We start from the raw sequence: 57,012 nt of genomic DNA on the forward strand, positions 1-57,012 counted from the left end.
GCGCGCCGAGATCAGTTCCTCCACCGGCAGTTTCCCCTCCCGCCAGAGCTGGGCGTACTTGGGAATGTCCCGGGACGGCACCGCGGAGCCAAGGTAGCTGCCGACGATGGTCCGGGCCTCGGCCGTGATGGTCAGCGGCGAGATCTGCGCGCGGGCTTCCGGGTGCGGCAGGCCCGCGGTGATCGTGGTTCCGCCCACCGCCGTGGCGGCGAAGGCGGTTTCGAAGGCGCGCGGGTTCCCGGCACATTCGATCACGTACCTGGCCTTGACGCCCTCCTCCAGGACTTGCTGCGGGGTGTACGTTTCGTGGGCACCCAGGCGGCGGGCGTGCTCCAGTTTTTCCTCCAGCGTGTCCACGGCCACGATCCGCGAGACACCCTGGGAAACCGCCGTGATCAGCGCGGCCATGCCGACGCCGCCGAGCCCCACAACCATAACGCTGTCCTGCGGCCGGGGCCGGGCCGCGTTGAGGACGGCACCGCCTCCGGTCAGGACGGCGCAGCCCAGGACGGCGGCGACGTCCGCCGGGATGTCATCGCCGACCGGCACGGCCGAGGCGCGGTCCACCACGGCGTGGGTGGCGAAGCCGGAAACGCCCAGGTGGTGGTAGATCTTTTCGCCGCCGCGGTCCAGCCGCATCGATCCGTGCAGGAGCGTCCCGTCGCCGTTGCTCTTCGACCCCGCGGTGCAGGGGAGCCGGCCGTCTTCGGCACAGTTAGCGCACTGTTCGCAGCGGGGTAGAAAGGACATCACCACGCGCTGGCCCTGCACGAGGTCCGTGACCTCCGAGCCGACCTCGACGACGCGTCCGGCAGCCTCGTGCCCCAGCAGCATCGGCACCGGGCGGACCCGGTTGCCGTCCACAACACTCAGGTCCGAGTGGCAGATGCCGGCGGCCTCGATCCGCACCAGGATCTCGGTGGGGCCGGGGCCCTCCAGCTCCAGCTCGGAGATGGTGATGGGCCGGGAGTCCGCGAACGGGCGGGGGCGGCCGATTTCCTCAAGTACTGCACCGGTGATCTTCATCGATCCCTCTCGTGTGGGTTCCAGCTCGGGTGGTTTCGGGCCGGCGGCGTTTCAACGGTGGACATGTCCACCGTACAACTGCACCCCATGCTAGAACCCCAGCTGCGCTGCCAGCTGCAGCAGCAGCGCCTCGGAGCCCATCGGCCCGATCAGCTGGATGCCCATCGGCAGTCCGGCACCCTTTCCCCCGCCGGTCCAGTGCACCGGAATGCTGATCGCGGGCAGCCCGCATACGTTCACCATGGACGACCAGGGCGCGTATTCGCACTGCTTGCGGTAGTCGCCGTCGGCATCCCCGGTCCAGTCGGCCGCCGGCCAGTAGCCGTCGCCGTGGGCCGCCCCGGTGAACCAGCCCACCGGGCGGGGCGTCTGGGCCAGCGCCGGCATGAGCATCAGGTCCCAGGCGGCGTACTGGGTGATGGTGTCGCGCTGGAACTGTCGCAGGAGCCCGAGGGATTCGGCGAGTTTCGCGGGCCCGCGCTGCTGCGCGCGGCGCCGGAACGTGCGTGTCAGCGGGGTCAGGAGGGCCTCGCGCTGCGGAACGATCCGGGCATCTCCGACGGCGGCGGTCCAGGCCGTGGTGAAGGCGGCCGGGTAGCGGTTGTCGTAGCGGATGGAGGCGTCCGAGGTTTCGTGGCCGGCCGCCTCCAGCAGCCGGATGCCTTCGGCGAGGGCGTCGAGCGCCTCGGGGTCCGGAGTGAAGGGGAAGATCGTCTGCCATGGACTCGCCAGGCTCACGCCGATCCGCAACCTGGGCGGGTCCTGGGCGGCGAGTTCCAAATAGCGGGGAGCAGGCTTGGCGGACGGAGCTGCGGGGCCCGGCACCATCGCATCGAGCAGCAGGGCTGCGTCCGCCGCGGAGCGGGCCAGCGGCCCGGACACGACCAGGCCGGCGGGGTCGCCGGTACTTTCGCCCGTGGGAACCAGCCCGCGGCCGGGCTTCAGGCCCACGAGCCCGCACGCGGCGGCCGGAATGCGGACCGAACCGCCGCCGTCGGACCCCGGCGCAAAGGGAATCAGCCCGGCGGCCACCGCCGCGGCGCTGCCGCCGGTGGATCCTCCCGAGCTGCGGCTGAGTGCGTGCGGGTTTCTCGAGGGCGGCGCGATCCGGTTCTCGCTGTAGGCCGTCAGCCCGAACTCCGGGACCTGCGTCTTGCCCAGCGAGACCACACCCGCGCTTTTGAGCGTGGCGACCAGGGCGCCGTCGGTCAGCGCCGGCTTGTGGTCCAGGGCGGCGCTGCCGTGGGTGGTGACAACTCCGGCGACGTCCGTGAGGTCTTTGAAGGCCACCGGCATGCCGTGCAGCAGCGCCAGTTCGGTCCCGTCCCGGATGGCCCGTGCGTGCGACCCGTCCGCTGCGGTGGCGTCCAGCAGGGCATGTTCCGCGGTGACAGTGATAAATGCGCCGAGATGCCGGTTTTCGGCGGCGATGCGGTCCAGGAAGTGCCCGGTGGCCTGCCGCGAGGACAGCTCGCCGGAGTGGAGGGCGTCGCGGAGGTCCACGGCAGAGAGTTCGTGGATCTCAGCCACGGTGACTCGGCTCCCCGGGGTTCCCGGACTGCCGCTCCGGGGGACATGTCCAGTGGTGGCGCGGGCGGGTGGACATGGTGGCACTGTGCCCAGTCCTCGTGGCCGGGGGAGGGCATGTCCCCGAAGGCCGGGAGCGGGCAGCGGGAATTGCGTGACGGCGAGCCGCCGTGGATCTCCTGTGCGCCATGCCAGAAGCGTAACCTGCAGCCGGGTAGGGGTGCGGCAATGGCGGCTGGCGATACGCTGGGAGCAGACCATGCATTCTGCGGAAGGACGACCATGAGCGACTTTGACACCGTGACCGTGTCCGACATCCCTGAAGGGGCCAGGATCCTCGATGTCCGCGAAGACTACGAGTGGGGCGCCGGCCACGCCGCCGGGGCGCTGCACATCCCCCTCGACCAGCTCCCGGCCCGCCTCGAGGAGCTCGATCCCGACGAGGACCTTTACGTAATCTGCCGCACCGGGGGACGCTCCTTCCGCGCGGCCCAGTGGCTCTCCGGTCAGGGGTATTCCGCCCTGAACGTGGCCGGCGGCATGGACCAGTGGCTGGAAACCGGAATGCCGCTGGTGTCCGACAACGGACTCAAGCCCGTCATCCTGTAGTTGAAGAAAGAAGCGCCGATGCCCGCATCACCCGTCACGTACACCTTCCTCGGACCCGCGGGCACCTTCACCGAGGCCGCCCTGATGCAGGTTCCCGGTGCCGCGGACGCCATCCGCGTTCCGTCGACCAATGTCAACACGGCGCTGGACAAGGTCCGCGGCGGCTCGGCGGACGCGGCCATGGTGCCGATCGAGAACTCCGTGGAGGGCGGCGTCACTGCCACCCTGGACGCAATCGCCACCGGCCAGGAACTGCGGATCCTGCGCGAGGCCCTCGTGCCGATCAGCTTCGTGCTGGTGGCCCGGCCCGGAACCCGGATCGAAGACATCCGCCGGATCTCCACCCACAGCCACGCCTGGGCGCAATGCCGGCTGTGGGCAGAGAAAAATATTCCGAGTGCAGAATATATCCCGGGATCCTCCACGGCCGCGGCGGCCATTGGACTCCTGGAGGGCGACACGCACTACGACGCGGCAATCTGCGCCCCGATCGTGGCCACCGAACAGCCCGGGCTCGCCGTGCTGGCGGAGAACATCGGGGACAACCCCGGTGCCGTCACGCGATTCGTGCTTGTGGGCCGGCCCGGAGCGCTGCCGGAACCCACCGGTGCGGACAAGACCACCGTCGTCGTGCCGCTGCCGGAAGACCGCCCCGGCGCCCTGATGGAGATCCTTGACCAGTTCGCCACCCGCGGCGTGAACCTGAGCCGGATCGAGTCACGGCCCACCGGCCAGTACCTGGGCCATTACTTCTTCAGCATCGACGCCGACGGCCATGTGGCCGACGCGCGTGTGGCGGATGCCCTGGCGGGACTGCACCGGATCAGCCCGGCCACCCGCTTCCTGGGTTCCTACGGCCGCGCCGACGGACACCGGACCATCGTGGAGCCGCATACCTCCGACCAGGCCTTCCGCGCGGCGCATTCCTGGGTCAAAGACATACTGTCCGGGGCATCTGTGGTGCCGGAATATATGTCCAAGGCTTCGCCCACAGCGTAGACAATTGCCACATCAGGCACTTCCGCCCCTATGAAACTGTGCGTATGCTTGCCTGATCCATATTGGGGAAGTCCTCTATCGAGGGAGCAGGACATGGCAGACACCAGCCTTGAAAATGACGGCCAGGGAATGATTGTGAATCCCAAGCCGACCGCTGACAACCAGGACTGGGACGGCGACGACGCCGACCGTGCAGACCGGCTGCGCTTCGAAGAGGAGCAGGCCATGATCCGCGAGCAGTCCGAAGCCCGCGCCGCCAAGGCCGCCGCGGAAGCGAAGAAGGTCGCAGACGCGCACAAGGAAGCCGGCGCTTAATCTCCCTCGGTGCCGTCCTTGACCCGGACGAGCAACGAGCCGGGGGCAACCTGCACGGTGACCTTCGTGGCCTCACCGGACGGATCGCCGTCGACCTGCGTGGCCATCGGCTCCGCGCAGCTGATGATGATCTTCCCGGAGCGGTAATACGTCATCACCGGCAGGTTTCTTTTGTGCTTCAGCACGATCTTCCAGTACATGGCCAGCCAGCCGATTGCGCTGCGCGGACTCATCACCACGACGTCCAGCATGCCGTCGTCGATCATCGCCTGGGGGATGAAGTCGATCCCGCCGGGAACCAGGCCGCAGTTCGCGAACAGGACGCTGCGGATCTTCCGGCTCTGTTCCGGCTGGTCGTCCAGCGAGATGGACACCTTCTTGCGGCGGCCGGGGAGGTGCCGCACTCCCGCTTCGGTGTAGGCCAGCCAGCCGACAGCCTTCTTCAGCCCGTCGCTGGTGTCGCCCACCACCTCTGCGTCCATGCCAATTCCGGCAATGACAAGGAAGGTGTGCTCCGCCGTCTCCTTGGTGCGGGAGTTCTCCACCCTCATCCGCGCCGTATCGATAAACCGCTGGTGTCCGAACAGGGCGGTCTGGACGCTGCCGTGCAGGTCGCCCACATCCAGGTGGATATTGCGGGCCAGCAGGTTGCCGGTCCCGAGCGGGATCAGGCCCATGGCAGTATCCGTGCCCGCCAGAATGTCCGCCACCACCCGCACCGTGCCGTCACCGCCGCCCACGAGGACGACGTCGGCGCCGTACTCGACGGCGGCGCGCGCCTGCGAGAATCCGGGGTCCTCGGCGGTGGTGTCGAAAAACCGCGGCGGTACCCAGCCGGCCGCGGCGCACGCACTTTCAATTAGGGTGCGGGCCTCGTCCGACCTGGCCTTGATCGGGTTCATCACCACGGCGACTTTCTGCTGGCCCAGGCCCGGACTGTGGGTTTCCTCCCACACGGCGCTGCGCGTGTGCCGGGCCCGGAGCTTGCGCACGCCCCACCAGCTGGAGACGGCAAAGGCCAGGACTCCAGCGATGATGAGGTAGAGCAGCCAGTCGCGCATTGTGCTCCAACACTATCCCGCCGGTGGCCGGCGGCCTGATTGCCCGGTAATGGTGGCCGGATTGGATAGTCTTGTCAGGTGATCGACGTAAAAGACCTCAGCGAAAATCCGGACAAGTTCCGGGCCAGCCAGCGCGCCCGCGGCGCCGACGAATCCGTGGTGGACGCGATCATCGCCGCGGACTCGGCCCGGCGTGCCGCCCTGATCCGCTTCGAAAACCTCAGGGCCGAGCAGAATGCCTTCGGCAAGAAGGTGGCGCAGGCCAAGGGCGAGGAAAAGCAGGCCCTGCTGGCAGAGGTCAAGGTCCTCGCGGGACAGGTCAAGGCCGCTTCCGCCGAGGCCGACGTCGCGCAGGCAGCGCACGAGGAACTGCTGCGCACCATCCCCAACCTCATAGAGGACGGCGTTCCCGAGGGCGGCGAAGACGACTACATCGTGGTCAAGACGGTCGGAGCCCCGCGCGAATTCACCGATTTCGAGCCCAAAGACCACCTGGAAATCGGTGAGCTGATCGGTGCCATCGACATGGAGCGCGGCGCCAAGGTCTCCGGGTCGCGGTTCTACTTCCTGCGCGGCGTCGGAGCCCGGCTGGAGATGGCGCTGCTGCAGATGGCCATGGAACAGGCGATCGACGCCGGGTTCGTGCCGATGATCACCCCGACCCTGGTGCGCCCGGAGACCATGCAGGGCACCGGTTTCGACGTCAAGCACGACGCCGAGATCTACCGGCTCGCCGAGGACGACCTCTACCTCGTGGGCACCTCGGAGGTGGCCCTGGCCGGCTACCACGCGGACGAGATCCTGGACCTCTCCGCCGGCCCGGTCCGCTACGCCGGGCAGAGCTCCTGCTACCGCCGCGAGGCCGGCTCGCACGGCAAGGACACCCGCGGCATCATCCGGGTCCACCAGTTCAACAAGGTGGAGATGTTCATCTACACCACGGTTGAGGAGGCCGCCGCCGAGCACGCCCGGCTGCTGGCCTGGGAAGAGGAGATGCTGGCCAAGTGCGAGCTGCCCTACCGGGTCATTGACACCGCCGCCGGGGACCTCGGCAACTCCGCCGCCCGCAAGTTCGACTGTGAAGCCTGGGTTCCGACGCAGGGCGCCTACCGCGAGCTGACCTCCACCTCGAACTGCACCACCTTCCAGGCGCGCCGGCTGAACATCCGCGAACGCGTGCTGAACGAGGACGGGGCCCCCAAGGGCACCCGCGCCGTCGCCACGCTCAACGGCACCCTGGCCACCACCCGCTGGATCGTCGCCATCCTGGAGCACCACCAGAACCCGGACGGCTCCGTGAACGTCCCGCAGGCCCTGCAGAAGTACCTTGGCGGCATGACGGTCTTTCCCGTCATCTGAGCCCCGGGTTCCCGGCCCGTGACCCCGCAAAGCGCGGCGGGGCAGTGGGCGTCAACAGCTGTTCACTCCGGGTTCACCGCACGCTGTGGCCTGCGTCCTAGCGGCTGTCGGGGGTGTCTGCTCTACTAGTTAGATGACAACATTGACTGAATCCTCAGTCGCCGGCAACGATGACCGGCGAGACAACACCCGGAACAACCGGAACAACGAAAACACAGCCGCCCACAAGCTGATGGTGGCGCTCGACGTCGACGGCACCCTCGTGGACCACGACGGCCACATGTCCGTTCCCGTCCGCGAGGCCGCCCAAGCCGTTGTGGCAGCAGGCCACCACGTCACCATTGCGACCGGCCGCTCACTGAACGCGACCCTGCCGATCATTGAGCACATCGGCATCGACAACGGCTATGCCGTGTGCTCCAACGGCGGTGTCACCCTGCGGCTGGATTCCAGCCTGCCGGACGGCTACGAGATCGTGCACAAGGCCACCTTCGACCCGGGCCCCGCGCTCCGGGCGCTGCGCAAGCGGCTGCCCTCGGCCAAGTACGCGCTCGAGGATGAGGACGGCAACTTCCTCTCCACCGAGCGCTTCCAGGACATGAGCTTCGGGGTGGAGGCAATCGGCGTCGACTTCCAGACCATGCTGGAAGCCACGGCGGTCCGCGTGGTGGTCTTCAGCGCCGAGAACACACCCGAGGAGTTCAACACCGCGATCCGGCATATCGGCCTGGCCGGCGTGACCTACTCGGTGGGGTGGACGGCATGGCTGGACATCGCCGCCGCCGGCGTGACCAAGGCCAGCGCCCTGGAGCACCTCCGCGGCAGGCTGGAGATCGAGGCGCACCGCACCGTCGCCGTCGGCGACGGCCGCAATGACATCGAGATGCTCACCTGGGCCGCCCGCGGTGTGGCCATGGGCCAGGCGCCCGAGGAAGTCATCGCCGCAGCGAACGAGGTCACCCACTCCGTGTTCGACGACGGCGCCGCCCACGTGCTGCGCAGCCTGCTGCTCTAGGCTCCGAGGACGCCGAGGGGCTGGCCTGCGGCAGGTGTGCTGTCAGCGCGCCTCGAGGATGAGGCCCAGGAGCCTGGCCGCGGCGGGCCGCGCCGCGTGTTCCTCATTCCATTGCGCCCGCGCCACGGCCTTGCTGACCGCCTGGGTGGTGATCCCGAGTTCCACGGCCACCGCCTTCTGCTGTCCGCGCACCCCGGGGGTCAGCAGGTCCAGGACCCGCCACTCCGCGGGGCTGCGGTCGTGCACGATGTGACCCAGCAGCCGAAGCACGGACTCGGACTCCGCGGCGAGGTCGGCCAGCGGGCCCTCTACTGCCACCGGAATCCGGTCCTTGCCGTTGCGCAGCCGGTCGACGGCCCGGCGGGCGTAAATCAGCCCGTGGCCGGAGGCGTCCTTGATCTGGTTCGGCAGGGGCTCATTGACGGGTCCGACGCCGATGCCCACGTACCAGCTGCCGGTCCGCAGGGCGATCATCGCCGCTTCGACGGCCTGCTGCGGAGAGTCCACGATGCCCTGGACCTCGTCCTCAACCGAGCGGTCGAAATCAAGGCGCGCCGGAATGTGCCGCAGGTCCTTGAGGAGCTGCGGCACGCAGTCGCCGTCGCGCCGGCTGTCTGTTTGGTTGATGGTCAGCGTGAACATTCTGGATCCACACTACCCGGTGGTAGGGGGCTGGCAAGAGCCGCCCCGGGCCACGCTCCCGCAGGCTTGTGTCCGGTCCGGGGACGTGTTGCGATGGAGGTTGCGCACCGCCCAGGCCCCCCGTGAAGCGAGGAATCCATTGACCAGCGACTTGACCAGCGACCCGACGTCCGACGCGGATCCGGCCGCCGGCAGCACCCCGGGCAAGGCGTCCGAAGCGCACCCGGACAGCGTCCCGCAGGAGGCCGGCGGCGGCGCAGAACTGGAGCTCGTGGACCGCTGGTGGCGGGCCGCCAACTACCTGTCCGTGGGGCAGATCTATCTGCGTTCCAACCCGCTGCTGCGGGAACCCCTGAGCGCCGGCGACACCAAGTCCAGGCTGCTGGGCCATTGGGGCACCACCCCGGGTCTGAACTTCGTCTATGCCCACCTGAACCGGGTCATCCGCCGGGACAGCCAGAGCATGCTGTTTATTGCCGGACCCGGCCATGGCGGGCCGGCCGTGGTGGCGAACGCCTGGCTGGAGGGCACCTACTCCGAAATTTACAGCAATGTCGGCGACGACGTACAGGGCATGGCTGAGCTCTTCCGGCAGTTCTCCTACCCGGGCGGAATCCCGAGCCACGCCGCCCCGGAGACCCCTGGCTCCATCAGCGAGGGCGGGGAGCTCGGCTATTCCCTGGCGCACGCCTACGGCTCCGTTTTCGACAATCCGGACCTGATCACCGCCGTCGTGATCGGCGACGGCGAGGCCGAAACCGGGCCGCTGGCGGCGAGCTGGCATTCCCACAACTTCCTGGACCCGGTCCATGACGGTGCTGTGCTGCCCATCCTGCACCTGAACGGCTACAAGATCGCCAATCCCACCATCCTGGCCCGCATGCCCGAAGCCCAGCTGGAACAGCTGCTCCGCGGCTACGGGCACGAACCGCACTTTGTGACCGTGGGCCATCCGGACGACACGGCGGCCGCGCACCGGGACTTCGCCGCCGTCCTGGACGACTGCCTCACCGAGATCCGGGCGATCCAGTCCACCCGCAGGAGCGGAACTGCAGGCGGCGGTCCGGCCCGCCCCGCCGAAGGCGACGCAACAGCCGACGACGCCCCGGCCGCCCGCTGGCCCATGATCGTGCTGCGGTCGCCGAAGGGCTGGACCGGGCCCCGGATCGTCGACGGACTGCAGGTGGAAGGAACGTGGCGGAGCCATCAGGTGCCGCTGTCCGAAGTCCGCACCAACCCGGAGCATCTGGCGCAGCTGGGGGAGTGGCTCGAATCGTATCGTCCCGCCGAGCTCTTCGACGACGCCGGGCGCCTGCGGCCGGACGTCGCGGCCAATGCCCCCGGGGGCGCGCTCCGGATGAGCGCCACGCCGTACGCAAACGGCGGCGTGCTGCTGCGGGACCTCAAGCTGCCCAAGTATGAGGACCATGCCGTCCCGGTGGCGCAACCGGGGGTCGAGCGGGTCAGCGCGATGATCACGCTGGGGTCCTGGCTTCGCGACGTGATCAGCCAGAACCCCGAGACGTTCCGGCTGTTCGGCCCGGACGAGACGGCATCGAACCGCCTGCAGGACGTCTATGAGGTCACGGACAAGGTGTGGCAGTACCGGATCGAGGAACTCGATGAACATCTTGCCCGCGCCGGACGTGTCATGGAGGTCCTCAGCGAACACCTCTGCCAGGGCTGGCTGGAGGGCTACCTGCTGACCGGCCGGCACGGTGTGTTCAGCTGCTATGAGGCGTTCATCCACATCGTCGATTCCATGTTCAACCAGCACGCCAAGTGGCTCAAGGTGCACCGTGAACTGGCCTGGCGCCGGCCCGTCGCCTCGCTCAACTACCTGCTGTCCTCGCATGTCTGGCAGCAGGACCACAACGGCTTTTCGCACCAGGATCCCGGCTTCATCGACCATGCCGTGAACAAAAAAGCCGAGGTCATCCGCGTCTACCTGCCCCCGGACGCGAACACGCTGCTCTCCGTGATGGAGCACTGCCTCGATTCGCGGGACTACGTCAACATCGTGGTCAGCGGCAAACAGCCCTCGCCGACCTGGCTGGGTCCCGCCGAGGCCGCGCACCACTGCCAGCGCGGTCTGGGAATCTGGGAGTTCGCGGGGTCCGAAGTCCCCGGCGAGGAACCCGACGTCGTGCTGGCCTGTGCCGGGGACGTGCCCACGGTCGAGACGGTCGCCGCAGCGGAACTGCTGAAGGCCGGTGCCCCCGGGCTGAAGATTCGGGTGGTCAACGTGGTGGACCTGATGCGGCTCCAGGACGCCAGCGAACACCCGCACGGCCTGACGTCCCGGGACTTCGACGGGATCTTCACGGCGGACAAGCCCATCATCTTCGCCTACCACGGCTATCCGTCGCTGATCCACCGGCTGGCGTACCGGCGGACCAACCAGGAGGGCCTGCACGTGCGCGGCTATAAAGAGGAGGGCACCACCACGACCGCCTTCGACATGGCCATGCTCAACGGGATTGACCGCTTCCAGCTCGCCATCGACGCGATTGACCGGGTGCCGGGGCTGGCGGAGAAGCACTCGCTGCTGCGGCAGGCGCTGCAGGACAGCCGGATCCGGGCGCACAACCACACCCGGGACCACGGGGAGGACTCGAAGGAAATCAGCGGCTGGACCCTCGGCCCGGAGTAGCCCCGCTGGAAGCGGCCGCCCCGCTACGGCCGGTCGCCGCCGAGCCCGTCCAGCCCGCCGCCGAGCCCGTCCAGCCCGCCGGTGGGCAGGTGGATCCAGCCCTCGGTCCGGGCGGCCTTGGCGTGGGCGGCATCCGGCCGGAGCGTCACGCCGAGGGCCACGGCCCGCGCGGTGAGGGCGGCGATGAGCGCGTCGAACATGTCATCGGAGCCCGCCAGCCGGTCCTCGTGTCCGGCCAGGTCCAGCCAGGGTGCTGCCTGCTTCAGCCCGTCAAGGAGCTCGGCCAGCCGTTCGGTTTCCGCGCCGCCGCGCCCCTTGTAACCCCGGGCCAGCAGGCCCCAGGATTTCAGCGACGCAGCCGGGTAGACCTCGGCGAGCCGGCCGCTGCCGTCCCGGGCCTGCGGGCCGTGGCCCCGTGAGATTTTGGCCTGGATGACGGCGCAGCGCATCGCCGGGTGGGCCAGCCGGTCGGCGGAGACGCTGAGCGGGATCAGCCCGGTGCGGGCGGTGACGAAACGGTCGGTGTCCCGGTAGGCCAGCAACCGGCGTCCTTCGATTCCGTCAAAGTCCAGCACGGGGTGCGGTTCGAAGGCCAGATGCCCGGCCAGGAAGGGCAGGAAGGCGTCCGGCCAGCCCACGGGGCAGTCGATACCGGTCATGTCGGTGGCGCCGAAGAGCCGCACAATCTCCTCGTCGCCGATGTCGAGGGCCAGGTGCGCCAGGCGGGCTGAACCGTTGTCCCATTCGATGACGGCGGCTGCGGTCTTCCGGGTGGCTGCGGCGAGGTCGACGCCGAGGGTCCTCACCGCGGCCCGCCCGGAACGGCAACCAGAGGCCGGCGGGTCATCCGGCTCGGACCGAGCGGTACTGCAGTGCACCGGGCAGCCCGCCCCGGCTGTCCAGGCCCTCCCCGGCGGCGAAGCGTGCCCACACGGCGCGGAGGGCCCGGCCCTGGGCGTTGATTTCCTCCCAGCTGGCTCCCGCGAGCAGCCCGGCACCTTCCCAGGTCTGTTGGTCGCCGAACAGCAGCGGCAGGTCAACGGTGTGCGCGGCCCCGTAGAAGTTGCCCGGCGCCGCCCAGGAGAGCACGTAGCTGTAGGCCGTGCCGCCGGCCTCGGCGTGCCGCCGGGCGAACCTCCTGGCCGCCCGGCCGTACACGGCCTCGGTGACGGCCCAGTTGATGGCTTTGACGACGGCGGTCCCGAGCACCGGGACCTTGGCCACGCGGCCGACAACGGGGTTGCGCGGCAGGAACAGCCGGGCTTCCTCGGAGGTGTGTCCGATCAGGACCTCGATCCCGGGGGCGGTGGAGTTCCACGCCTCCTCAATGCCGGACTCCGGCGGCAACGGGGAGTGCCCGTACTGGGTGCCGAACGGCATCGCCGCGATCAGCCCGAACTTCCGGGCCACCTGCGACACCCGCTCCTCGATCTCCACAACGTCCATCGCCGGGGTGTCTTCGGTGACGTGCTCCGCCGCGATGCCCATCGCGGCGCTCATTTTTTCGCGGCCCCGGGTGATGCCCAGCGGCGCGCTCTGAATGATGGCGCGCTGGAACAGGGTGGGGGCCTCCGGCGTCGCCATAAGGTGGGCGACGGCGTCGCCTCCGGCGGACTGCCCGAACGCCGTGACCCGTCCCGGGTCGCCGCCGAAGGCGCTGATGTTGCGCTGCACCCAGCGGAACGCCTCGAGCTGGTCCAGCAGGCCGAGGTTCGCGGGCCGGCCCGTGCCCGTCGCGAGGTAGCCGAACAGGCCCAGGCGGTACGTCACGGACACAACGATGACCCGGTTCTCGGCGACGAGGGCCTTGGGGTCGAAGATGGCCAGGTCGCCGGAACCGGAGGTGTAGGAGCCGCCGTGGAGCCACACCATGACCGGGACCCGGTCGTTCGCGGTGAGGCCGGCCGGCATGGTGATGGAGAGCCGCTGGCAGTCCTCGCTGCCGGGGAGCTCCCCGTAGCGGGTGCCAAGGATGTCGTCCAGGAACGGCACCGGGGCCTGCGGGCAGGCCGGGGACAGGGAAGTGGCCGCGAGGACCCTGGTCCAGTCGGGGGCACTCACCGGGGGCTGGAAACGTCCCGCGGCGGCATAAGGGATCCCGGTGGCCCGCACGACGTCACCGTCCCGCCAACCCGTGACCGGACCGCAGGGAGGACTAAAGGCAGGCTCGGCGTTCATAAGCCCACGATTTCACATTTTCCTGACCCGTCACTGACAACGGCCGGTAAGCCTGGACGGCGCCTTAAACAGCAACGCGGGGTCACCTACGGCCCATATCCGTTGGCCGGATGGGCGGTAGGTGACCCCGCGTTGGAGTGGGGAACGTTAGTGCGTGTGGGGAACGTAACGCTTGATGGACGCCTCCAGCTCGGCCTCCGCGGCGGCGCGGTCGCCCCAGCCCTCGGCCTTGACCCACTTGCCCGGCTCCAGGTCCTTGTACCGGGTGAAGAAGTGCTCGATTTCCTTGATCAGGAATTCGCTGACGTCGCTGATCTCGTTGATGTGATCGAAGCGCGCGTCGACCGGCACGCAGAGCACCTTGGCGTCTCCGCCGCCGTCGTCGGTCATGTTGAACACGCCGATGGGGCGGGACTCAACAATGACGCCGGGGTGCAAGTCAAAGTCCTGCAACAGCACCAGCGCGTCCAGCGGATCGCCGTCTTCGCCCAGCGTGTTCTCGAAGAACCCGTAGTGCGTGGGGTACTGCATCGAGGTGAACAGGACGCGGTCCAGGCGGACGCGGCCCGTTTCGTGGTCGACTTCGTACTTGACGCGTGATCCCTTGGGGATCTCGATGGTCACGTCATGCTTCATGGAATACTCCTCGACGAATTCAGGGGGTTCGCGGCACTCACAAAAGGCTGCCGGCGCCGCCGACTACTATTGAGGATATAGCGAGAGGCCCTGGTTTCAGGAACTAGTGGGGACATTTCAGGACTAAAGGACCAGCAGCCGGATGAAACGCAGAACGAGCCGGCCGGGCGTTGACCCGGTGACCGGGCCGCTGCGGCGGAGCCTCCCACTGCTGCTCCAGAGCCTGCTCGTCGCGGCGCTCGCCCTCCCCGCCGGCGTCGCCGTCGCCCCCGCCTTCCTCGGACCCAGCCCATCCGAAACCGCTCCGCAGTCCACTCCGCCGTGGCACCAGGTCCCCGGCGCACTGGCCGGCCGCGGCGGCGCCGCGGCCGGCACCACCCCGGACGGAATCGAACCGCTCACAGCCACCGCTCCCGTTCCGCAACCCGGTCCGCTCGCGGCCCGGCTGAACGAAACCCTCAGGACCGACGGATCCGGGAACTTCACCGGCGTGGTGCAGGACGCCCTCACCGGCGAGGTGCTCTTCGACCGTGCCGGCGACGAGGTCCGGGTTCCCGCCTCCAACATGAAGATCCTCACTGCCGCCGCGGCCCTGCGCACCCTCGGCCCGGAACGCCGCTTCAGTACCAGGGCGGTGGCCGGGGCTACCCCCGGGACTGTCGTGCTGACCGGCGGCGGCGACGTGCTCCTCGGCTCCGGCGAATCGGTGCCCGGCGCCGTGCTGGGCCATGCCGGCCTCGCCAGTCTGGCGCAGTCGACTATCCGGGCCCTGCAGGCCGACGGCGTCTCCGGCCCCCTGACGGTCCAGCTGGACGACTCCCTCTTTACCGGCCCCGCCCTGAACCCCGCCTGGAACCTGGAGGATGTGGCCGCCGGCGAGGTGGCCCCGCTGTTCCCGCTGGCACTGAACTCGGCCCGCTTCGACCCGGCCACGACCACCGGCCCCCGCCCCCAGGACGCCGCGATGAGCGCCGCCGAGGCCTTTTCCGCCCAGCTCGCGGCAGCAGCAGGCGGCGCCGGGCTGACGGTGGCGCCCGGTGTCTTGCGGGTCCCCGCCGGAACGGACGACGGCGGCACCAGGGTCCTGGCCGAAATCCAGTCCGCCACGGTGGGCCAGCAGGTCGATCTGCTGCTGCGCACCTCGGACAACTACCTGACCGAGGCGATCGGCCGCATGGCGGCGCTCGCGGCCGGACAGCCCGGCAGCAACGACGGGGCCGTCGCAGCCGTGCTGCAACAGTTGGAAGAGCTGAAAATCCCCGCCGCCACACTGCGCGCCGCGGACGTCTCGGGGCTGGCGCTGGCAAACCAGGTCTCCACCCGGCAGCTCTCCGAAGTAGTCCGGACCATGACCTCCGGCGCGGACCCACGGCTGCGTGCCGGCCTCGCCGGGTTCCCGGTCGCCGGACTCACCGGGACCCTGGGGGACCGGTACGTGGACGACGCGGCGACGGCGGCCGGTGCCGGTCTGGTCCGGGCCAAGACCGGCACACTGAACACGGTCATCGCCCTGAGCGGCTACGTCGTGGACGCGGACGGCCGGCTCCTGGTGTTTTCCTTCATTGGCAACGGACTGACCCCCGGAACGGGGAACAAGGCCGCGCTGGACCGCACCGCCTCCGTCCTTGCCGGCTGCGGCTGCCGCTGACTGCTGCGCGAGCCGGGTGCGGCTGCCGCTGCGGGTGGCCGTTCGCCGCCCGGCGAATTTAAGGCACAAAGTCAGTCCCCTGTGATCTGATGGAGCCTATGGAGTCCTCTGCCCGCGAGACATCAGCCCAAGCCCAAGCTCTGATCAACTGGGAGCTTGCCGCCTCCACCGCCGCCCGCCTGACGCCGGCAGGCCCCACCCTGGGATCGGCCGAGATCGGCGCCGCCGTCGACAACCTGCGGCTGATGGCGGACCTGTCCGTGCCCCACGTCCATGACATCACCGGCCTGGAGGCCGCCCGCGACCTGCGCGATTCCTCGGTCCTCGTGGTGGACCGCGCCTCCTGGTCCAGGGCCAACACGCAGAGCTTCGCCGTTATGCTGCAACCCGCGATGGAAAAGATGCTCGAGGGCCGCCGCGGCACCCTGAACCCCGGCGCGGCCAGCGTCAGCGGCGCCATCACAGGCAGCCAGCTCGGCGCCATCCTCGCCTTCCTCTCCAGCAAGGTCCTGGGCCAGTACGACCCCTTCTCCGCCCTCGCCGAGAACTCCACCGCCCCCGCCGGCGGCCGGCTGCTCCTGGTGGCGCCGAACATCATCTCCGTCGAGCGCGAAATCAACGTCGAACCCGAGGATTTCCGGCTCTGGGTCTGTCTCCACGAACAGACCCACCGTGTGCAGTTCGCCGCGGCACCCTGGCTGCGGCACCACATGCTGGAGGAGATCGACAGCCTCAGCGGACAACTGCTCGGCAACGTCGATTCCCTGATGGAACGGGCCTCGGCTGCAGCGAAATCGCTCAAGGACCGCAGCGCGTCCGGCTCCGCCCCCAGCCGGGGCGCCATCCTGGACCTGCTGCAAAACCCCGAGGAAAAGGCTGCGATCTCGCGCCTGACTGCCCTGATGAGCCTGCTCGAAGGGCACGCCAACGTGGTGATGGACGCGGTCGACTCCAGCATTGTGCCCTCCGTGAAGACCATCCGGCAGCGCTTCAACTCCCGTGCCAAGGACCGCGGCGTGATCGAAAAGTTCATCCGCAACCTGCTCGGACTCGACGCCAAGATGCGCCAGTACAGCGACGGCTCAAAGTTTGTCCGCGAAGTCGTGGACGTGGCCGGTATGGAAGGCTTTAACAAGGTCTGGGAGTCCGCGGACAACCTGCCGACCGAGCCGGAAATCCACAATTCCAGGCTCTGGCTTGAGCGGATGGGGCACTAGGCCCCGTGACGTCCAGTCCCGTTTCGAGCGGACAACTTCCCAGCGGACGACGCCGGCCCGGCCGGCTGGCGCCCGTCGTCGGCACGGCGCGGAAGATGCTGCAGGACGCCCTGGCCGGAGCGGGTTACCCGGAGCGGATCCTGGTCGCCTGCAGCGGCGGACCCGACTCCCTGGCCCTCGCCGCCGTCGCTGCCTACTTCGCCCGCCGCGGGCACGTGGACGGCCACCCCATCTCCGTGGGCGCCGTCGTCGTGGACCACCAGCTGCAGCCCGGTTCCGCCGACGTCGCCGCCGCCACCGCGGTGACCCTGCGGGAACTGGGGCTCTCGCCCGTGCAGGTCAGGGCGGTCGAGGTGGCCTCCACCGGGATGGGGCCGGAGGCGGCCGCCCGGGATGCCCGGCACGCCGCGCTGGAAGCCGCCGCCGACGACACCGGCGCCCAGGCCATCCTGCTCGGCCACACCCTTGATGACCAGGCCGAACAGGTCCTGCTGGGGCTGGCCCGCGGGTCCGGAACCCGTTCCCTGGCCGGCATGCGCCCCGCCCGCGACCGCCTGCTGCGGCCCTTCCTGGGCCTGCGCCGCGCGGAAACCCTCGAAATCTGCGGGGTCGAGGGCCTTGACCCCTGGCACGATCCCAGCAACGCGGATCCGGCGTTTGCGCGGTCCCGGACCCGCGTCGAGGTGCTGCCGCTGCTCGAGGAGAAGCTGGGCCCGGGGGTGGCCGAATCGCTCGCGCGGACTGCCGCGATCCTGCAGCTGGACGCCGACTACCTCGAGGACGTGGCCAATGACACCTTTGTCCGGCTGCGGGAACAGTCCGGCGCGACCATCAGCCTCCCGGAGGAAGCCCTGCGCGAGCTGGCACCGGCCGTAAGGTTCCGGGTCATCGCGAAGGCCGCGTCCGCCGTCGGAGGCCAGCAGCCCAGTTACCAGCGTCTGCTCGCCGCGGAAGCACTGCTCCGCCGGCAGGGATCGGCCGGTCCGGTGGAGCTCCCCGGCGGGGTCAGCGTCTACCGGCTCTCGCTCGCCCAGCTCCTCGCCGAAGAGCAGTCCGGCCCCGGCGGTGTTCCCCGCGAAGCGGCCCGCTGTGGGAAGCTTGTATTCCGGCCTCAAAAACCGCCCAAAATATAGTTGCCCCCGCATCTACACAGGAGTTATTGGTGGATTCAAACGACGTCCAGTCAGATCTCAAGCACGTTCTGTACTCCAAGGAGCAGATCCAGTCACGGATCACCGAACTCGCGGCGGAGATCGACAAGGACTACGAAGGCCGCGATCTGCTGATCGTCGGCGTGCTCAAGGGCGCCGTGATGGTCATGGCCGACCTCGCCCGTGCCCTTCACAGCCACGTTTCAATGGACTGGATGGCCGTCTCGTCCTACGGATCCGGGACGCAGTCCTCCGGTGTGGTCCGCATCCTCAAAGACCTGGACACGGACCTCATGGGCAAGGATGTCCTGATCGTTGAGGACATCATTGACTCCGGTCTGACCCTGTCCTGGCTTAAGACCAACCTGGAATCCCGCGGCACCGCCTCGGTGGAAATCTGCACCGCGTTCCGCAAGCCCACCGCGGCGAAGGTCCAGATCGACGTCAAGTACGTCGGCTACGACATCCCCAACGAGTTCGTCGTGGGGTACGGCCTGGACTACGCCGAGAAGTACCGCAACCTGGACTTCGTCGGCACTCTGGCGCCGCACGTCTACGAATAGCACCCTGCCGCCGCGTCCGGCAGGACAGGCCCGGGGCGGGACCGGCAGGGGGCCGGTCCCGCCCGGCCCCGCTACGCCCTCAGGGAACTTTTGGACTTCACCGTGCGTGAGCTACTCCGACGGTGTATAGCTAGACACTGACGCAGCACCACACGCGCGCAGAACGGTCGCCGTGCAGCACTACCAGGAGGGACGGGGCCTGCCCCGAACAGATGAAAGCTAAGAGTTTCTTCAAGGGCCCGGGCATCTGGATTGTCGTTGTTGTTGGCATGCTCCTGCTCGCCTTTGCCACCCTGTCCCCGGGAGGCTCAACCCGGATCGATACGGACAAGGGCCTCGCGCTGCTGACCGACGCCGGCGGCAAGGTTGAACAGGCAAAGATCTTCGACGCGGAAAACCGCGTGGATTTGGTCCTGAAGGAAGACCTGCAGATTGACGGCCAGGACAAGGGCAAGAACATCCAGTTCTACTACGTCAACGCCCGCGCGGAGGACGTCGTCAAAGCCGTCACGGACTCCCGCCCGCCGAGCGGTTACACCGACCAGCCGGTCGAGAACAACTGGTTCGCCGGACTGTTCTCCCTTCTGATCCCGGTCCTCCTCCTCGGTGTCCTTTTCTGGTTCCTGCTCTCCCGCATGCAGGGCGGCGGCTCCAAGGTCATGCAGTTCGGCAAGTCCAAGGCCAAGCTGGTTAATAAGGACATGCCCCAGGTCACCTTCAGCGACGTCGCCGGCGCCGACGAGGCCGTCGAGGAACTCGAAGAAATCAAGGAATTCCTGCAGGAACCGGCGAAGTTCCAGGCCGTTGGGGCCAAGATCCCCAAGGGCGTGCTGCTCTACGGCCCTCCCGGCACCGGCAAGACCCTGCTGGCCCGTGCCGTCGCCGGCGAGGCCGGCGTCCCCTTCTTCTCCATCTCCGGTTCCGACTTCGTTGAAATGTTCGTCGGCGTCGGTGCGTCCCGCGTCCGCGACCTGTTCGAGCAGGCCAAGGCCAATGCGCCGGCCATCATCTTCGTGGACGAGATCGACGCCGTCGGCCGCCACCGCGGCGCCGGCATCGGCGGCGGCAACGACGAACGCGAGCAGACCCTCAACCAGCTGCTGGTCGAAATGGACGGCTTCGACGTCAAAACCAACGTCATCCTGATCGCCGCCACCAACCGACCCGACGTCCTGGACCCGGCCCTGCTGCGGCCCGGCCGCTTCGACCGCCAGATCTCCGTCGAGGCCCCCGACCTGATCGGCCGCGACCAGATCCTGAAGGTCCACGCCAAGGGCAAGCCGATGGCGCCCGGCGTCGACCTGAAGGCCGTGGCCAAGAAGACCCCCGGCTACACCGGCGCGGACCTGGCCAACGTCCTCAACGAGGCCGCGCTGCTGACCGCCCGCTCCAACGCCAACCTGATCGACGACCGCGCCCTCGACGAGGCCATTGACCGCGTCATGGCCGGCCCGCAGAAGCGCAGCCGCGTCATGAAGGAACACGAACGCAAAGTCACCGCCTACCACGAAGGCGGGCACGCCCTCGTGGCGGCGGCGCTGCGGAACTCGGCTCCGGTCACCAAGATCACCATCCTGCCCCGCGGCCGTGCCCTGGGCTACACCATGGTGGTCCCGGAGAACGACAAGTACTCCGTGACCCGCAACGAACTGCTTGACCAGATGGCCTACGCCATGGGCGGCCGCGTCGCGGAGGAGCTCGTCTTCCACGACCCGTCCACGGGTGCGTCCAACGACATCGAAAAGGCCACCGGAATCGCCCGCAAGATGGTCACCGAGTTCGGCATGAGCGAACGCGTCGGTGCCGTGCGCCTCGGCCAGGGCGGCGGCGAACCCTTCCTGGGCCGCGACGCCGGCCACGAGCGCAACTACTCCGACCAGATCGCCTACATCGTCGACGAGGAAGTGCGCCGCCTCATCGAGGGCGCCCACGACGAGGCCTACGCCATCCTGATTGAAAACCGCGACGTCCTGGATGAGCTGGCCCTCGAACTGCTGGAACGCGAGACGCTGAACCAGGCCGAAATCGCGCAGGTCTTCACCAACATCCGGAAGCGCGATTTCCGTGAGATCTGGCTCTCCAAGGAGACCCGCCCGATCCAGGACGTTGGCCCGGTGGAGTCCCGCCGGGAGAAGGCCGAACGCGAAGCGCAGGAAGAAGCCAAGGAAGCCCGCCTCGAGGAACCGCTGGACACCTTCCCGCCGCACGCCCAGGGAGTTTCCGGACAGGAGCCGTTCAAAGGCGGTGTCACGGATCTCGGGCCTGATGGCCATCCCGGCTAGGCTTCTTCCGTGACTTCTTTCTTCAACGACGACGACGACGCTCCCGCCACCGGCCCTCTGGCGGCGGGAGGGCCCGTCCCCGGCATCCCCGCTGTGGACCAGCCCCGGATCGAGGCGGCTGTCCGTGAGATCCTGCTGGCCATCGGCGAGGACCCGGACCGCAGCGGCCTCCTGGACACCCCCAAGCGGGTCGCGAAGGCGTACACCGAGATGTTCGCCGGCCTCCACCACGACCCGGCGGAGATCCTGGCCACCACCTTCGACCTGGACCATGAGGAACTCGTGCTGGTCAAGGACATCCCGTTCTACTCCACCTGCGAGCACCACCTTGTGCCGTTCCACGGGGTCGCCCATGTGGGCTACATTCCCTCACACGACGGGAAAGTCACCGGGCTGAGCAAACTGGCGCGGCTGGTGGACATGTTCGCCCGCCGCCCCCAGGTCCAGGAACGCCTGACCACCCAGATCGTCGAAGCCCTCGTCACCCATCTCAAGCCGCGCGGCGCAATCGTCGTCGTCGAATGCGAACACCTCTGCATGTCCATGCGCGGCATCCGCAAGCCCGGCGCCAGAACCGTCACCAGCGCGGTGCGCGGGCAACTCCATGACCCGGCCACTCGCGCCGAAGCCATGAGCCTCATCATCGGAAGGTAAGAACACAGACTATGGATTCCCTAGCCGCAGCCCCCGGAACCGGACCCGCGACTTCGCCCCTGCCCGTCCTGCGCAAGCCCCGCCCGGCCGCTAAATTCGGGGATCTTCCCACGGACCGGACGCTCGTGATGGGGATCCTGAACGTCACCCCGGACTCCTTCAGCGACGGCGGCAAGCACGCCGCCGCGGACACCGCCATCGCCGCAGGCCTGCGGATGTTCTACGGCGGAGCCGACATCATCGACGTCGGCGGTGAATCCACCCGCCCGGGAGCGGTCGAGGTCGGCGTCGAAGAGGAGCAGCGGCGGGTGCTGCCCGTGATCCAGGCGCTGGTCAAGGCCGGGGCGCTGGTCAGCATCGACACCACGCACGCCGCCACCGCCGCAGCGGCGCTGGACGCCGGCGCTGCCATCATCAACGACGTCTCCGGGCTGACCATGGAGCCCGAGATGGCCGAACTGGTCGCCCGCAGCAAAGCCCCGTACGTCCTCACGCACCGCCGCGGCAACGCCAGCACGATGGACTCCCTGACCGAGTACGGAAACGTCGCTGAAGACGTGGCCGCGGAACTCGCCGGCGTCCGCGACAAGCTGTACGCGGCCGGGGTTTCCGCGGAACAGATCATCCTGGATCCGGGCCTGGGCTTCTCCAAGAACGAGGAGCAGAACTGGGAACTGCTCCGCCGGCTGGACATCCTGCAGGCCATGGGCCACAAGGTGCTGGTGGCAGCTTCCCGCAAGCGCTTCCTCGGCAGCCTCCTGACCGTGGCCGGCAAGGCCGCCCCGCCGGCCGAACGCGACGACGCCACCGCAGCGGTCACAGCCATCAGCGCCCACCGGGGCGCCTGGGCGGTCCGTGTGCACGACGTCGGCCCCAGCCTCGACGCCGTCAAGGTCGCCGCCCGCATGACCCCGGCGCAGGCACCCGCCGCGCCGGCCGCCGGCAACAACTGAACCGGCAGGCCACCATGGACCAGATCACGCTCAGCGGCGTCACCGCCGTCGGCCATCACGGAGTGTTCGATTTCGAGCGGCGCAACGGCCAGCCGTTCGTGGTCGATGCCGTACTGCACCTGGACTTCGGCCGCGCCGCCGCCTCCGACGACGTGCGCGACACCGCGCATTACGGTGAAGTGGCCGAATGCATCCGGGCCTGGATCACGGGGGAGCCGCTGAACCTGATCGAGGCCCTGGCCGTGCGGATCGCCGAGGACGTGCTTGCGAAGTTCCCCGTCGCCGCCGTGGACATCACCGTGCACAAACCCAAAGCCCCGATCGAGGTCGAATTCGGCGACGTCTCCGTCAGCGTCCGGCGGACCCGGCAGGAACAGCCATGATCTACACCCGCGCCGTGCTTGCGCTCGGCAGCAACCTGGGGGCGCGCAGCGACACCCTCTCGGCGGCCGTCGCGGACCTCGTTGACCCGCCCGAGGTCCGGCTCATGGCCATTTCGCCGATCGTGCAGACCAAAGCCGTCGGCGGGCCGGCCGGCCAGCCGGACTTCCTCAACATGGTGATCGCCGTGGAGACCACGCTGGCGCCCCTCGAGCTGCTGCGGCACTGCCACGCGGTGGAGCAGAAACACCTCCGGGTCCGTGACGTGCACTGGGGTCCGCGCACCCTCGACGTCGACATCATTACGTATGGGGAGCTGGCCAGTGCCGACCCGGAGCTGACCCTGCCCCACCCGCGCGCGGCCCAGCGGGCGTTTGTGCTGTACCCGTGGTCGCTCATCGACCCCGCGGCCGAGCTCAACGGTGAACGCGTCGGAGAGCTCGCCGCCAAGGCCGCGGACTTCGCCGACCTCATGCCCTTCGACGGCTTCGAAAACCTCCACGGCGTGGCCGGAGCGGTGGAGTGATGAAGCTGACCAGCCCCGTGGTGCTGCTGGTGATCAGTGCGGCCATCGGGATCCTGGGCTGGCTGGCCGCCCTGTTGACCACCCGCTACGGACTGAACACCCCCGTGCTGCCGCTCAACGGACTCATCACGATGGGCGTGATCGTGGTGCTCACCCTCGTGCTCGGCATCCGGGTGCTCCGCTGGCGGAACGGCAAAAAGAAGAAAATGCTGAACCCGATGCTGGCCGCCTTGACCCTGGTCCTCGCCCAGGCTTGTGCCTACACCGGCAGTGTGCTGCTGGGCTGGCATGCCGGGATCTTCGTAGACCAGTTGCGCCTCTGGAACCTGCGCAGTGACCAGACACTCGCCTGGCAGGCCCTGGCCATGGCGGGCGGCGGCCTGGCGATGATCGGGGTCGGCCTGATGGTGGAACGGTTCTGCCGGATACCGCCCGAGGAGGGCGACGGCGAAACAGCCCTGGGCCGGCAGGAAAAGCGCAAACCCAAATCGGAAGGCGAATATGCGTACCGAGGCGATTGACCCCCCGGGCATCACGTGGCTGCGCGTCTCGCCCAAGTACGTCACGGTTCGGCTCGCCGGCTGGGCGCTGGCCAACCTCGTTGTCGTGGCGCTGCTCTGCGTACCCCTGGTTCTTGTCGTCAACGGCTGGTGGGAGACCTTCCCGCTTTGGCTGGCCGTCGCCCTCCCGGCCGTGATGCTGGTCCTGGCGCTGTGGCGGCTCCTGCTCATACCCCGCCAGGTGCGCGCCATCGGCTATGCCGAGCGTGAAGATGACCTGCTCATCCGCCGCGGCATCTTCTTCCAGCGCACCCTCGTGGTCCCCTACGGCCGCATGCAGTACGTGGACATCGGCGTCGGCCCGGTGGAACGCGGCCTGGGCCTGTGCACCCTGAAACTGCACACCGCCTCCGCCGGCACCAACGCGGAAATCCCGGGCCTGCCCGCCGCGGAAGGTGCGCGGCTCCGCGAACAGCTCTCAGCCCGTGGTGAAGCACGGCTGGCCGGACTGTGACGGGTCCGCTGTGAGGGCCTCCGTCAGGGGAACACAGTGAAGCCGGGCGCTGCCCCGGAGGCGTCCGCCGGCGCCGACGCGGGAACCCCCGACGGCGCGTGGCTGCGCGTGCACCCGGCCTCACCCTTCGTGCGCGGCTGGGTCGCGCTGGCCGCCATTTCATTCTTCTTCTTCCGGGATACCTTCGAGCGGATGCTCCAGGGCGGCCCCCTCGTCGATGCGCAGCTCGCAGGCCGGGCGCCGTGGCTGCTGCTCGGCGGCGGCGTGCTACTGCTGCTCACCGGGCTCGGCTACGTCCTGAGCTGGTACTTCACCCGCTACCAGGTAGCGGAAGGCTATGTCCGGATCAACACCGGATTCCTCTTCAAACAGCAGCGGCAGGCCCGGCTGGACAGGGTCCAGGCAATCGACATCGTGCAGCCGCTGCTGGCGCGGATCTTCGGCCTGGCAGAGCTCAAGTTCGAGGTCGCCGACGCGGGTGAGTCCGCGGTGCGCCTCGCCTACCTCCGCATGGACGAGGCGAGGCAGCTCCGGGCCACGATCCTCGCCCGCGCCGCCGGCGTGGTCCCGGACCCCGCCCAGCCGGGGGCCGTCGCCGCGGAGGCACCCGAACACGCCGTGCTCACCGTCCCGCCCGGCCGCCTGATCGGTTCCCTGCTCCTGAGCGAGCAGAGCGTGGTGGTCGTCGTCGGCGGGATGGCCTCCGTGGTGCTCTCCGCCGCCACCGAGAACCGCAGCTTCTATTTGTTCCTGATCCCGGCCGTGCTGGGCATGGTGGCCGCCTACTGGAACTCCATCAACAGGGGCTACAACTTCACCGCGGCCATTTCCCCGGACGGCATCCGGTTGCGCTACGGGCTGCTGGACACCCAGGCGCAGACCCTGCCGCCGGGGCGGATCCAGGCCCTGCGGGTCAGCCAGCCGCCGCTGTGGCGGATCTTCGGCTGGTACCGGATCCAGGTCAACGTGGCCGGCTACGGCGCCGCGGGAAGCAACGGCGAGGCCTCATCCCGGACGACGCTCCTGCCGGTGGGGACCTTCCCCGACGTGCTCACCATGCTCTCCCTGGTCCTGCCCGATCCGGGTAGCCAGGAGCCGGTGCGGATCTTCACCGCCGGCATCAACGGCCTCGCGCCTGCCGTGCCCGTGGAGGGACAGGCGGTTTCCGGGCCGGACGACGGCGGCTTCGTCACCACCCCGCGGCGGGCCCGGCTGCTGGCCCCCCTGGGCTGGCGGCGCAACGGCTTCACCGCCACCGGCACCGCCCTGCTGATCCGCTCGGGACGCTGGTGGCGGCACCTCGTGGTGATCCCGCACCAGCGCACCCAGTCCATGGCTCTGGAGCAGGGCCCGCTGGCCCGGCGCTTCCGGGTAGCGGACCTGGTTCTGCATACCACCGCCGGTCCGGTGTCCCCGCGGCTTGTCCAGGCCGGGCTCGACGAGGGCCGGGCGCTGCTGGATGCCCAGGCGGCCCGGGCCCGGGCTGCGCGCAGACGCCAGACCAGCGAGCACTGGCTGGACCAGGTCCGGCCGCTCGTGGCTGTACCCTCCCCTAGCGAAGAACCCAACAGTCAGGAAGACCCGCAGCATGGCTAAACCAGGACGACTCGGCATCGGAATCATCGGCGCCGGCAAGGTCGGCTCCGTCCTGGGGGCGGCGCTGCGCGGCGCGGAGCACGCCATCATCGGTGTCTCCGCGGTCTCGGACGCCAGCCGCGAACGCGCTGATGCCCTGCTCCCGGGGGTCCCGGTGCTGGACGTGCAGGACATCGTCGAGCGCGCCGAACTGGTTCTCCTGGCCGTCCCCGACGACGCGCTCGGCCCGCTCGTCGAGGGCCTGGCGAAGCTCGGCGCCTGGCAGCCCGGCCAGCTCGTCGCACACACCTCCGGCCGCTTCGGCGTCGGGATCCTGCATCCTGTCCGCGCCGCCGGCGCCGTCCCGCTGGCCCTGCACCCCGCGATGACCTTCACGGGGATGAGCCTGGACCTGACCCGGCTGCTGGACTGCACCTTTGGCGTCACGGCGGACGCCGCCATGCTGCCCATCGCCCAGGCCCTCGTGGTGGAGATGGGCGCGGAGCCCGTCGCGATCGCCGAAGCCGACCGCACGCTCTACCACGCCGCCCTCGCGCACGGCTCAAACCACCTCGTCACCCTGGTGGCGCAGGCCTCGCAGCTGCTCCGGGAAGTCGGCGTCGAGGCCCCCGAACGCATGCTGGGGCCGCTGCTGCGCGCGACCCTGGAGAACGCGCTCGCCTCCGGCGAATCGGCGCTGACCGGGCCGGTGGCCCGCGGCGATGTGGGCACCGTTGCCGCCCACGCCGAGTCCCTGCGGGAACACGACGGCGGCTCGGGCGGAGATATTCTGGAGGCGTACCTGGCCATGGCCCGGGCGACGGCCCGCCGGGCAGGACGCCGGGGACTGCTGAAGCCGGAGCAACTCGGCGACATCACGCAGGCGCTCGAGGGCCCGGACCACAACGGCCCGCAACCCTAAGGAAGGTCCCCAACTTGGCGATCCAACTCGTGACCACGGCTGCCCGGCTCCGGGCCGAAAGCGCCCGTCTGCTTAAGGAGAAGGGCGGCACCTCGCAGGGCCTGGTGCCCACCATGGGCGCGTTGCACGAGGGTCACGCCGAGCTGGCGCGCACCGCCGTCGAGCAGAACGACGTGGTGGTGGTGAGTATCTTCGTGAACCCGCTGCAGTTTGGCGAGGCCGTGGACCTGGACCGGTACCCCCGGACCCTGGACGCGGACCTGGCGCTGCTGGACGCTGTGGGGGTGGACCTGGTATTCGCTCCCGAGGTGGACGAGGTCTACCCCGGCGGGGCACCCCTCGTCCGCATCAGCGCGGGCCCGGTGGCCGAGAAGTGGGAGGGCGCGTCCCGGCCCGGGCACTTCGACGGGGCCCTGACCGTGGTGGCCAAGCTGCTGCACTACGGGACGCCCGGCGCGGCCGCGGGCCCGGAGCTGCCGGCCTACCGGGCGTACTTCGGCCAAAAGGATGCCCAGCAGCTGGCCCTGGTCCAGGGCATGGTGGCGGACCTGAACTTCCCGGTGGAGATCGTCCCCGTGCCGATAGTGCGCTCCGCTGACGGCCTGGCGCTGTCCAGCCGCAACCGCTTCCTCTCCGCCGAGGAGCGCGAGGCGGCGCTGGTGCTCTCGCGGGCGCTGGGGCTGGTCGAGGAACGGGCCAACGCCCACGAGCCGCTGGACCTTGAGTCCGCGCGGGCGCTCGTGGAGTCCCAGCCGCTCGTGGACCTGGACTACTTCGAGGTGGTGGATCCCCGCAGCCTGGAACCGCTGGCCGAGAACTGCAGGGACACCCCGTTCCGTGGCGAAGGCCTGGCGATCATCGCGGCCACGGTCGGCCCGGTCCGGCTGATCGACAACATTCCGCTGGATTCCTGACTGACCAAAACCCGCCACCACCAAGCAACGCGGGGTCAGATACGGCCCATGTTGAGGCCGTCCATGGACCGTATCCGACCCCGCGTTGCAGTTCCGGCCGCTGGACTTTTTCTCCACCGTCGGGAGTTATCCTGGACCGCCGGGAATTAGCGCGGCGCACCGCGGGTTGGCACCTGATGTAGCGACGACGCTCGCCGACCCCCACTACAAAACTCCCTGAGGGAACCCCTATGTCTACTGACGTCTCTTCCAAGCCCCCCGGCGATCCCGCGCAGGCCCAGGCCGCCGCGGAGGCCGCCGCACCGCCGGCAAAGATGTCCCGGGAATCGGTCACCGTCATCGCCACCCTGCTGGTCGCCACTTTCGTGGTGATCCTGAACGAAACCATCATGAACGTCGCACTGCAGCGCCTGATGGTGGATCTCGGCGTCACCGCCCCCACCGTGCAGTGGCTGTCAACCGGTTTTATGCTCACGATGGCCATCGTGATCCCCACGACGGGCTTCATCCTGCAGCGGCTGTCCACCCGCGCTGTTTTTATGCTGGCCATGGGCCTGTTCTCCGGCGGCACGCTGCTCGCGGCGCTGGCTCCCGGATTCGAAATCCTCCTGCTCGCCCGGATCGTCCAGGCCGGGGGCACGGCCATCATGCTGCCCCTGCTGATGACCACCATCCTCACCCTGGTCCCCGTCGCACGCCGCGGCTTCGTGATGGGCAACGTAAGCATCGCCATCTCGGTGGCGCCGGCCATGGGACCCACGGTGTCCGGGCTGATCCTTGAGCACTTCACCTGGCGCTTTATGTTCGTCTTTGTCCTGCCGATCGCCCTGGCCGCTTTCGCCATCGGCGCCCGGTTCCTGACCAACATCGGCGAAAAGGAAAAGACCCGGCTGGACATCCCGTCCGTGCTGCTGACCGTCCCCGCATTCGGCGGCCTGGTTTACGGACTGAGCCAGATCGGCGGCGGCCAGGGCGGCCCCGGCTCGCCCGCCATCATTGCCCTGGCCGTGGGCGTCATCGCCATGGTGGCGTTTGTCCTCCGCCAGCTGCGGCTGCAGAAGTCCGAGGCGCCCCTGCTGGACCTGCGGGCCTTCACCTTCCGGATGTTCACGGTGTCCGTGCTGCTGCTTGTCGTGGCCATGATCGCCCTGTTCGGGGCCGTGATCCTCCTGCCCTTGTACCTGCAGGAGATCCGCGGTCTGTCCTCACTGGAGACCGGGCTGACCCTGCTGCCCGGAGGCCTCGCGATGGGCCTGCTGGGCCCGTTCATCGGGCGGATCTTCGACAAGGTCGGGCCGCTGCCGCTGGCTGTCACCGGCTCCGCCCTGCTGGTGGTGGCAATGTTCCAGTTCTCCCTGCTTGACGCGGGCACACCGGTCGGGTGGATCGTTGCGCTGCACGTGGGCCTCAGCGTGGGGCTGGCCCTGATCTTCACGCCGGCGTTCACCACCGGACTGAACCCGCTGCCGCCGCACCTGTATTCCCACGGCTCCGCCATCATGAGCACCTTGCAGCAGGTGGCCGGCGCCGCCGGAACGGCGCTGCTCGTCTCGATCTACGCGGTGGTGTCCGCCAGCGCGGGAATCGTCGCAGGAATGCACGTGGCATTCCTCACAGCATCGGTCATCGCCGTCGCCGCCGTTGTGCTGGCCGCAATGATGCGCAAGACCGCCGCAGCGGAACACCCCGCCCCCGCCGCGCACTAGCCCGTTTAACCCAACGCGGGGTCACTCAGCGCCCATCCGGCCGTCCGGAATGGGCGCTAGGTGACCCCGCGTTGGGTTGGTGCGGCGGCGTGTTCGCTAGCTGGCGAAGAACGCGCTGAGTTCGGAGATGAGCTTGTCCGGTGCCTTGTTGACGCCGTCGTGGCCCATGCCCGGCAGGATCGTGTAGCTGGAGCCGGAGAGCACCTCGTGGATCTGGGCGCAGGCCACACCGAAGTACGCCGGGCTCTTCTCGCCGACAATAATCAGGGTTTCCAGCGGCAGTTCCAGGAACGGCTCGGCTGGCATGTCGGCGGCGATGATGGCCTTGATCTCCCGGACGCCGGTCTTCATCAGCTCGCGCATCTGCTTGCCGAGCGGGGTGCCGGCGGAGAGTTTGTTCGCCAGGGTCAGCATGGACAACGGCATCCGGGACAGGGCGCTGCCGGTCTCGAGGCCGCGGAGCAGCACGGCGAGGGCGCGGTCGTCGTCGCCGGCCGCCGTCGCCTTCTCATATTCGGTGGTCCAGTCCGCGGTGACGCTGTGGTTCACGGAGACCGCCGGGTCGTACACGGCGAGGCGCTCCACCGGCAGGGTGCGGGCGGCGTGCAGTGCCACCGCGCCGCCGAAGCTGTGTCCAAAAACGTCCGTGCTGGAGGTGTGCTTCATCACCGCGTTGAGGTCTTTGATGTCCACGTCGAGGGTGTAGTCCTCCGGCTGCGGGGACGAGGAACCGCGGCCGCGCCGGTTGAAGGTATGCACCGGGCGCCCCAGGGAGGCGCTGAGTTTCTGGGCGAAGCGGGTGTAGTCGGCGGCGGTCACCATGGAGGCCGCAACGACGACGACGCCGGAGCCCGCCGAGGCCAGCTCGGCACCCGTGCTGAAAAGCTCGATCGTTCCGCCGTCGGGGGTTCTGATGTTCTCGCGGGTCATGCTCCGAGCCTAGCCGAGGCTGCAGCTACGGCGTAGTAGGGTTCCGGGTGCCGTGGGGGCTAGTCGCCCAGCCGCCCGCCGGAGACCTCGAGGTAGCAGGAACCGCACAGCGACTCGTACCAGACGTCCTGGCCGTCGATTGCGACCTGGTCGCCGTCGAAGACCACCTGGTCTCCGGCCCGGCGGGTGTTGAAGATGGCTTTGCGGCCGCAGCGGCAGATGGTCTTCAGCTCTTCGAGGGTGTGCGCGATTTCCAGGAGCCGCAGCGATCCCGGGAACGCCCGGGTGCGGAAGTCCGTGCGGATGCCGTAGGCCAGCACGGGAACGTTGTCCAGGACGGCGATCCGGAAGAGGTCGTCCACCTGGGCCGGTTCCAGGAACTGCGCCTCGTCCACCAGCAGGCAGGCCACCGGCTGCGTGTCCACGTGCTCCAGCAGGGCGTCAGGGTCGTCGCCGTGGGCGTGGGCGGTGTATAGCTCCCGGGCGGACGCCCCGGCCGGGATCAGAAAGTCCACCGATCGGGTCATGCCCAGGCGCGACACGACGTCGGCGTCGCCCTTGGTGTCCACGTCCGGCTTGGCCAGCAGGACCCGCTGGCCGCGCTCCTCATAGTTGAAGGCGGCCTGCAGCAGCCCCGTTGACTTGCCGGAGTTCATCGCGCCGTAGCGGAAGTAAAGCTTGGCCAAGGGGGTCCTTTCGAAAGGGTCGCCCACCGATTGTAAAGGCGCACCGCTCAGCGGCCCAGCTTGAGCCGCCGCCTGCGCGCCGGGAGGGGACCCAGGCTTCCTTCGCCCGCCAGCAGGAACCGGGCAGCGGCCCGGGGGAGCCGGATCCCTGGCCGGAGCGGGCTTTCGTGGAGCTGCCCCGGCAGCACGGCGGACTCGATCGAAGGGATGGCGGCGGCGAGCTGCCGGCCGGTCTCGGCGAAGTACTCCGGGCTCTAGCCGCCACTCAGCATCAGCGTGGGGGTGGTCACGGCCGCGAAGTCGGCCAGCTCGGCGTCGGCGTCGAGCACCGCCCGCATTTCCACGACGGCCGTGGGCAGCAGTTCGCGCATCTCCGCGCCCATGCTGGTCCGGGCGGAGAGGATGCTGAGCATCCGCAGCGCTCCCAGCGGCAGCTTGGAGACCGGCCCGGCCGTCTCCAGGCCCTGGACCAGGTGCGCCCAGGCGTCGTCGAGTTCCCCGGCAGCCACGGACCGCTCCAGTTCGGGCCGCCAGCGCCGGGTGAGGTTGCCGGACAGGGACACCGCCGCGTCGTAGGTCACCATCCGGCGGATCGGTACCGTCCGCGCTGCCTGCAGGGCCACGAAACCGCCGTAGCTGTGCGCCACGACGTCGCTCGAGCCGGTTGCCCGCAGCACCGCAGCCAGGTCGCTGACCTCCGTGGCCGCGGAGTACCCGGGCGGCTGCGGGGACGACCCGGCCCGCCCGCGCCGGTTGTAGCAATGCACCGGGCGCCCCAGCAGGCGGCTGATCTGCCGCGCGAACGGACGGTACAGGGCATCGGTCACCAGGGTGCCGTGCACGACGACGATCCCTGGCCCCTGCGCTGCCCCGCGCTGCGATCCGGGCAGGGCGGCGGCCGTTGCCACGGTTGTCGCCGGGGCCGGGCCGGCGGCCGGCCGGAAGGAATGCAGCTCGAGGTGCCCCTCGCCGTCGTCGGTGCTGATGGTCCGCGTCTCCACAGCCCTGAGTCTATTCCGCAACCGCCCGGGGCCGTGCGGGACCGCCCCGGGCAGAATCCCCGGTAAACTTGGGGATTGTGACTTCCCAAAACACCTCCGCCCCGAATACCGCCGCCGACTCCCACGACGCCAGCGAGCAGACGCGCATCCGCATGGAGAAGCGCGCCAAGCTGATCGAGCGCGGCGTCGAGGCGTATCCGGTCGGTGTTGAGCGCACCCATTCGCTGGGTGAAATCCGGGAGAAGTACGCGCACCTCCAGGCCGACGAAACCACCGGCGACAGCGTCGGGGTGACCGGCCGCATCGTCTTTATCCGCAACACCGGCAAGCTCTGCTTCGCCACGCTCCAGGAGGGCGGCCTGGACGGCAAAGCCGTCCGGCTGCAGGTGATGCTGAGCCTGGCCAACATCGGCGAGGACGCGCTCGCCGACTGGAAGGCCCTCGTGGACCTGGGCGACCACGTGTTCATCAAGGGCGAGGTCATCTCCTCGCGGCGCGGTGAGCTCTCCGTCATGGCCGAGTCCTGGTCGATGGCGTCCAAGGCGCTGCGCCCGCTGCCCGTGCTGCACGCCGAGCTCAACGAGGAGACCCGGGTCCGCCAGCGCTACGTGGACCTCATTGTCCGCGACGAGGCCCGCGAAATGGTCTACACCCGGGCCGCGATCACCCGTTCCATCCGCGAGACCCTGCACCGCCAGGGTTACGTCGAGGTGGAAACCCCGATGCTGCAGCTGGTCCACGGCGGCGCCACGGCCCGTCCGTTCGAGACCCACATGAACGCGTTCGACCAGAAGATGACGCTGCGGATCGCCACCGAGCTCTACCTCAAGCGCACGGTTGTTGGCGGAATCGACCGGGTCTACGACATGGGCCGCGTTTTCCGCAACGAGGGCGTGGACTCCACCCACAGCCCGGAATTCACCACCCTGGAAAGCTACGAGGCCTGGGCCGACCAGTTCGTCATGGCGGATCGGATCAAGGAACTCATCCTCGACGCCGCCGACGCCGCGGGCGTGGGCCGGGTCCTGCAGACCGAGGCCGGGGAGATCAACCTCGACGGCGACTGGGCCTGGATGGCGGTCTACCCGGGGCTCTCCGAAACCGTGGGCCAGGAAATCACCCCGGAGACCCCGGAGTCGGACCTGCTGGCGCTCGCCGCCAAGCACGAGGTCAAGGTCGACGCCAATTGGGATGCCGAAAAGCTCGTGGTGGAACTCTTCGGTGAACTCGTCGAGCCGACGCTGCTGAACCCGACCTTCGTCTACGACTACCCGCCCTCCGCCCAGCCGCTGGCCCGCCAGCACCGCGAGGACGACCGGCTGATCGAAGCGTGGGACCTCATCATCGGCGGCATGGAGCGCGGCACGGCCTTCTCCGAGCTCATTGACCCGGTCATCCAGCGCGAACGGCTCACCGAGCAGTCCCGCCGCTCCGCCGCCGGCGACGTCGAGGCCATGCAGCTGGACGAGGACTTCCTGCGGGCCCTGGAGTACGGCGCCCCGCCGATGGGTGGCATCGGGCTCGGCATCGACCGGCTCGTTATGCTCTTCACCGGTGCCGGAATCCGCGAGACAATATTGTTCCCGCTGCTGAAGCCCGAAGGACACTGACCATGGAGTACATTGCCGTATTGCTTCCCTCCGTGGTCGTCGGCCTGATTTTCTGGTTCGCCATGAAATCGATTTTCAATGCCGACAAATCCGAGCGGCAGGCCGAAGCGCGCGCCCAGGCGGAAGCCGACGCTAACGCCCAGGGGGCGGAAACCCTTCGCAGCCATGGCGATTCCAACGGCCCGAAAAAATAGCGGTCTTTTAGTCCTTGGGTTTTCCTTTGGAAACTCTTTTTCGCTTTGACTCGTTGCCATAAAGCAGAGGATACTTTTAAACAGAATCATCCGGCTTTTCGGAAATACTCATCCTTTTGGAAAGAGAGTCTTTTATGGCACAGAAAGTTAAAATCATCCTTGTTGATGATCTGGATGGGGGATCCGCGGACGAGACCGTCCGGTTTGGCCTTGACGGGGTCAGCTACGAAATCGACCTGTCAGCGGAGAATGCTTCCGAGCTTCGCTCCGCAGTCGAGCGTTTTGTAACCCACGCGCGCAAGACTTCGAGCGGCCGCGCAACGCGCACCAAAATTTCTTCCGGCCGGAATCAGGATTCTGCCCAGATCCGGCAGTGGGCACGCGATAACGGCTATGCGGTAAACAGCCGCGGCCGTATCCAGGCTGAAATTCAGGAAGCCTACCAAAAGGCGAATTCCTAGCCACAAAGTCCAGCAGCCTGCGTCCGGACGCGGTGCCACGGCGCGAAACCGAGGACCGCGATACCGGTGACTTTGCCCCCGCTTTGGTCGGGGGCTTTGTCGTCGGTGGGCCCGGACGCCGTCGCCGTCGCCGTCGCCGTCGCCGTCGCCGACGCCGGGATCGGGACTGGTGCGACGGCCGCCGCCGGGCTGTTCGGCGCTGCTGAAGGACAAGGCCCGCTGCCCGCTCGGAGGGGCCGGCGGGCCCGTGTTTGACCCAGGATGTGACGCGGCTGCGGCTTCCCGGTTTCCCCTGTGGCGAACAAGCCCCAAATCTTGAACCGGGCCACGTAGCATCAAAGTACGTCGTAGCTAGGAGTGTGGCGAAATGTTTGAGCGATTTACGGACCGTGCCCGTCGCGTAGTTGTGCTTGCCCAAGAAGAGGCACGCATGCTGAACCACAATTACATTGGTACCGAACACATCCTCTTGGGTCTGATCCATGAAGGTGAAGGTGTTGCTGCCAAAGCCCTTGAGTCCTTGAGCATTTCGCTCGACGGCGTCCGCGAGCAGGTGCAGGAGATCATCGGCCAGGGCCAGCAGGCCCCGTCCGGACACATCCCCTTCACCCCCCGCGCCAAGAAGGTCTTGGAACTCTCGCTCCGCGAGGCCCTGCAGCTGGGACACAACTACATCGGCACGGAGCACATCCTGCTCGGCCTCATCCGCGAGGGTGAAGGTGTTGCCGCCCAGGTGCTGGTCAAGCTCGGTGCGGACCTCAACCGCGTCCGCCAGCAGGTCATCCAGCTGCTCTCGGGCTACCAGGGCAAGGAAACCAGCGGTGCCGGTGTTGGCCCAGGCCAGGCCGAAGGCACTCCTGCTGGTTCCGTCGTCCTGGACCAGTTCGGCCGCAACCTGACCCAGGCTGCGCGCGAGAACAAGCTGGACCCCGTCATCGGGCGCGAATCCGAAATGGAACGCGTGATGCAGGTGCTCTCACGCCGCACCAAGAACAACCCCGTGCTGATCGGTGAGCCCGGCGTCGGCAAGACCGCCGTTGTCGAAGGCCTTGCCCAGGCGATTGTTCGCGGCGACGTCCCGGAGACCATCAAGGACAAGCAGCTGTACACGCTGGACCTCGGGTCCCTCGTGGCCGGCTCCCGCTACCGCGGTGACTTCGAAGAGCGCCTGAAGAAGGTCCTCAAGGAAATCCGCACCCGCGGCGACATCATCCTCTTCATCGACGAGATCCACACCCTGGTGGGTGCCGGTGCCGCCGAGGGAGCCATCGATGCGGCCTCGATCCTGAAGCCCATGCTGGCCCGCGGCGAGCTCCAGACCATCGGTGCCACCACGCTGGACGAATACCGCAAGCACATCGAGAAGGACGCCGCGCTGGAACGCCGTTTCCAGCCGATCCAGGTCAAGGAGCCCTCCGTCGCTCACGCGATCGAGATCCTCAAGGGCCTTCGCGACCGGTACGAGGCGCACCACCGTGTCACCATCACCGACGGCGCCCTCGCCTCGGCGGCGAGCCTTTCCGAGCGCTACATCTCGGACCGCTTCCTGCCGGACAAGGCGATCGACCTGATCGATGAGGCCGGTGCACGGCTGCGCATCCGCAGGATGACGGCCCCGCCGGAGCTCAAGATCATGGACGAGAAGATCGCCGCCATGAAGCTGGAGAAGGAATCCGCGATCGACGCGCAGGACTTCGAAGGTGCCGCCTCGCTGCGCGACAAGGAGCAGAAGCTCATTGCCGAGCGTGCCGAGAAGGAACGCCAGTGGAAGACCGGCGGCATGGACGACATCTCCGAAGTTGATGAGGACCTGATCGCGGAAGTGCTGGCGAACTCCACCGGCATCCCGGTCTTCAAGCTGACCGAGGAAGAGTCCTCGCGACTGCTGAAGATGGAAGACGAGCTGCACAAGCGCGTCGTCGGCCAGGACGAGGCCATCAGGTCCCTGTCCCAGGCGATCCGCCGCACCCGTGCAGGCCTGAAGGACCCGAAGCGTCCGGGTGGTTCGTTCATCTTCGCCGGCCCCACCGGCGTCGGCAAGACCGAACTCGCCAAGGCCCTGGCCGAATTCCTCTTCGGCGAGGAAGACGCCCTGATCACCCTCGACATGTCCGAGTACTCGGAGAAACACACTGTGTCGCGTCTCTTCGGTGCCCCTCCGGGCTACGTGGGCTACGAGGAGGGCGGACAGCTGACCGAGAAGGTCCGCCGTCGTCCGTTCTCCGTGGTCCTGTTCGACGAAGTGGAGAAGGCGCACGCCGACCTCTTCAACTCACTGCTGCAGATCCTGGAAGACGGCCGCCTGACCGACTCCCAGGGCCGCGTGGTGGACTTCAAGAACACCGTAATCATCATGACCACCAACCTCGGTACCCGGGACATCTCCAAGAGCGTTGCCACCGGCTTCCAGTCCGGCACGGACACCCAGACCGGCTACAACCGGATGCGGGCCCGTGTCACGGAGGAGCTCAAGCAGCACTTCCGTCCCGAGTTCCTGAACCGTGTTGACGACGTTGTGGTGTTCCCGCAGCTGACCCAGGACGAGATCATCGAGATCGTGGACATGTTCGTCGGCCGGCTGGAGAAGCGCCTCAAGGACAAGGACATGGGCATCGAGCTCACGCCCGCGGCCAAGATCCTGCTGGCAACCCGCGGCTACGACCCCGCCATGGGTGCCCGGCCGCTGCGCCGGACCATCCAGCGCGAGATCGAGGACCAGCTCTCCGAGAAGATCCTCTTCGGCGAAATCCACGCCGGCGACATCGTTGTAGTGGATGTGGACGGCGAAGGCGACGACGCCAAGTTCACCTTCGCAGGCAACACGAAGCCGCGCATCCCGGAGATCGCTCCGAGCGTCTAGGCATCGGCTCAAAGGCCCCGTCTTCCTGAAAAGGAAGGCGGGGCCTTTGCTTGGCCAGCGACATCACAGGATCTGAAAGTACCGTTTCACTCTCGGTGAAATCGGTGTGATCCAGCGCACAGAGGGTGTTGAATCGGTGCATGGCTTCCCATGATTCAGAGACCCTGGGCGAAAAACCCGAGACATCCTTCCATGACCTGGACCATTACCTCGCGATCCCGAGGGTGACAGGCCTGGCGTTGAGCCCGGACGGCACGCGGCTGGTCACTACCGTGGCCACGCTCAACGCCAAAGGCACCGAATACGGCACCGCCCTGTGGGAACTGGATCCGGCGGGGCAGAAGCACGCCCGCCGTATCACCCGCAGCGCCAAGGGTGAGGCCGGCGCCGTCTTCGCCGCCAGCGGCGAGCTGTACTTCAGCTCCGCGCGCCCGGACCCGGAAACCCCCGAAGCGGACCCCGTCAACGCCCTGTGGATGCTGCCCGCGGACGGCGGCGAGGCCCGCGTCGTGCTCACCCGGGCCGGTGGAGTCAGCGCGCTTCTGGCCGCGAAGGAATCCGGCGCACTGTTCGTCAATGCCTCCGTGCTGGCAGGGTCCACGGACGAGGACAACGACGAGGAGCGGCGCAAGGCGCGCAAGGACAACAAGGTCGCCGCCATCCTGCACAGCGGCTATCCGGTGCGCTACTGGGACGCGGATCTGGGGCCCGCCCAGCCGCGGCTCTTCGCCGTCGAGCCCGGCGAAGAAAAGGAACCGGGCTGGCCCACAACCGTCGACGCTGCGGCGCCGCTGAAGCTCCGCAACCTGACGCCCGACGCCGGTGCCGGCCTCCGCGATGCAGAGTCAGTGGTCAGCCCGGACGGCAAGACCATCTACAGCAGCTTCGCGAAGCCGCTCGCGCACGCGAATTCACGGTCCGTCCTCGTCGCGGTCGACGTCGCCAGCGGCACCCGAAGTGTCCTGCTGGACACCGAGGGAATGAGTTACTTCCCGGGTCCGGTGAGCCCCGACAACCGGACCCTGGTGGTGGTCAGCGAGAGCGACACCACCCCGGAGCGGGCCCCGCAGGTCAAGCTGCACCTGCTCGACGTCTCCCGCCCTGCGTCGGTAGCCGAAGCGGCAGGCGGAGCCGAGCTGATGCCGCTGGCGCACGACTGGGACCGCTGGCCGCGCCCCGCCGCCTGGCTGCCGGACGGATCAGCCCTGCTGGTCACCGCCGATGAGGACGGCGCCTCGCCGGTCTTCCGGATCAGCGTGAGCGGAGACACCACCGCCGGCCAGGTCACCCGCCTGACCGCCGACACCGCCGCCTACACCGACGTCTTGGCCGCGCCGGACGGCCGCACTGCCTATGCGCTGCGCAGCTCCTACGAATTCCCGGCGGAAGCTGTGCGCATCGACCTCGCCACCGGCGACGCCGTCCGGCTCCCCGCCCCCGCTGAGCGTCCGGCGTACCGGGGCTCGCTGGAGCGGGTGGAAACGACGGCGGCAGATGGCACCCGCGTGCCGGCCTACCTCGCGGTCCCTGAAGGGGCCTCGGCCGGCAGCCCCGTGCCCCTGCTCCTCTGGATCCATGGCGGCCCGCTCGGGTCCTGGAACGCCTGGACGTGGCGCTGGAACCCCTGGCTGCTGGTGGCCCGGGGCTATGCCGTGCTGCTGCCGGACCCCGCGCTCTCCACCGGGTACGGCCAGCACCACATCCAGCGCGGCTGGGGCGCGTGGGGCAAGGCTCCCTTCACCGACCTGATGGCCATCACCGACGCCGTGGTGCAGCGGCCGGACATCGACGGGACCCGCACCGCCGCCATGGGTGGCTCCTTCGGCGGCTACATGGCCAACTGGGTCGCCGGCCAAACAGACCGGTTCAAGGCGATCGTCACCCACGCCAGTCTCTGGGCGCTGGACCAGTTCGGCCCCACCACGGACGCCGCGCAATACTGGCTTAAGGAGATGACGGCCGAGATGGCGCTGGAGAACTCCCCGCACCTGCACGTGGAGAACATCAGCACTCCCATGCTCGTCATCCACGGCGACAAGGACTACCGCGTACCGATCGGCGAGGGACTGCGCCTCTGGTACGAGCTGCTGTCCAAGTCCCAACTCGCGGCCGACGAGAACGGCGAGACCGAGCACCGGTTCCTCTATTTCCCGGACGAGAACCACTGGATCCTGCAGCCGCAGCACGCCAAGGTCTGGTACGGCGTGGTGGAGCACTTCCTCGCCAGGAACCTGCTGGACAAGGATCTGCCGGTGCCTGCTGAACTGGGTCTCTGAGCAGCATCGCGCCCCCGGCTCGGAGGCTGGCGCGTCGGGCGCCATTCTCCAGTCCAAGGCAGTGCCCCCGTAGGATTGGGCTGTGACTGAGACAATCCGCATCCGCCTTGCCCGCACGAGCGACGTCGGGGCGATTAAGACGCTGGTGGCACCTCTGGCCGAGCAGCGGATCCTCATGGCCAAGGAAACCGTGGCCTACTACGAGAGCCTGCAGGAATTCCGGATCGCCGAATCGCCGGACGGCGAAGTGATCGGCTGCGGCGCGCTGCACGTGATGTGGGAGGACCTCGCCGAAGTGCGCACCCTCGCGGCCTCGGATGCCTGGCGGGGGAAGGGCGTGGGCCACGTGCTGGTTGAGCGCCTGCTGGAGGACGCCCGGGCGCTGGGCGTCTCCCGCGTCTTCTGTCTGACCTTCGAGGTGGACTTCTTCAAAAAGCACGGCTTCGAAGTCATGGCCGACCAGACCGCCGTCGACCCCGTGGTGTATTCGGAGCTGCTGCGCTCCCACGATGAGGGCGTAGCCGAGTTCCTGGACCTCGCCCGGGTGAAGCCCAACACGCTCGGCAACACCCGGATGATTAAAACCCTGTAAGCGGCGCCCGGCGGGGCATAAGGGACGGGTCTTCCCATCGATAAATTTGATGGATAAACTGATCCCGGTCCAGGGGGTGGGCCACCCGACTTTCGGAGGCACGAAATTGCACGATCGCGTCAATTTTCCAGATTTCTCCGCATTCCAAATGACTATCGCCGGCGGGGCCAAGCCACACCACGCCACGGACCCGGGCGCCCGGGAAGACACTACCGCAGGCCCGCCCCCAGGCCATCGACCGGACGCCGCATCGGGGCCCGGACGGGCGCCCGGGACGGATCGGGGGCGGCTCAACGCGCCGCCGTTCTCCTGGCTTGGCAGCGACGCCTGGCCCAACTTTGCGTTGTGGGCGGATAAACCCAGCTGACACACCCGCGGATCCGGGGAGGCGGCCGCCCGGCAGCACCCCGGGTCCGCCCCAGAGGTTGTGCAACCGGAGCCTACCGCTGGCAGGGGCCCCGGTAGTAGGGTCAAAGCAAGCAGCCAGGACACACACTCCAGGGAGCACAGCCATGAAGAAGCTCATCAATGATCCCCGCGCCGTGGTTGACGAGTCAGTGGAGGGCTTCGGGCTTGCCCATGCCGACCTCGTGACCGTCTTTTCGGACCCCAAGTACATCGTGCGCAAAGACGCGCCGGTGGCAGGAAAAGTCGGGCTGGTCTCCGGCGGCGGCAGCGGCCACGAGCCCCTGCATGGCGGCTATGTCGGCATGGGAATGCTCGACGCCGCGGTGCCGGGCGCCGTGTTCACCTCGCCGACACCCGACCAGATCCTTCCGGCCACTCTGGCCGTCAACTCGGGCGCCGGCGTCGTACATATCGTGAAGAACTACACGGGCGACGTCCTCAACTTTGAAACCGCTGCGGAGCTGGCCCAGGCGGAAGGAATCGAGGTCCGCACCGTGCTGGTCAACGACGACGTTGCGGTGCAGGACTCGCTGTACACCGCCGGTCGGCGCGGCGTGGGCGGAACAGTGCTGGTGGAAAAAATCGCCGGTGCCGCCGCCGAGCGCGGAGACAACCTCGACGCCGTCGCCGCCATCGGCGACCGGGTCAACCACAACGTGCGCAGCATGGGTGTCGCGCTGACCGCCTGCACCGTCCCGCATGCGGGGTCGCCCAGCTTCGTGCTGGAGGAAAACGAAATCGAGATCGGCATCGGCATCCACGGCGAGCCCGGCCGGGCCCGCATTCCGATGGAAAACGCGGACGGCATCACCGACCGCCTGCTCGAGCCGGTCGTCAGCGACCTCGGCCTGGCGTCCGGGGACAAGGTGCTCCTGTTCGTCAACGGCATGGGCGGCACACCCCAGAGCGAGCTCTATATTGTTTACCGCCGTGCCGCGCAGCAGCTGGCCGGGCAGGGCGTCACCGTGGCACGGTCGCTGGTGGGCAACTACATCACCTCCCTCGAAATGCAGGGTTGTTCCATTACCGTCCTGCGGCTCGACGATGAGATGACGGCCCTCTGGGACGCGCCCGTCCACACCCCGGCGCTCCGGTGGGGAGTCTGACCGTGGGATTGGACGTCAACTGGGCCGTGCGGTGGCTGACCCTCTCGGCCCAGGCCATGGCGGAGCACCGGGAAGAACTCATCGAGCTGGACAGGCCGATCGGCGATTCTGACCATGGCGAGAACATGGACCGCGGCTTCAAAGCGGTGATGGTGAAGATTGCCGAGGCGCCCCCGGAAACGGCAGGGGCGGCCCTGAAACTGACGGCCATGACGTTGATGTCCAAGGTCGGCGGGGCCGCCGGCCCGCTTTACGGCACGGCCTTCCTCCGGGCGGCTACGGCGCTGGGGGAGGCGTCCGACATCGACGCAGCCACCCTCGCCTCGGCGTTCCAGGCTGCCCGGGACGGGATCGTGGCCCGCGGAAAGGCAGAATCGGGCGACAAGACGATGGTTGATGCCTGGACCCCTGCGGTCGACGCAGCCGCTGCGGCGGCCGGGAACAGCGATGTGCTTAAGGTCCTGGTGGCCGCCGCGGAGGCGGCAGAGGCCGGCGCGGTATCCACGGACCCGATGCTCGCCCGCAAGGGACGCGCCAGCTATCTGGGGGAGCGCAGCATCGGCCACCGGGACCCGGGCGCCGTCTCCAGCGCCCTGATCCTGCGCGCCGCCGTCGGGGCAGCTGAATGACGGTCAAGCTCGTCGTCGTCTCCCACAGCGAAAAGATTGCCGACGGTGCCGTCGAACTGGCCGCCCAGATGGCGCCCGACGTCCTGATCCTTCCCGCCGGCGGCACCGACGACGGGCGGATCGGGACCAGCCTCGAGCGGGTCATGGCGGCGCTGGAGCAGGCCGGTGATGCCAGCAGCGACGGCATCGTCGTCCTGACGGATCTGGGCTCGGCCGTGATGACAGCGGAGTCCGCGGTGGAGTTCCTGGCCGACCCCTCCTCCGTGCTGCTGGCCGATGCGCCCCTGGTCGAAGGTCTCGTCGCGGCCGCCGTGGCGGCGCAGGCCGGAGCGAATGCCGAAGGCGTGAAGGAAGCGGCGGAAGCCGTCTACCGGCCCCCGGCCGCCGCACAGCACGTCCACGAGTACCGGCCGCCGGAGGCGACGGGGGACTTTGAACTCATCAACCAGGCCGGCATGCACGCCCGACCGGCCGCGAAGATTGCCGGCGGGCTGTCCGGCATGGACGCCGAGGTGACCGTGAACGGCGCGGACGGCGCATCGATGACGGAACTCATGATGCTCGGGGCGGTCAAGGGAACGGTCCTGCGCGTTGAAGCCAGCGGCCCGGATGCAAGCAAAGCCGTGGACTATCTGCGCGGACTGATCACGGCGGGCTTCGGCGAACCCTAGCGGATTCGCCTCAGACGGTACCGGCCGCGGTCAGGTCTGCTGCTGCCGTGGCGTTCCGGGGTCCGCTCCAGGCGATCCACCCGCCGGCTACTGCCATCAGCACGGCCCCTACGGCCTGGGTCGGGAGGCTGCTTCCCGTCGTCGCCTGCCCCAGCACGACGCCCAGGAGGTAAAACACGACGGCGCCGCCCGCCAAGAGTGCCCCGGCCCAGCGCGGCAGCACGTGGGAACGCCACACCGCGACGCCCAGCAGGGTGTTGCCGAGCAGTGCGAGCAGGAGGCCAACCAGGAACGCCGCCGTCATGGACCCCGGGAATTCCAGCAACATCACCTCCTGGTTTCCGCCCAGGTAGGCCTTGCCGATCGAGGGAGTGGCAAAGGTGGAAATCACGGCCGGCACCAGCAGCAAGGCCGTACCGGCAGCCGCGGTGACCATGGCCGCCAGCGCCAGGCCGCCCACCCGGCTGTTCGCCAGGCAGCAGCCCAGGGCGAAGACGCCGAAAAGTGCCAGGATCGTGCCTCCGGTACTGCCCAGCAAATGGCTGAACTGGTACGAGTCGGAGCTGACAAACAGGGCCCAGGCGTCCGGGTCCTTCTCCTGGTCCGGCTGCGGCTCCAGCGTGGACCAACCCGTGACAAGCCACGAGACGGGCAGTGCCCACAGCCCGGCCCGGATCCAGTGGCTGATGTTTTCCGAGTTCACTTGGTCCACCTTTCTCCACGCTTGCTAGACGGCCCGGAGGCCGTCCGCGTCCAGTAGCACTCCGGCCGAGATGAACCTGCCGCATTGCTCGCCGTAAGGGTACGCAACCCGCGGCGTGAACGTCAGGCTCCGGACCGGCAGGGGGAGGCCGCTGGCGTCGGTGCCGCCCACCGTCGCCTCGATGGGGGATTCCGTGAGCGGATCCAGCATAAGCATCCCGGCAAGGGTGCCGTCAGCTGAGGCGGTGGCGGAACACGGACGGTCCTTGCCGTTCGGCCCCGATTCGCAGCCCTGATCCACGGTGCTGCTGCCCGGGAACAGCTCCAGGTCATCTTCCGTGCAGCGCCCGTCCTGGCAGGCTTTAAGCCGGAGTGTTTTCACCGAACCGGCGTACTCGCGTGCCACCGTCAGCGCAACTACCGGTGCCTGGGCGATCGCCGGGCACACCGCCTGGGGCTGGCACCCCGTGGCCAGCAGTGCAGTGCAACTCAGGCCCACGAGTGTCGCAAACGTGCGCATGCTTCAGGGTAGTTCCAGCAGCCCGGCCGAGCTAGGGCCGTCATTCGGCGGGGTCAGGCGGGCAGCCGGAAACCCGTGGGATGCAGCTCGGCCAGCCCGTCGCTCAGCAGCCCGGCCAGGGCGCGCTCCAGTTGCTCCGGGGCGCAGTCGAGGCGGTGCAGGGCGGCGAGCGGGATTCCGATTCCGGCCGGTTCGAAGCCAAGGTCCGTCGGGGCCCGGCGGAACAGCTCCGCGGCCACCGGCGACTCGGCCACGCGGAGCACCGCCATCACCGCGCCCCGCACCTGACGGTCCGTTCCGTGCCACGACTGCCCCTTCGGTGTGTACGTCGGCGGCGGCTCACCGGCTGCGAGCCACGCGCAGGATCCGCTGACCGGGCATTCCCCGCACTTCGGCGACCGTGCCGTGCACACCAGCGCCCCCAGCTCCATGACGGAGGCGTTCCAGCGGACGGAGGTTCCGGCGTCGTCCGGCAGTGCCTGCGCGGCAAGCCGCATCTCCGCGGCGGTCAGCGCCGGTGAAGGCAGGGCCGCGCCGGAGAACAGGCGCGCGTGCACGCGGCGGATGTTGGTGTCCACCACGGTTTCGCGGCGCCCGAAGGCGAAGGCGGCGACGGCCGCCGCGGTGTAGCTGCCCACTCCGGGCAGCTCCAGGAGTTCCGGGTACGTGCCGGGAACCTTTCCGCCGTGGTTTTCGCCGATGGCGACGGCGGCCGCATGCAGTCGCAGGGCCCGCCGCGGATAGCCCAGCCGTCCCCAGGCCCGGACCGCTTCGCCGGCGGGCTCCCGGGCCAGATCGGCAGGCTCGGGCCAGCGCCGCAGCCATTCCTCCCAGATCGGCAGCACGCGCACCACCGGCGTCTGCTGGAGCATGATCTCGCTGACCAGCACGCCCCACGGCGTGCATTCCGGCGCCCGCCACGGCAGATCCCGGGCGTTCGCCCCGAACCAGGTGTCGAGGGCGTCATGGAGGGCGGTCAGCGGAGCGGCCGCGGGAGGATCGACCGGGCGCGTGGCGGCAGGGGCGGTGAGGGAATCGGCTAGAGCTTTGATGGATTCAGCGTAATAGACGAGGGCCACAGTCCGCCTGCGGCGTGGGAGGGCCCCATACCCGGCGGGGTTCTCTAGCCTAGAAGGATGGGCAGGCATGACAATTCAGGAACACGCGGTTCCCGCCCGGGGGCTTCCGGCAGCGGAGCAACCTCGGGCCGACCCGCGGAGCGCGATTCCGTGCGCAAGCCGGCCAGCAAGCCGGCCCGCAAGCCTGCGAGCAAAGCCTCCCGGAAACCGGCCGGCCCCGTCTACCGGCGCCGCCGGCTTTTCGTGGGCGCCGCCCTCCTGCTGGTGATCGCCGTCGCCTTCGGGGGTTTCGCCGCCGTCTCCAGCGTGGTCAACGCCGGGCAGTCCAATTCCGGCGGGGGAGCGGCCACCCCGGGCCAGGAAGCGGGACCGGCTGCCGGCCCGGAAACCACGCCTTCCCCTTCCCCTTCGGCTACTCCGACAGGCAACGGCTGCGAGCAGAACCTCGTGACTGTCACGGCCGCCACGGACAAAGCCGCCTACGCGGCCGGCGAGAACCCGCTCCTCACGCTCAAGGTGACGAACGGCAACAAGGTGCCGTGCGAGGTCAATATCGGGACGTCGCAGATGGAATTCCTGATCACCAGCGGCTCGGACCGGATCTTTTCGTCCACTGACTGCCAGACGGACTCCACCGAACTGGTGAAGACCATCGCCCCTGGGCAGAGCGAGACGGCGAACTTCCCCTGGCAGCGCAACCGCACGGTCCAGGGCTGCGCGCCGATCGAGGCCAAGCCGGGGGCAGGCGGCGCGTACTACGTCTTCACCGCACGGCTGGCGAACAAGACCAGCCCCAAGGCCGTGTTCCAGCTTAACTAATCCCCATCGACTGCTCCGTAGGCGCCATTTTGAGGCCCTAAAAGGGCCGGTAAGGAGCAGTCGACGGGGGTTAGAGGAAGCGGTCCAGCAGGCTTGCCTCGGCCATCCGGCTCAGGCCCTCACGGACAGTCCGGGCGCGCTGGTCGCCGATGCCGTCCACAGTCATGAGGTCATCGATCGTGGCTGCCATCAGGAACTGCAAACCGCCGAAGTGGTCCACCAGGCGGTCCGCGACGGCCTTCGGCACAGCCTTCAACCCGGACAGCAGCCGGTAGCCGCGCGGCTGGACGACGGCGTCAAGGTTGGCCTCGCCGCCGGCGAAGCCGACGATCCCGGAGATCTTGCCCAGATCGATCAGCTCGGTGGGGCCCAGGTTCACGAGTGCCTTCACGGCCTTCTCGATGTCGTCGGCAGAAGCGTCCGGGCCGGAATAATCGCGGATGATCACGTCACTGCCGGGGCCGCGGCCCACGGTCAGTTCGTCCAACTGGAGGGAGAGCAGCCGCCCGTCCTCGCCGAGTTCAAGCACATACTGCGAGATCTCCTCGGAAATCCGGCGGACCATCTCCTGGCGCTGCAGGGTAACGGCGACGTCGCGGACCGTCACCATGGCCTCGATTTCCAGGGCCGAGAGGGAACTGGTCACCTGGTCCAGGCGCGAACGGTAGCGTTCCAGGGTGGCCAGGGCCTGGTTGGCCCGGGCCAGGACCTTCTCGGAGCCCTCCAGGACGTGCCGCAGCCCGTTCACGTAAAGGGCAATGATCTGCATGGACTGGCTGACCGAGATGACCGGAACGCCGGTCTGGATGGCGACACGCTCCGCGGTCCGGTGCCGGGTGCCGGACTCCTGGGTCTCGATGCTGGAGTCGGGGACCAGCTGGACGGCCGCGCGCAGGATGTTGCTGGCGTCCTTGTCACAGATGATGGCACCGTCCATTTTGGCCAGTTCCCGCAGGCGCGTGGGGGAAAAATCGATACCGATGTCGAAGCCGCCCGAACAGATGGATTCGATGGTCCGGTCCATGCCCAGCACGATCAGTGCGCCGGTCCGTCCGCGGAGAATGCGCTCCAGGCCGTCGCGGAGCGCGGTGCCCGGCGCCACCCGGCCCAGCGTCGCCTTGAGTGAATCTTCAGGGCTCCGAGCCATAGACGTTCCCTTCAAAGGTGCAGGCCCAGCCCGCAAGTGCGCCGGTTTCCAGTGATTGCCGGCAGGATCAAAAGTACTCGTTTCCCCGCTCTCCCCATAGTAGAGGTAAGCGGGCCAACTTCCGCACGGACAAGCCCCAAAGTGGTCCGTCAGGACGTTCCCGGAAGCATCTCCGGAACGGCTCCACGGGCCCACGCCAGGACATGCACTTTGGAGCAGCCGCCGTCCCGCTCCGCCCCGGCAATCCTCCCGCTTCGCGGCTGCGGCACGGGCTGCGATAAACTGGGAGCCTTGGGTGTTCCGTCGGCTACCCGTCGCCGCGCCCCTTTAATCCCAAACAGCAATCCTCCACAGCAGTACCGCACAGCCAGCATGCAGAACAACCCGCGATCCCACCGGGCCAGCCGGATTCCCGCAAGCCGGGGAGCGCGACCATTCAACGCCGCAGCGAAAGTAGCACCGTGTCCCAAGAAGTCCTTAGTCCCGCCCGAGTCCAGGAGATTCACAAGCAGGCGGCCCGGCGTCGGACATTCGCGGTCATTTCACACCCCGACGCCGGCAAGTCCACGCTGACCGAGGCGCTCGCGCTGCACGCGAAGGTGATCGGCACCGCCGGGGCCTCCAGCGGCAAGTCCAACCGCAAGGACACGGTCTCGGACTGGATGCAGATGGAAAAGGACCGCGGCATCTCGATCAGCTCCGCGGCCCTGCAGTTCGCCTACCGGGACACCGTGATCAACCTGCTGGACACCCCCGGCCACGCGGACTTCTCCGAGGACACCTACCGTGTGCTGGCCGCCGTCGACTGCGCCGTGATGCTCGTGGACGCCGCCAAGGGCCTGGAAACCCAGACCATGAAGCTCTTCGAGGTCTGCAAGCAGCGCAACCTGCCCATCATCACCGTGATCAACAAGTGGGACCGGCCGGGCCTGGACACGCTGGCCCTCATGGACGAGATCACCGAGCGCACCGGCCTCCAGCCGATGCCGCTGACCTGGGCCGTCGGTATCTCCGGTGACTTCCGCGGCGTCTGGGACCTGCGCAATGACCGCTTCGCCCAGTTCAAGCGCAACAACGCCGGCGCCAACATCGCCCTCACGGAATACTTCACCCCGGAAGAGGCCGCCGCCAGCCAGGGCGAGGACTGGTCCAACGCCGTCGACGAGGCAGGGCTGGTCATCGAGTCCAACCTCGAGTTCGACGTTGACGCCTTCCACGCCGGAAAGGCGACGCCGATCCTCTTCAGCTCCGCCGCCCTGAACTTCGGCGTGAAGGAGATCCTCGACGCCCTGGTGGACTTCGCCCCGCCGGCAGCCCCCCGGCCCGACATTGACGGCGCCGCCCGGCCCGTGGATGCGCCCTTCTCAGGATTCGTCTTCAAGGTCCAGGCCGGCATGAACAAGGCCCACCGCGACCACGTCGCCTTCATCCGGGTCTGCTCCGGCATCTTCGAACGCGGCATGGTGGTGACCCAGGGCCGCACCGGCAAGTCCTTCGCCACCAAGTACGCCCAGCAGGTCTTCGGCCGGGAACGCGAGGTCATTGACGAGGCCTTCCCCGGGGACGTTGTGGGACTTGTCAACGCCTCCTCGCTGCGGGTGGGCGACAGCCTCTTCCTGGAGGACCCGGTGGAGTTCCCCGCCATCCCGCTGTTCGCGCCGGAGCATTTCCAGGTGGCACGCTCCAAGGACCCCAGCCGATTCAAGCAGTTCCGCCGCGGCATCGAGCAGCTGGAGCACGAGGGCGTGATCCAGGTGCTCCGCTCGGACGTCCGCGGCGATCAGGCCCCGGTGCTGGCCGCCGTCGGCCCCATGCAGTTCGAAGTGGTGGAGGACCGGATGGCGCACGATTTCAGCGCGCCGATGCGCCTGGAGCGCCTGCCGTATTCCGTAGCCAGGATTTCGACGGCGGACGCCATGCCGGCTCTTGCCAACGTGCCCGGCGCCGAGGTGCTGCTGCGCTCCGACGGCGAATACCTCGCCCTGTTCAATGACGTATGGGCCCTGCGCCGGATCGAGAAGAACCACCCGGACCTGACGCTGCTGCCGATCGGCACGCACAACCCAGCCAAGTAGCACCCGGCGCTTGTTTGCGGGCGAAGAAAACGGGTAGCCCGCAGGTCTTCCTGAATCATGAAACCGCGGTATCATAAGTAACCTTGCTAAATATGCGGGCGCCGGGTGTTCTTTCATGCCGGTATTGGACTGATCCGCCCGGCGCCACCGGCGGACCCCGCTATAAGGGACAACGAACACTCCTTGACTGAGCTCATTTCTCAACCGGCTCGTGCCGTTCCGGCCACCAGGAAGCAGCGGATGGAATCCGGCTACCTGCTGAGCGGCCGGTACCGGATCGCCGACCTTATTGGCAGGGGCAGCCAATCCACCGTGTTCCGGGCCTACGACGAACTCCTGCAGCGCGAGGTGGCGGTCAAGCTCTTCCGCCATGATGCGGACGATCTCGAACAAACCCGCCGGCAGGGTGAGGAAATCCGCATCCTGGCCGGTATGAGCCACCACGCCCTCGTGACGCTGTTCGACGCCGGCGCCGACCTGAGCGACCCGGACGACCGGCTCACCTACCTTGTGATGGAACTGGTCCGCGGGCAGGACCTGCGCCATCGCGGCGCTCAGGGTCCGCTCTCGGCAGCACACATGGCCCACATCGGCTATGACCTGGCGGACGGGCTTTCCTACATCCACCACCACGGAATCGTGCACCGGGACGTCAAGCCCGCAAACATCCTGCTTGTGGACTACAGCAACGATGACCGGCGCCCGAGGGCTAAGCTCACCGATTTCGGCGTTGCCGTCGTGACCCGCAGCGGCCCGGTGACGGATGAGGGCGGAACCTCCGGGACACCGGCCTACCTCAGCCCCGAGCAGGCGGCCGGCGAGCCGGTCGGCCCGCTCAGTGATGTGTATTCGCTCGGCCTGGTGCTGCTCGAGGGGCTGACCGGAAAGATGGTGTACCCCGGCGCGCCCATCCAGTCCGCCGTCGCGCGGCTGCTCAACGACCCGCAGATCCCTGAGGAGCTCGCCCCCATGTGGGTTGCGCTGCTGTCCTCCATGCTGGCCCGCGACCCGGCACAGCGCCCGCCGGCCCGGGAAGTATCGCTGGCCCTGCGCCAGGAAGTCATCAACAGCGCCGCGCGTCACCGGATGGACCCGGCTCCGGAGCCCTCGGACGAGGAAGGCCGGATGCGCGCGGTGGAGCGCTACCGGATCCTTGACACCCCGGCGGACGGCGCCTTCGACCGGATAGTGGGACTGGCGGCGCGGATGTTCTCGGTGCCGGTGGCGATCGTCAGCGTGGTGGACCATGACCGGATCTGGTTCAAGGCCCACCACGGCACCGAAGTCACGCAGATCGGCCGCGACCCGGGGCTGTGCGCCTCCGCGATCCTGCAGGAAGGGGCCTGGATCATCGAGGATGCGCTCAGGGATCCCCGCACCCTCGCCAATCCGCTGGTGGCGGGCGAGTTCGGCCTGCAGTTCTACGCCGGTGTCCCGCTGCGCACCCCGGACGGCCACAACCTGGGCACGTTCTGCATCCTGGACCGGGAGCCGCGGGAGTTCAGCGCCGCCGACGCCCGGACGCTGCAGGACCTGGCCGAGATCGTGATGCACGACCTTGAGCTGCGGCTGCAGGGCCGGGAAGCGGTCACCGGCCAGGCGTAGCCGATTCCTAACGCCTGCTCTGTTTAACGCCTGCTCTGTTTAACGCCGGCCGGCGTGGAGCGCCAGTTCCAGTTCGAACCGCGCCTTCGGGTCCTCCAGGGTGTCTCCGAACAGCTCGCGCAGCTGTGCCGCCCGGTAGCCCACGGTCTGCGGGTGGATGCCGAGCTCCGCGGCAACCGGGGCGCGCTGGCCCCAGTGCCGCAACCAGGACAGCAGCGTCTCAGCGAGCCGTTCGCGCTGGGCCGGGCGCAAGCCTTCCAGTGGCGCCAGCCGGCGGTTGGCCAGTTCCGCGATGGCAGAGGGCTCCGCGCCGAGGATCACCTCGGCCAGATGCTCGTCGGCCCAGATCGGCGGGTCCTCAGGGCCGTCCCGGGGCGGCAGCGCCGAGGCTGCCAGTACGGCCAGGCGCAGCGAATCGGGGACTTTCTCCCAACCTCCGGCCGGTCCGACGGCCGCCCCGCGGCCGCGGAGCGCCTTGTCCAGGTCCACCCGCGCGGCCTTGGACTGCCGCGCCGGAACCAGGGCGACGGCGTCGGTCTCGCGTTCGATAACCAGCGTTCCCGGCCCCAGCCGGATCCGCAGCCCGGCTGACCGGTTCACCGGCAGGGTCACCACCACCATCCGCTTCGGCAGGGACCAGTCCGCCATGGCGGCCGTCTGGCGCAGGGCCGCCTCATCGGCCTGGCCCAGCAGGAGCAGGTCGAGCAGCTCGGTGCGCCGGCGGTCCACCGCGCCGGCCCGTTCGGACTGTTCAAAGGCATACGCCTCGGCGCTGACCGCGGACAGCTCGTCAATGTAGGCCAGGATCGATTCGCCCAGGTCCACCACCACGGTCTGGCCCAGGTGGTGCTCCACGGATACCCGGGACATCTCGCGGAAGGTCACGCGGGCCCCCATCCGGTAGGCGCTCAGCAGCGCATCCATACTCCGGCCCTGGCGGAACTCGCCGCTCCCCAGCCCCGCCACGAGTTGCCGGCTTTCCTCCGAGAGGGCGGGCAGCCGGGTTCCCGGAAGCTGCAGGAAGCGCTCCAGTGCGGCTGCCACGCCACGGCGCAGCCCCCGCCCGAAGCGGCCTTCGATCGGCCGGGCATAAGCCGGCACGAGCTGCGGCACGGCGTCGATGATTGCCTCAACAATGCCCGGCATCCTCGGCCGGAGCACGTCGCTCACCTCGCGCGGCAGGGCCAGCCACGGAGGGTCGTAGGCGGGGGAGGTGGGGGTCACTTTCGGGGAAGCGTTCATGAGTATTGGTCCAAAGTTGTTGCGGGGAGATAGTTTCTTTACGTCGATCGTATGCCTTGGGTGAAGAACTATGACCCTGTCTGACATAAGATTAATGAATGATCCGGCTCCGTAAGCTGGCGCGCGCCGCATCTCTACTGACCACCCCACTAGCTCCAGAAGACATTCTGTCGCTGTTCAATCCTGTGTTTTCCGCCCGCCAGTTGCGCGGCGTGGTCACAAGGGTGGTTCCAGAAACGGCCGATTCCGCCACCATCTTCTTCCGTCCCGGCCGCGGCTGGCAAGCACACCTTGCCGGCCAGTGGGCCCGTATAGGCGTCGAGCTCGACGGTGTCCGCCACTGGCGGTCCTACTCGCTCAGCGCCCCCGCCGGGCAGGACCCGGCCATCACGGTCAGCGACATGGGGGCCGTTTCCGGCACTCTCGTGCGCAGTACCAAGCCGGGCGACGTGCTCTTCCTGGCGCCGCCGCAGGGCGATTTTGTCCTGCCGGAGCACCCGCGTCCCCTGCTGATGCTCACCGCCGGGAGCGGCATCACCCCGGTCATGTCGATGATCCGCACGCTCGTTCCGCACCGCCCGGACTCTGACGTCGTCCTCATCCACACGGCCCGGACCCCCGCGGATGCCATCTTCCGCGAGGAGCTGGCCGAACTCGCGGACCAGTTCCCCAACTTCCGCGTCATCCACTGGTTCACCGGCGAACGCGGGCGGCTGGACTTCAGCTCCGCCGTCGGGCTGGAACAGCTTTGCCCGGACTGGCGCCAGCGCGCCGCGTACGCCTGCGGCCCGGAAAGCTTCCTGGACGACGCCGAGGCCCTGTGGGAGGTGGAGACCGCAACCGCTGAGTCCTCCTCGGAGGCCACCCTCACCATCGAACGTTTCAGCACCAAGCTGGCCGGCGGCGCAGGGCACGACGGCGGTCTTGTCACCTTCGAGTCGTCGGACCGCGAAGTCGAAGCCGACGGCGACACCCCGCTGCTCGACGTCGGCGAGGACGCCGGCGTCCTGATGCCCAGCGGTTGCCGCATGGGCATCTGCCACAGCTGTCTTATCCCCCTCCGGGCCGGCCAGGTTCGTGACCTGCGTACGGACGAAGTCCATGGCGAGCCCGGCCAACTAATCCAGACGTGTGTTTCGGCAGCCGCCGGACCCGTTAACCTCGACCTCTGAGGAGTACCCGCATGACGATTATTTCCGACAAGCCTGACCTTTCCGAGGACGCTCCCCAGGCCAAGGCGCCCGTGGCCGTGAAGACGCGGCCCGGCGCCCTTGCCGAGACGGGCAGCCCGACCCTCCGGCCGCCGGCTGCCGCGCATCTCTCCGACGAGCAGGTCGCCGAGCTGGGCCGTGAGCTCGACGCCATCAAGGACGACATCCTTGCCAAGCGCGGAGCCTCCGATGCCGCCTACATCCGCCGCATGATCAAGATCCAGCGCGGACTGGAGATTTCCGGCCGCGCCACGCTGCTGGTCAGCAAGCACAAGGCGGCCTGGGTTGCCGGGACCACCCTGCTCAGCTTCGCCAAGATCCTGGAAAACATGGAGCTCGGGCACAACATCCTGCACGGCCAGTGGGACTGGATGCGGGACCCGGACATCCACTCCACCACCTGGGAATGGGACTTTGTTACCCCGGCGCGCGCCTGGCAGCACACCCACAACGATCTGCACCACCGCTGGACCAACGTCATCGGCAAGGACAACGACGTCGGATACAACCTGCTGCGGATGGACCCGGACCAGGAATGGAAGCCGTTCAACCTGGGCAACCCGCTCTACAACGCCCTGCTGGCCCCGGTCTTCGAGTGGGGCATCGCGATCTATGACCTCGAGCTGAACGACTACAAAGAGGGCAAAAAGTCCAAGGAAGCCCTCACCAAGGACCTCAAGGCCCTTGGCCGCAAGGCGCTCACGCAGTTCACCAAGGACTACGCTGCCACTCCCGCCGTCGCCATGCTGACCGGCTCCGGCAAGCAGGCGCTGTACGGCACCCTGACCGCGAACGCCGTCCGCAACGTCTGGGCGCACGCGGTGATCTTCTGCGGACACTTCCCCGACGGTACGGACACCTTCACCGAGGAAATGGTGGAAGGGGAGACCCGCGGTGACTGGTACGTGCGGCAGATGATCGGCTCCGCCAACATCTCCGGTTCCAAGTTCATGCACCTGATGACCGGCAACCTGTCGCACCAGATCGAGCACCACCTCTTCCCGGACATTCCGTCCAACCGCTACGCCGAGGTGGCCCCGAAGGTGCAGGAGATCTGCAAGCGATACGGCCTGCCCTACACCACCGGCCCGATCTGGAAGCAGGTCGGCTCCACCTGGGCCAAGGTCTTCAAGCTGGCGCTGCCGCCCAAGAAGGCCTAAGCACAGCTCCAACTGGTTTGACTGAAGGGACGCCTGCCATTGCGGCAGGCGTCCCTTTTGCGTGGGGCGTGCCGGACGGGACCGACGCTCCCGCCCAGTTACCTGTCCCGCGACGTGCCAAGGGCAGTGGAAATCCGCGGAAATCCGCGGCCGTGAAGTCCGGCGGGCTGAAGTGACTGGGCGGGAACGTCACGCGGCGGCGGTATTCAGGGTTTGCTGGCCGCCCCCAGGACATGGGCCAGCCGCGGGTTGCCGGGAAGGACCGAAAAGCCGAAGCGCTCAAGGCCCTGCACCGTGAGGCCTGCTGAAGCGATCACGGCGGTCGTGTTCCGGTTCGGGTGGCACCCGCCGGCCATCCGGCTCCACAGCGGCGTGACCAGGTCTTCGGCGGCTCCGAGCAGCCGGTGTGCCGAGCGGACGTGCTCATAGAACAGCAGCAGGCCACCGGGCCGCAGGACCCGGGCCACCTCCGCCAGGGCGACAGACTGGTCCGTCACGCTGCACAGCACCAGGCTGGAAACCACGACGTCGACCGAGGCGTCCGCCGCCGGCAACGACTCCGCCACGCCGTCTTCCACGGTGACCGGCACCTGGGCCCTGGCCGCGGCGGCCCGGGCCAGCTCCCGGAGCGTGGGGTCCGGTTCGAGGGCCAGCACGCCCGTCACTGCGGAAGGGTAGAACGGGAAAGTGGCGCCGTAGCCTGCCCCGATTTCGATGACGGCGCCGTGTGCCACGGCCAGGAGGCGCCGGCGGTGCTCCGCTGCCCCGCGGGCGTCCATCCACGGACCCACGCGGGCGAAGGACCGTCCGAAGGACGGATAGCGGGGGTTGGTCTCCGGCATGGGGGTCACTGTCCGGTCAGTCGACGTCGGCAGGGTTGAGTTTCAGGCCCCGCAGCAGCTGGGCATTGAGGGCCACCACGACCGTGGAGGCGGACATCAGTACGGCGCCGGCAGCCGGCGAGAGGATTACCCCGGCGAAGGCCAGGACGCCGGCAGCCAGCGGCACCGCAATGATGTTGTAGCCCGTCGCCCACACGAGGTTCTGCCACATCTTCCGGTAGCTTGCCCGGGACAGGTCCACCATGGACAGCACCGCCCGGGGGTCGTTCCCGGCGAGGACCACACCGGCGGACTCCATCGCGACGTCAGTTCCGCCGCCGATCGCGATCCCCACCTCGGCCCGGGCCAGCGCGGGGGAGTCGTTTACGCCGTCGCCCACCATGGCCACCCGGAGGCCGCGGGACTGGAGTTCGGCGACCTTCTTGTCCTTGTCCGCCGGGAGGACCTCGGCGAAGACCTCGTCGATGTTCAGCTCGGCGGCCACGGCCTGGGCCACCTGATGGGCGTCGCCGGTGATCATGGCAACCTTGATTCCGCGGTGCTGCAGCGCCGCGACCGCCTGGCGGGATTCCGGGCGCACCGCATCCTCAAGGCTCACGGCCCCCAGCACGGTGTTGCCGTCCACCACATGGAGCACCGCTGCCCCGCGGTCCCGCCAGGCAGCCGTGGCGGCGGCCAGGGGTGGGGGCTCCTCTGCACCCAGTTCCCTAAGCAGGGCAGGGCCTCCCACCAGGATGGACCTGCCATCAATAGTGGCGCGGACGCCGCGGCCGGTCAGCGAGGTGAAATCGCTCGCCTGCGGGATCGGGAGCCCGCGCTCGCGGGCGGCCGCCACGATCGCGCGGGCCAGTGGGTGCTCGCTGTCCGACTCCGCCGCGGCAGCCAGGGCGAGCAGCTCGTCCCGGTCGGTCCCTTCGGCGGCGGCGATGTCCTTCAGTTCCGGCTCACCCTTGGTCAGGGTCCCCGTCTTGTCGAACAGCACGACGTCGACCGTCCGCATCCGCTCGAGCGCCATCCGGCTCTTGATCAGCACACCGGCCCGGGCTGCCCGCTCCGTGGAGATCGCGATGACCAGCGGGATGGCGAGGCCCAGGGCGTGCGGGCAGGCGATCACCAGCACCGTGACGGTGCGTTCCACGGCGTCGGGCATGCTGCCCAGCAGAGTCCAGACGATAAAAGTGATAACGCCGGCCCCTGCGGCGAAGTAGAACAGGAAGGCGGCCGCACGGTCGGCGAGGGCCTGGGCCCGTGAGGAGGAGGCCTGGGCCTCGGCCACGAGCCGCTGGATGCCGGCGAGGGCGGTCTCCTCCCCGATGGCTGTCACCCGGACGCGGAGGCTGTTGTCCGTGGCGATGGTTCCCGCGACCACGGGGTCCCCGGGGGAGCGGAGGACGGTCTTGGACTCGCCGGTGATCATCGATTCGTCGAATTCGGCCTGCCCCTCGATCACGGTTCCATCCGCGGGCATCCGGGCGCCGGACCGGACCAAAATGGTGTCGCCGCTCCTGAGCTCTGACACGCTGACGGTTTCGGTTCCGGACTCCGTGAGGCGTTCCGCCTCGTCCGGCAGCAGCGCCGCGAGGGCATCCAGGGCGCCTTGGGCCGAGCCGAGGGCGCGCATTTCGATCCAGTGCCCCAGCAGCATAATGGCGACCAGCAG

53 protein-coding genes (2 of these 53 cut by a window edge) are annotated in these 57,012 nt (G+C 68.4%); 36 read left to right on the forward strand and 17 right to left on the reverse strand.

All coding sequences use genetic code 11. The features are described 5' to 3' along the window. Together ABIB29_RS08360 and ABIB29_RS08365 are read right to left on the reverse strand one after the other, a co-directional pair. Window positions 1-1,026, reverse strand: partial view of an alcohol dehydrogenase catalytic domain-containing protein gene (locus ABIB29_RS08360; protein WP_354171785.1) — the 5' portion only. 87 nt of this gene lie to the left of the window's left edge; 1,026 of the gene's 1,113 nt are visible here — the first part of the coding sequence; its start codon is at window positions 1,024-1,026; its stop codon lies beyond the left edge, outside the window. Between the two features lie 90 nt (window positions 1,027-1,116). Continuing rightward, window positions 1,117-2,556 (reverse strand): amidase, encoded by a 1,440-nt coding sequence (locus tag ABIB29_RS08365; protein ID WP_354171787.1) that lies wholly within the window; start codon window positions 2,554-2,556, stop codon window positions 1,117-1,119. A gap of 279 nt (window positions 2,557-2,835) precedes the next feature. Here ABIB29_RS08365 and ABIB29_RS08370 point away from each other — a divergent pair, with 279 nt between their 5' ends. From ABIB29_RS08370 to ABIB29_RS08380, 3 genes are all read left to right on the forward strand, one after another. After that, window positions 2,836-3,162, forward strand: a complete 327-nt coding sequence (locus ABIB29_RS08370) for a rhodanese-like domain-containing protein (RefSeq protein ID WP_354171789.1) — start codon at window positions 2,836-2,838, stop codon at window positions 3,160-3,162. An 18-nt stretch (window positions 3,163-3,180) separates the two neighbouring features. After that, window positions 3,181-4,161, forward strand: a complete 981-nt coding sequence (pheA, locus tag ABIB29_RS08375) for a prephenate dehydratase (protein WP_354171790.1) — start codon at window positions 3,181-3,183, stop codon at window positions 4,159-4,161. A 93-nt stretch (window positions 4,162-4,254) separates the two neighbouring features. Further along, window positions 4,255-4,476 (forward strand): hypothetical protein, encoded by a 222-nt coding sequence (locus ABIB29_RS08380; RefSeq protein WP_354171792.1) that lies wholly within the window; start codon window positions 4,255-4,257, stop codon window positions 4,474-4,476. Here the strand turns inward: ABIB29_RS08380 and ABIB29_RS08385 are convergent. Further along, window positions 4,473-5,537 (reverse strand): diacylglycerol/lipid kinase family protein, encoded by a 1,065-nt coding sequence (locus ABIB29_RS08385; RefSeq protein WP_354171794.1) that lies wholly within the window; start codon window positions 5,535-5,537, stop codon window positions 4,473-4,475. The genes ABIB29_RS08380 and ABIB29_RS08385 overlap by 4 nt on opposite strands. A gap of 78 nt (window positions 5,538-5,615) precedes the next feature. Here ABIB29_RS08385 and serS point away from each other — a divergent pair, with 78 nt between their 5' ends. Both serS and ABIB29_RS08395 read left to right on the forward strand, forming a co-directional pair. Then, the gene (gene serS / locus ABIB29_RS08390) at window positions 5,616-6,896 is read left to right on the forward strand and encodes a serine--tRNA ligase (protein WP_354171796.1); all 1,281 of its coding nucleotides are present in this window, start codon (window positions 5,616-5,618) and stop codon (window positions 6,894-6,896) included. Window positions 6,897-7,029: 133 nt separating this feature from the next. Beyond that, window positions 7,030-7,911: an HAD family hydrolase gene (locus ABIB29_RS08395; protein ID WP_354171798.1), complete on the forward strand. Its 882-nt coding sequence runs from the start codon at window positions 7,030-7,032 to the stop codon at window positions 7,909-7,911. Window positions 7,912-7,953: 42 nt separating this feature from the next. Here the strand turns inward: ABIB29_RS08395 and ABIB29_RS08400 are convergent, their stop codons facing one another. Continuing rightward, complete coding sequence (locus ABIB29_RS08400) at window positions 7,954-8,553, reverse strand: hypothetical protein (protein ID WP_354171800.1); 600 nt, start codon at window positions 8,551-8,553, stop codon at window positions 7,954-7,956. A gap of 262 nt (window positions 8,554-8,815) precedes the next feature. On the opposite strand from ABIB29_RS08400, the gene ABIB29_RS08405 reads away from it, so the two are divergent. Beyond that, window positions 8,816-11,206 (forward strand): phosphoketolase family protein, encoded by a 2,391-nt coding sequence (locus ABIB29_RS08405; RefSeq protein WP_354172028.1) that lies wholly within the window; start codon window positions 8,816-8,818, stop codon window positions 11,204-11,206. A 23-nt stretch (window positions 11,207-11,229) separates the two neighbouring features. Here the strand turns inward: ABIB29_RS08405 and ABIB29_RS08410 are convergent, their stop codons facing one another. The 3 genes from ABIB29_RS08410 to ABIB29_RS08420 form a co-directional block, all read right to left on the reverse strand. Beyond that, window positions 11,230-12,012, reverse strand: coding sequence for a DUF429 domain-containing protein (locus ABIB29_RS08410; protein WP_354171802.1), 783 nt, complete (start codon window positions 12,010-12,012; stop codon window positions 11,230-11,232). Window positions 12,013-12,049: 37 nt separating this feature from the next. Beyond that, window positions 12,050-13,384 carry a carboxylesterase family protein gene (locus ABIB29_RS08415; RefSeq protein ID WP_354171804.1) on the reverse strand — a complete coding sequence of 445 codons (1,335 nt, stop codon included), beginning with the start codon at window positions 13,382-13,384 and terminating at the stop codon, window positions 12,050-12,052. 147 nt (window positions 13,385-13,531) lie between these two features. Beyond that, the gene (locus ABIB29_RS08420; protein ID WP_282378589.1) at window positions 13,532-14,020 is read right to left on the reverse strand and encodes an inorganic diphosphatase; all 489 of its coding nucleotides are present in this window, start codon (window positions 14,018-14,020) and stop codon (window positions 13,532-13,534) included. Between the two features lie 142 nt (window positions 14,021-14,162). Between ABIB29_RS08420 and dacB the strand changes: the two genes are divergently transcribed. From dacB to ABIB29_RS08495, 15 genes are all read left to right on the forward strand, one after another. Continuing rightward, entirely contained in the window at window positions 14,163-15,668 is a 1,506-nt protein-coding gene (dacB, locus tag ABIB29_RS08425) for a D-alanyl-D-alanine carboxypeptidase/D-alanyl-D-alanine endopeptidase (protein ID WP_354171806.1), read from the forward strand. A 98-nt stretch (window positions 15,669-15,766) separates the two neighbouring features. After that, window positions 15,767-16,885 carry an Rv3626c family coenzyme F420 biosynthesis-associated protein gene (locus tag ABIB29_RS08430; RefSeq protein WP_354171808.1) on the forward strand — a complete coding sequence of 373 codons (1,119 nt, stop codon included), beginning with the start codon at window positions 15,767-15,769 and terminating at the stop codon, window positions 16,883-16,885. Between the two features lie 95 nt (window positions 16,886-16,980). Then, entirely contained in the window at window positions 16,981-18,018 is a 1,038-nt protein-coding gene (gene tilS, locus ABIB29_RS08435; RefSeq protein ID WP_354172030.1) for a tRNA lysidine(34) synthetase TilS, read from the forward strand. Window positions 18,019-18,047: 29 nt separating this feature from the next. Beyond that, entirely contained in the window at window positions 18,048-18,599 is a 552-nt protein-coding gene (gene hpt / locus ABIB29_RS08440; protein ID WP_354171810.1) for a hypoxanthine phosphoribosyltransferase, read from the forward strand. Between the two features lie 212 nt (window positions 18,600-18,811). Further along, entirely contained in the window at window positions 18,812-20,881 is a 2,070-nt protein-coding gene (ftsH, locus tag ABIB29_RS08445) for an ATP-dependent zinc metalloprotease FtsH (protein ID WP_354171812.1), read from the forward strand. A 57-nt stretch (window positions 20,882-20,938) separates the two neighbouring features. Further along, a complete protein-coding gene (folE, locus tag ABIB29_RS08450) occupies window positions 20,939-21,535 on the forward strand; it encodes a GTP cyclohydrolase I FolE (RefSeq protein ID WP_354172032.1) in 597 nt (198 codons plus the stop codon). 11 nt (window positions 21,536-21,546) lie between these two features. After that, window positions 21,547-22,488 (forward strand): dihydropteroate synthase, encoded by a 942-nt coding sequence (folP, locus tag ABIB29_RS08455; RefSeq protein WP_354171814.1) that lies wholly within the window; start codon window positions 21,547-21,549, stop codon window positions 22,486-22,488. Between the two features lie 14 nt (window positions 22,489-22,502). Further along, window positions 22,503-22,871, forward strand: a complete 369-nt coding sequence (gene folB, locus ABIB29_RS08460; protein ID WP_354171815.1) for a dihydroneopterin aldolase — start codon at window positions 22,503-22,505, stop codon at window positions 22,869-22,871. Next, the gene (folK, locus tag ABIB29_RS08465) at window positions 22,868-23,395 is read left to right on the forward strand and encodes a 2-amino-4-hydroxy-6-hydroxymethyldihydropteridine diphosphokinase (RefSeq protein WP_354171816.1); all 528 of its coding nucleotides are present in this window, start codon (window positions 22,868-22,870) and stop codon (window positions 23,393-23,395) included. Before folB ends, folK begins: the two co-directional genes overlap by 4 nt. After that, complete coding sequence (locus ABIB29_RS08470) at window positions 23,395-23,916, forward strand: DUF3180 domain-containing protein (protein ID WP_354171818.1); 522 nt, start codon at window positions 23,395-23,397, stop codon at window positions 23,914-23,916. Before folK ends, ABIB29_RS08470 begins: the two co-directional genes overlap by 1 nt. Next, window positions 23,897-24,409 (forward strand): PH domain-containing protein, encoded by a 513-nt coding sequence (locus ABIB29_RS08475; RefSeq protein WP_354171820.1) that lies wholly within the window; start codon window positions 23,897-23,899, stop codon window positions 24,407-24,409. The genes ABIB29_RS08470 and ABIB29_RS08475 overlap by 20 nt, the downstream gene beginning before the upstream one ends. 36 nt (window positions 24,410-24,445) lie before the next feature. Then, entirely contained in the window at window positions 24,446-26,005 is a 1,560-nt protein-coding gene (locus ABIB29_RS08480) for a PH domain-containing protein (RefSeq protein ID WP_354171822.1), read from the forward strand. Beyond that, entirely contained in the window at window positions 25,998-26,906 is a 909-nt protein-coding gene (locus ABIB29_RS08485; RefSeq protein WP_354171824.1) for a Rossmann-like and DUF2520 domain-containing protein, read from the forward strand. Before ABIB29_RS08480 ends, ABIB29_RS08485 begins: the two co-directional genes overlap by 8 nt. A 14-nt stretch (window positions 26,907-26,920) precedes the next feature. Further along, window positions 26,921-27,820, forward strand: coding sequence for a pantoate--beta-alanine ligase (panC, locus tag ABIB29_RS08490; protein ID WP_354171826.1), 900 nt, complete (start codon window positions 26,921-26,923; stop codon window positions 27,818-27,820). Between the two features lie 230 nt (window positions 27,821-28,050). After that, entirely contained in the window at window positions 28,051-29,526 is a 1,476-nt protein-coding gene (locus ABIB29_RS08495) for a DHA2 family efflux MFS transporter permease subunit (protein ID WP_354171828.1), read from the forward strand. Between the two features lie 96 nt (window positions 29,527-29,622). On the opposite strand, the gene ABIB29_RS08500 is transcribed toward ABIB29_RS08495, so the two are convergent. The 3 genes from ABIB29_RS08500 to ABIB29_RS08510 form a co-directional block, all read right to left on the reverse strand. Then, window positions 29,623-30,456, reverse strand: coding sequence for an alpha/beta fold hydrolase (locus ABIB29_RS08500; RefSeq protein ID WP_354171830.1), 834 nt, complete (start codon window positions 30,454-30,456; stop codon window positions 29,623-29,625). A gap of 59 nt (window positions 30,457-30,515) precedes the next feature. After that, window positions 30,516-31,142: a thymidine kinase gene (locus tag ABIB29_RS08505; RefSeq protein WP_354171832.1), complete on the reverse strand. Its 627-nt coding sequence runs from the start codon at window positions 31,140-31,142 to the stop codon at window positions 30,516-30,518. Between the two features lie 254 nt (window positions 31,143-31,396). Further along, entirely contained in the window at window positions 31,397-32,143 is a 747-nt protein-coding gene (locus ABIB29_RS08510; RefSeq protein WP_354171834.1) for an alpha/beta fold hydrolase, read from the reverse strand. A gap of 77 nt (window positions 32,144-32,220) precedes the next feature. On the opposite strand from ABIB29_RS08510, the gene lysS reads away from it, so the two are divergent. The 10 genes from lysS to dhaM all read left to right on the forward strand — a co-directional run bounded on the left by lysS (window position 32,221) and on the right by dhaM (window position 42,950). Beyond that, window positions 32,221-33,753, forward strand: a complete 1,533-nt coding sequence (gene lysS, locus ABIB29_RS08515; RefSeq protein ID WP_354171836.1) for a lysine--tRNA ligase — start codon at window positions 32,221-32,223, stop codon at window positions 33,751-33,753. Window positions 33,754-33,755: 2 nt separating this feature from the next. Then, window positions 33,756-33,947: a hypothetical protein gene (locus tag ABIB29_RS08520; RefSeq protein WP_354171838.1), complete on the forward strand. Its 192-nt coding sequence runs from the start codon at window positions 33,756-33,758 to the stop codon at window positions 33,945-33,947. 134 nt (window positions 33,948-34,081) lie between these two features. After that, complete coding sequence (locus ABIB29_RS08525; protein ID WP_354171840.1) at window positions 34,082-34,408, forward strand: histone-like nucleoid-structuring protein Lsr2; 327 nt, start codon at window positions 34,082-34,084, stop codon at window positions 34,406-34,408. 66 nt (window positions 34,409-34,474) lie between these two features. After that, window positions 34,475-34,663, forward strand: a complete 189-nt coding sequence (locus tag ABIB29_RS08530; protein WP_354171842.1) for a hypothetical protein — start codon at window positions 34,475-34,477, stop codon at window positions 34,661-34,663. 112 nt (window positions 34,664-34,775) lie between these two features. Next, window positions 34,776-37,268, forward strand: a complete 2,493-nt coding sequence (locus ABIB29_RS08535) for an ATP-dependent Clp protease ATP-binding subunit (RefSeq protein WP_354171843.1) — start codon at window positions 34,776-34,778, stop codon at window positions 37,266-37,268. 140 nt (window positions 37,269-37,408) lie between these two features. Next, complete coding sequence (locus ABIB29_RS08540; RefSeq protein WP_354171844.1) at window positions 37,409-39,544, forward strand: S9 family peptidase; 2,136 nt, start codon at window positions 37,409-37,411, stop codon at window positions 39,542-39,544. Window positions 39,545-39,626: 82 nt separating this feature from the next. Next, window positions 39,627-40,136 carry an amino-acid N-acetyltransferase gene (locus ABIB29_RS08545; protein ID WP_354171845.1) on the forward strand — a complete coding sequence of 170 codons (510 nt, stop codon included), beginning with the start codon at window positions 39,627-39,629 and terminating at the stop codon, window positions 40,134-40,136. A gap of 512 nt (window positions 40,137-40,648) precedes the next feature. Continuing rightward, window positions 40,649-41,650, forward strand: coding sequence for a dihydroxyacetone kinase subunit DhaK (gene dhaK, locus ABIB29_RS08550; RefSeq protein WP_354171847.1), 1,002 nt, complete (start codon window positions 40,649-40,651; stop codon window positions 41,648-41,650). A gap of 2 nt (window positions 41,651-41,652) precedes the next feature. Beyond that, on the forward strand, window positions 41,653-42,279 hold the full coding sequence (dhaL, locus tag ABIB29_RS08555) for a dihydroxyacetone kinase subunit DhaL (protein ID WP_354171849.1): 627 nt from the start codon (window positions 41,653-41,655) through the stop codon (window positions 42,277-42,279). Further along, window positions 42,276-42,950, forward strand: coding sequence for a dihydroxyacetone kinase phosphoryl donor subunit DhaM (gene dhaM, locus ABIB29_RS08560; protein ID WP_354171850.1), 675 nt, complete (start codon window positions 42,276-42,278; stop codon window positions 42,948-42,950). Before dhaL ends, dhaM begins: the two co-directional genes overlap by 4 nt. Before the next feature lie 10 nt (window positions 42,951-42,960). Here the strand turns inward: dhaM and ABIB29_RS08565 are convergent, their stop codons facing one another. From ABIB29_RS08565 to ABIB29_RS08575, 3 genes are read right to left on the reverse strand one after another with little or no spacing between them, the layout of a single operon-like run. Next, a complete protein-coding gene (locus ABIB29_RS08565) occupies window positions 42,961-43,653 on the reverse strand; it encodes a hypothetical protein (RefSeq protein ID WP_354171852.1) in 693 nt (230 codons plus the stop codon). A gap of 24 nt (window positions 43,654-43,677) precedes the next feature. Beyond that, complete coding sequence (locus ABIB29_RS08570; RefSeq protein ID WP_354171854.1) at window positions 43,678-44,172, reverse strand: hypothetical protein; 495 nt, start codon at window positions 44,170-44,172, stop codon at window positions 43,678-43,680. A 53-nt stretch (window positions 44,173-44,225) separates the two neighbouring features. Continuing rightward, window positions 44,226-45,062 (reverse strand): iron-sulfur binding domain-containing protein, encoded by an 837-nt coding sequence (locus ABIB29_RS08575; RefSeq protein ID WP_502915583.1) that lies wholly within the window; start codon window positions 45,060-45,062, stop codon window positions 44,226-44,228. A 339-nt stretch (window positions 45,063-45,401) separates the two neighbouring features. Between ABIB29_RS08575 and ABIB29_RS08580 the strand changes: the two genes are divergently transcribed. Continuing rightward, window positions 45,402-46,070, forward strand: a complete 669-nt coding sequence (locus ABIB29_RS08580) for a hypothetical protein (RefSeq protein WP_354171858.1) — start codon at window positions 45,402-45,404, stop codon at window positions 46,068-46,070. Window positions 46,071-46,140: 70 nt separating this feature from the next. On the opposite strand, the gene disA is transcribed toward ABIB29_RS08580, so the two are convergent. After that, a complete protein-coding gene (gene disA / locus ABIB29_RS08585; RefSeq protein ID WP_354171860.1) occupies window positions 46,141-47,217 on the reverse strand; it encodes a DNA integrity scanning diadenylate cyclase DisA in 1,077 nt (358 codons plus the stop codon). Between the two features lie 461 nt (window positions 47,218-47,678). Between disA and ABIB29_RS08590 the strand changes: the two genes are divergently transcribed. Together ABIB29_RS08590 and ABIB29_RS08595 are read left to right on the forward strand one after the other, a co-directional pair. Next, entirely contained in the window at window positions 47,679-49,292 is a 1,614-nt protein-coding gene (locus ABIB29_RS08590) for a peptide chain release factor 3 (protein WP_354171862.1), read from the forward strand. A 240-nt stretch (window positions 49,293-49,532) separates the two neighbouring features. Further along, window positions 49,533-50,897, forward strand: coding sequence for a protein kinase domain-containing protein (locus ABIB29_RS08595; protein ID WP_354171864.1), 1,365 nt, complete (start codon window positions 49,533-49,535; stop codon window positions 50,895-50,897). A 39-nt stretch (window positions 50,898-50,936) separates the two neighbouring features. On the opposite strand, the gene ABIB29_RS08600 is transcribed toward ABIB29_RS08595, so the two are convergent. Continuing rightward, entirely contained in the window at window positions 50,937-52,139 is a 1,203-nt protein-coding gene (locus ABIB29_RS08600; RefSeq protein WP_354171866.1) for a PucR family transcriptional regulator, read from the reverse strand. A gap of 98 nt (window positions 52,140-52,237) precedes the next feature. On the opposite strand from ABIB29_RS08600, the gene ABIB29_RS08605 reads away from it, so the two are divergent. Next, entirely contained in the window at window positions 52,238-53,311 is a 1,074-nt protein-coding gene (locus ABIB29_RS08605; RefSeq protein ID WP_354171867.1) for a ferredoxin reductase, read from the forward strand. 11 nt (window positions 53,312-53,322) lie between these two features. Further along, window positions 53,323-54,510: a fatty acid desaturase family protein gene (locus ABIB29_RS08610; RefSeq protein ID WP_354171868.1), complete on the forward strand. Its 1,188-nt coding sequence runs from the start codon at window positions 53,323-53,325 to the stop codon at window positions 54,508-54,510. 206 nt (window positions 54,511-54,716) lie between these two features. Here ABIB29_RS08610 and ABIB29_RS08615 read toward each other — a convergent pair whose 3' ends face one another. Both ABIB29_RS08615 and ABIB29_RS08620 read right to left on the reverse strand, forming a co-directional pair. After that, entirely contained in the window at window positions 54,717-55,352 is a 636-nt protein-coding gene (locus ABIB29_RS08615; RefSeq protein WP_354171870.1) for a class I SAM-dependent methyltransferase, read from the reverse strand. Window positions 55,353-55,368: 16 nt separating this feature from the next. Further along, window positions 55,369-57,012 carry the 3' portion of a heavy metal translocating P-type ATPase gene (locus tag ABIB29_RS08620; protein WP_502915581.1) on the reverse strand. 468 nt of this gene lie beyond the right edge of the window, so only the last 1,644 of its 2,112 coding nucleotides appear in the window; the start codon falls outside the window, past its right edge; its stop codon occupies window positions 55,369-55,371.

This window comes from Arthrobacter sp. UYEF36 (assembly GCF_040547025.1).
In the GTDB taxonomy this organism is placed as follows: domain Bacteria; phylum Actinomycetota; class Actinomycetes; order Actinomycetales; family Micrococcaceae; genus Arthrobacter.

Excerpts from the sequence above, each read along its gene's own strand:
- ABIB29_RS08500 (WP_354171830.1), bottom strand. The coding sequence starts at position 30,456 with ATGACCCGCGAGAACATCAGAACCCCCGACGGCGGAACGATCGAGCTT.
- folK (WP_354171816.1), top strand. The coding sequence starts at position 22,868 with ATGATCTACACCCGCGCCGTGCTTGCGCTCGGCAGCAACCTGGGGGCG.
- ABIB29_RS08470 (WP_354171818.1), top strand. The coding sequence starts at position 23,395 with ATGAAGCTGACCAGCCCCGTGGTGCTGCTGGTGATCAGTGCGGCCATC.
- ABIB29_RS08485 (WP_354171824.1), top strand. The coding sequence starts at position 25,998 with ATGGCTAAACCAGGACGACTCGGCATCGGAATCATCGGCGCCGGCAAG.
- ABIB29_RS08495 (WP_354171828.1), top strand. The coding sequence starts at position 28,051 with ATGTCTACTGACGTCTCTTCCAAGCCCCCCGGCGATCCCGCGCAGGCC.
- folP (WP_354171814.1), top strand. The coding sequence starts at position 21,547 with ATGGATTCCCTAGCCGCAGCCCCCGGAACCGGACCCGCGACTTCGCCC.
- tilS (WP_354172030.1), top strand. The coding sequence starts at position 16,981 with ATGCTGCAGGACGCCCTGGCCGGAGCGGGTTACCCGGAGCGGATCCTG.
- ABIB29_RS08610 (WP_354171868.1), top strand. The coding sequence starts at position 53,323 with ATGACGATTATTTCCGACAAGCCTGACCTTTCCGAGGACGCTCCCCAG.
- folB (WP_354171815.1), top strand. The coding sequence starts at position 22,503 with ATGGACCAGATCACGCTCAGCGGCGTCACCGCCGTCGGCCATCACGGA.
- pheA (WP_354171790.1), top strand. The coding sequence starts at position 3,181 with ATGCCCGCATCACCCGTCACGTACACCTTCCTCGGACCCGCGGGCACC.
- dacB (WP_354171806.1), top strand. The coding sequence starts at position 14,163 with ATGAAACGCAGAACGAGCCGGCCGGGCGTTGACCCGGTGACCGGGCCG.
- disA (WP_354171860.1), bottom strand. The coding sequence starts at position 47,217 with ATGGCTCGGAGCCCTGAAGATTCACTCAAGGCGACGCTGGGCCGGGTG.
- ABIB29_RS08395 (WP_354171798.1), top strand. The coding sequence starts at position 7,030 with ATGACAACATTGACTGAATCCTCAGTCGCCGGCAACGATGACCGGCGA.
- ABIB29_RS08415 (WP_354171804.1), bottom strand. The coding sequence starts at position 13,384 with ATGAACGCCGAGCCTGCCTTTAGTCCTCCCTGCGGTCCGGTCACGGGT.
- ABIB29_RS08420 (WP_282378589.1), bottom strand. The coding sequence starts at position 14,020 with ATGAAGCATGACGTGACCATCGAGATCCCCAAGGGATCACGCGTCAAG.
- ABIB29_RS08605 (WP_354171867.1), top strand. The coding sequence starts at position 52,238 with ATGATCCGGCTCCGTAAGCTGGCGCGCGCCGCATCTCTACTGACCACC.
- ABIB29_RS08525 (WP_354171840.1), top strand. The coding sequence starts at position 34,082 with ATGGCACAGAAAGTTAAAATCATCCTTGTTGATGATCTGGATGGGGGA.
- ftsH (WP_354171812.1), top strand. The coding sequence starts at position 18,812 with ATGAAAGCTAAGAGTTTCTTCAAGGGCCCGGGCATCTGGATTGTCGTT.
- dhaM (WP_354171850.1), top strand. The coding sequence starts at position 42,276 with ATGACGGTCAAGCTCGTCGTCGTCTCCCACAGCGAAAAGATTGCCGAC.
- ABIB29_RS08475 (WP_354171820.1), top strand. The coding sequence starts at position 23,897 with ATGCGTACCGAGGCGATTGACCCCCCGGGCATCACGTGGCTGCGCGTC.
- ABIB29_RS08535 (WP_354171843.1), top strand. The coding sequence starts at position 34,776 with ATGTTTGAGCGATTTACGGACCGTGCCCGTCGCGTAGTTGTGCTTGCC.
- ABIB29_RS08615 (WP_354171870.1), bottom strand. The coding sequence starts at position 55,352 with ATGCCGGAGACCAACCCCCGCTATCCGTCCTTCGGACGGTCCTTCGCC.
- ABIB29_RS08385 (WP_354171794.1), bottom strand. The coding sequence starts at position 5,537 with ATGCGCGACTGGCTGCTCTACCTCATCATCGCTGGAGTCCTGGCCTTT.
- ABIB29_RS08380 (WP_354171792.1), top strand. The coding sequence starts at position 4,255 with ATGGCAGACACCAGCCTTGAAAATGACGGCCAGGGAATGATTGTGAAT.
- ABIB29_RS08400 (WP_354171800.1), bottom strand. The coding sequence starts at position 8,553 with ATGTTCACGCTGACCATCAACCAAACAGACAGCCGGCGCGACGGCGAC.
- ABIB29_RS08520 (WP_354171838.1), top strand. The coding sequence starts at position 33,756 with ATGGAGTACATTGCCGTATTGCTTCCCTCCGTGGTCGTCGGCCTGATT.
- ABIB29_RS08430 (WP_354171808.1), top strand. The coding sequence starts at position 15,767 with ATGGAGTCCTCTGCCCGCGAGACATCAGCCCAAGCCCAAGCTCTGATC.
- ABIB29_RS08570 (WP_354171854.1), bottom strand. The coding sequence starts at position 44,172 with ATGCGCACGTTTGCGACACTCGTGGGCCTGAGTTGCACTGCACTGCTG.
- dhaK (WP_354171847.1), top strand. The coding sequence starts at position 40,649 with ATGAAGAAGCTCATCAATGATCCCCGCGCCGTGGTTGACGAGTCAGTG.
- ABIB29_RS08370 (WP_354171789.1), top strand. The coding sequence starts at position 2,836 with ATGAGCGACTTTGACACCGTGACCGTGTCCGACATCCCTGAAGGGGCC.
- ABIB29_RS08540 (WP_354171844.1), top strand. The coding sequence starts at position 37,409 with ATGGCTTCCCATGATTCAGAGACCCTGGGCGAAAAACCCGAGACATCC.
- ABIB29_RS08600 (WP_354171866.1), bottom strand. The coding sequence starts at position 52,139 with ATGAACGCTTCCCCGAAAGTGACCCCCACCTCCCCCGCCTACGACCCT.
- ABIB29_RS08595 (WP_354171864.1), top strand. The coding sequence starts at position 49,533 with ATGGAATCCGGCTACCTGCTGAGCGGCCGGTACCGGATCGCCGACCTT.